Annotated in this window: 52 protein-coding genes and 1 riboswitch (1 of these 53 running past the window's edge); of the genes, 16 read left to right on the top strand and 36 right to left on the bottom strand. The window is 59.9% G+C overall.

Going from position 1 to position 57,671, the window contains the following annotated elements; all coding sequences use genetic code 11:
• Nucleotides 1-966, bottom strand: partial view of a deoxyguanosinetriphosphate triphosphohydrolase gene (locus HED64_RS19370; protein ID WP_168153578.1) — the 5' portion only. 318 nt of this gene lie to the left of the window's left edge; only the first 966 of its 1,284 coding nucleotides appear in the window; its start codon is at nucleotides 964-966; its stop codon lies off the left edge, out of view.
• Between the two features lie 7 nt (nucleotides 967-973).
• A complete protein-coding gene (dusB, locus tag HED64_RS19365; RefSeq protein ID WP_342590785.1) occupies nucleotides 974-2,170 on the bottom strand; it encodes a tRNA dihydrouridine synthase DusB in 1,197 nt (398 codons plus the stop codon).
• Nucleotides 2,171-2,934: 764 nt separating this feature from the next.
• Between dusB and HED64_RS19360 the strand changes: the two genes are divergently transcribed.
• Complete coding sequence (locus HED64_RS19360) at nucleotides 2,935-4,113, top strand: reverse transcriptase family protein (RefSeq protein WP_168153577.1); 1,179 nt, start codon at nucleotides 2,935-2,937, stop codon at nucleotides 4,111-4,113.
• 151 nt (nucleotides 4,114-4,264) lie between these two features.
• Nucleotides 4,265-5,281 (top strand): LLM class flavin-dependent oxidoreductase, encoded by a 1,017-nt coding sequence (locus tag HED64_RS19355; protein ID WP_168153576.1) that lies wholly within the window; start codon nucleotides 4,265-4,267, stop codon nucleotides 5,279-5,281.
• A gap of 81 nt (nucleotides 5,282-5,362) precedes the next feature.
• Here the strand turns inward: HED64_RS19355 and HED64_RS19350 are convergent, their stop codons facing one another.
• Entirely contained in the window at nucleotides 5,363-6,280 is a 918-nt protein-coding gene (locus HED64_RS19350; protein WP_168153575.1) for a GNAT family N-acetyltransferase, read from the bottom strand.
• A gap of 4 nt (nucleotides 6,281-6,284) precedes the next feature.
• Nucleotides 6,285-7,670 carry a glycine--tRNA ligase gene (locus HED64_RS19345; protein WP_168153574.1) on the bottom strand — a complete coding sequence of 462 codons (1,386 nt, stop codon included), beginning with the start codon at nucleotides 7,668-7,670 and terminating at the stop codon, nucleotides 6,285-6,287.
• Nucleotides 7,671-8,134: 464 nt separating this feature from the next.
• On the opposite strand from HED64_RS19345, the gene HED64_RS20300 reads away from it, so the two are divergent.
• Nucleotides 8,135-8,284: a LuxR C-terminal-related transcriptional regulator gene (locus tag HED64_RS20300; RefSeq protein WP_425351818.1), complete on the top strand. Its 150-nt coding sequence runs from the start codon at nucleotides 8,135-8,137 to the stop codon at nucleotides 8,282-8,284.
• Nucleotides 8,285-8,304: 20 nt separating this feature from the next.
• On the opposite strand, the gene HED64_RS19335 is transcribed toward HED64_RS20300, so the two are convergent.
• The 3 genes from HED64_RS19335 to HED64_RS19325 all read right to left on the bottom strand — a co-directional run bounded on the left by HED64_RS19335 (nucleotide 8,305) and on the right by HED64_RS19325 (nucleotide 11,120).
• Nucleotides 8,305-8,892 carry a carboxymuconolactone decarboxylase family protein gene (locus HED64_RS19335; RefSeq protein WP_168153573.1) on the bottom strand — a complete coding sequence of 196 codons (588 nt, stop codon included), beginning with the start codon at nucleotides 8,890-8,892 and terminating at the stop codon, nucleotides 8,305-8,307.
• A gap of 261 nt (nucleotides 8,893-9,153) precedes the next feature.
• Nucleotides 9,154-10,143: a DMT family transporter gene (locus HED64_RS19330; RefSeq protein ID WP_168153572.1), complete on the bottom strand. Its 990-nt coding sequence runs from the start codon at nucleotides 10,141-10,143 to the stop codon at nucleotides 9,154-9,156.
• Complete coding sequence (locus tag HED64_RS19325; protein ID WP_168153571.1) at nucleotides 10,140-11,120, bottom strand: DMT family transporter; 981 nt, start codon at nucleotides 11,118-11,120, stop codon at nucleotides 10,140-10,142. The genes HED64_RS19330 and HED64_RS19325 overlap by 4 nt, the downstream gene beginning before the upstream one ends.
• A gap of 146 nt (nucleotides 11,121-11,266) precedes the next feature.
• Here HED64_RS19325 and HED64_RS19320 point away from each other — a divergent pair, with 146 nt between their 5' ends.
• The gene (locus tag HED64_RS19320) at nucleotides 11,267-11,494 is read left to right on the top strand and encodes an RNA-binding S4 domain-containing protein (protein ID WP_168153570.1); all 228 of its coding nucleotides are present in this window, start codon (nucleotides 11,267-11,269) and stop codon (nucleotides 11,492-11,494) included.
• Nucleotides 11,495-11,524: 30 nt separating this feature from the next.
• Here HED64_RS19320 and HED64_RS19315 read toward each other — a convergent pair whose 3' ends face one another.
• The 3 genes from HED64_RS19315 to HED64_RS19305 all read right to left on the bottom strand — a co-directional run bounded on the left by HED64_RS19315 (nucleotide 11,525) and on the right by HED64_RS19305 (nucleotide 13,697).
• The gene (locus HED64_RS19315; RefSeq protein ID WP_168153569.1) at nucleotides 11,525-11,875 is read right to left on the bottom strand and encodes a GntR family transcriptional regulator; all 351 of its coding nucleotides are present in this window, start codon (nucleotides 11,873-11,875) and stop codon (nucleotides 11,525-11,527) included.
• On the bottom strand, nucleotides 11,872-12,933 hold the full coding sequence (locus HED64_RS19310) for a hypothetical protein (protein WP_168153568.1): 1,062 nt from the start codon (nucleotides 12,931-12,933) through the stop codon (nucleotides 11,872-11,874). The genes HED64_RS19315 and HED64_RS19310 overlap by 4 nt, the downstream gene beginning before the upstream one ends.
• A gap of 107 nt (nucleotides 12,934-13,040) precedes the next feature.
• Complete coding sequence (locus HED64_RS19305) at nucleotides 13,041-13,697, bottom strand: alpha/beta hydrolase (RefSeq protein ID WP_168153538.1); 657 nt, start codon at nucleotides 13,695-13,697, stop codon at nucleotides 13,041-13,043.
• A 91-nt stretch (nucleotides 13,698-13,788) separates the two neighbouring features.
• Here HED64_RS19305 and HED64_RS19300 point away from each other — a divergent pair, with 91 nt between their 5' ends.
• The gene (locus HED64_RS19300) at nucleotides 13,789-14,649 is read left to right on the top strand and encodes an SGNH/GDSL hydrolase family protein (RefSeq protein ID WP_342590784.1); all 861 of its coding nucleotides are present in this window, start codon (nucleotides 13,789-13,791) and stop codon (nucleotides 14,647-14,649) included.
• A 164-nt stretch (nucleotides 14,650-14,813) separates the two neighbouring features.
• On the opposite strand, the gene metX is transcribed toward HED64_RS19300, so the two are convergent.
• Both metX and HED64_RS19290 read right to left on the bottom strand, forming a co-directional pair.
• Complete coding sequence (gene metX, locus HED64_RS19295; RefSeq protein ID WP_168153566.1) at nucleotides 14,814-15,962, bottom strand: homoserine O-acetyltransferase MetX; 1,149 nt, start codon at nucleotides 15,960-15,962, stop codon at nucleotides 14,814-14,816.
• Nucleotides 15,959-17,305, bottom strand: coding sequence for a bifunctional o-acetylhomoserine/o-acetylserine sulfhydrylase (locus HED64_RS19290; protein WP_168153565.1), 1,347 nt, complete (start codon nucleotides 17,303-17,305; stop codon nucleotides 15,959-15,961). Before HED64_RS19290 ends, metX begins: the two co-directional genes overlap by 4 nt.
• Before the next feature lie 72 nt (nucleotides 17,306-17,377).
• A riboswitch (SAM riboswitch) is annotated at nucleotides 17,378-17,493 on the bottom strand.
• Nucleotides 17,494-17,659: 166 nt separating this feature from the next.
• Between HED64_RS19290 and HED64_RS19285 the strand changes: the two genes are divergently transcribed.
• Complete coding sequence (locus HED64_RS19285; RefSeq protein ID WP_168153564.1) at nucleotides 17,660-18,304, top strand: VOC family protein; 645 nt, start codon at nucleotides 17,660-17,662, stop codon at nucleotides 18,302-18,304.
• Between the two features lie 357 nt (nucleotides 18,305-18,661).
• On the opposite strand, the gene HED64_RS19280 is transcribed toward HED64_RS19285, so the two are convergent.
• Nucleotides 18,662-19,474 (bottom strand): CPBP family intramembrane glutamic endopeptidase, encoded by an 813-nt coding sequence (locus HED64_RS19280; protein WP_168153563.1) that lies wholly within the window; start codon nucleotides 19,472-19,474, stop codon nucleotides 18,662-18,664.
• Nucleotides 19,475-19,537: 63 nt separating this feature from the next.
• Between HED64_RS19280 and HED64_RS19275 the strand changes: the two genes are divergently transcribed.
• Complete coding sequence (locus HED64_RS19275) at nucleotides 19,538-20,380, top strand: phosphotransferase family protein (RefSeq protein ID WP_168153562.1); 843 nt, start codon at nucleotides 19,538-19,540, stop codon at nucleotides 20,378-20,380.
• On the opposite strand, the gene HED64_RS19270 is transcribed toward HED64_RS19275, so the two are convergent.
• The 16 genes from HED64_RS19270 to HED64_RS20225 all read right to left on the bottom strand — a co-directional run bounded on the left by HED64_RS19270 (nucleotide 20,377) and on the right by HED64_RS20225 (nucleotide 37,397).
• On the bottom strand, nucleotides 20,377-21,180 hold the full coding sequence (locus tag HED64_RS19270) for a DeoR/GlpR family DNA-binding transcription regulator (RefSeq protein WP_168153561.1): 804 nt from the start codon (nucleotides 21,178-21,180) through the stop codon (nucleotides 20,377-20,379). The genes HED64_RS19275 and HED64_RS19270 overlap by 4 nt on opposite strands.
• Complete coding sequence (locus tag HED64_RS19265; protein WP_168153560.1) at nucleotides 21,181-21,906, bottom strand: copper homeostasis protein CutC; 726 nt, start codon at nucleotides 21,904-21,906, stop codon at nucleotides 21,181-21,183.
• Between the two features lie 41 nt (nucleotides 21,907-21,947).
• A complete protein-coding gene (locus HED64_RS19260) occupies nucleotides 21,948-22,805 on the bottom strand; it encodes a carbohydrate ABC transporter permease (RefSeq protein WP_210150025.1) in 858 nt (285 codons plus the stop codon).
• A gap of 6 nt (nucleotides 22,806-22,811) precedes the next feature.
• Entirely contained in the window at nucleotides 22,812-23,735 is a 924-nt protein-coding gene (locus tag HED64_RS19255; RefSeq protein WP_168153559.1) for a carbohydrate ABC transporter permease, read from the bottom strand.
• Between the two features lie 109 nt (nucleotides 23,736-23,844).
• Nucleotides 23,845-25,110: an extracellular solute-binding protein gene (locus HED64_RS19250; RefSeq protein ID WP_168153558.1), complete on the bottom strand. Its 1,266-nt coding sequence runs from the start codon at nucleotides 25,108-25,110 to the stop codon at nucleotides 23,845-23,847.
• Between the two features lie 284 nt (nucleotides 25,111-25,394).
• Nucleotides 25,395-26,237 carry a class II fructose-bisphosphate aldolase gene (locus HED64_RS19245; RefSeq protein ID WP_168153557.1) on the bottom strand — a complete coding sequence of 281 codons (843 nt, stop codon included), beginning with the start codon at nucleotides 26,235-26,237 and terminating at the stop codon, nucleotides 25,395-25,397.
• A gap of 28 nt (nucleotides 26,238-26,265) precedes the next feature.
• Complete coding sequence (locus HED64_RS19240) at nucleotides 26,266-27,201, bottom strand: 1-phosphofructokinase family hexose kinase (RefSeq protein ID WP_168153556.1); 936 nt, start codon at nucleotides 27,199-27,201, stop codon at nucleotides 26,266-26,268.
• Nucleotides 27,198-28,127: an ROK family protein gene (locus tag HED64_RS19235; protein WP_168153555.1), complete on the bottom strand. Its 930-nt coding sequence runs from the start codon at nucleotides 28,125-28,127 to the stop codon at nucleotides 27,198-27,200. The genes HED64_RS19240 and HED64_RS19235 overlap by 4 nt, the downstream gene beginning before the upstream one ends.
• A gap of 30 nt (nucleotides 28,128-28,157) precedes the next feature.
• Nucleotides 28,158-29,036: an SIS domain-containing protein gene (locus HED64_RS19230; RefSeq protein WP_168153585.1), complete on the bottom strand. Its 879-nt coding sequence runs from the start codon at nucleotides 29,034-29,036 to the stop codon at nucleotides 28,158-28,160.
• A 255-nt stretch (nucleotides 29,037-29,291) separates the two neighbouring features.
• Nucleotides 29,292-29,792, bottom strand: a complete 501-nt coding sequence (gene tpx, locus HED64_RS19225; RefSeq protein WP_132361755.1) for a thiol peroxidase — start codon at nucleotides 29,790-29,792, stop codon at nucleotides 29,292-29,294.
• Between the two features lie 45 nt (nucleotides 29,793-29,837).
• Entirely contained in the window at nucleotides 29,838-31,037 is a 1,200-nt protein-coding gene (hutI, locus tag HED64_RS19220; RefSeq protein WP_168153554.1) for an imidazolonepropionase, read from the bottom strand.
• A complete protein-coding gene (locus HED64_RS19215) occupies nucleotides 31,034-32,302 on the bottom strand; it encodes a formimidoylglutamate deiminase (protein WP_342590783.1) in 1,269 nt (422 codons plus the stop codon). Before HED64_RS19215 ends, hutI begins: the two co-directional genes overlap by 4 nt.
• Complete coding sequence (locus HED64_RS19210) at nucleotides 32,299-33,582, bottom strand: allantoate amidohydrolase (RefSeq protein ID WP_168153553.1); 1,284 nt, start codon at nucleotides 33,580-33,582, stop codon at nucleotides 32,299-32,301. Before HED64_RS19210 ends, HED64_RS19215 begins: the two co-directional genes overlap by 4 nt.
• 5 nt (nucleotides 33,583-33,587) lie before the next feature.
• Nucleotides 33,588-34,832, bottom strand: a complete 1,245-nt coding sequence (locus HED64_RS19205) for a YjiH family protein (protein WP_168153552.1) — start codon at nucleotides 34,830-34,832, stop codon at nucleotides 33,588-33,590.
• Between the two features lie 131 nt (nucleotides 34,833-34,963).
• The gene (hutU, locus tag HED64_RS19200) at nucleotides 34,964-36,643 is read right to left on the bottom strand and encodes a urocanate hydratase (RefSeq protein WP_168153551.1); all 1,680 of its coding nucleotides are present in this window, start codon (nucleotides 36,641-36,643) and stop codon (nucleotides 34,964-34,966) included.
• A gap of 67 nt (nucleotides 36,644-36,710) precedes the next feature.
• Nucleotides 36,711-37,397: an IclR family transcriptional regulator gene (locus HED64_RS20225; RefSeq protein ID WP_168153550.1), complete on the bottom strand. Its 687-nt coding sequence runs from the start codon at nucleotides 37,395-37,397 to the stop codon at nucleotides 36,711-36,713.
• A gap of 211 nt (nucleotides 37,398-37,608) precedes the next feature.
• Here HED64_RS20225 and hutH point away from each other — a divergent pair, with 211 nt between their 5' ends.
• A complete protein-coding gene (gene hutH, locus HED64_RS19190; protein WP_168153549.1) occupies nucleotides 37,609-39,171 on the top strand; it encodes a histidine ammonia-lyase in 1,563 nt (520 codons plus the stop codon).
• An 87-nt stretch (nucleotides 39,172-39,258) separates the two neighbouring features.
• On the opposite strand, the gene HED64_RS19185 is transcribed toward hutH, so the two are convergent.
• Nucleotides 39,259-39,933 (bottom strand): DNA methyltransferase, encoded by a 675-nt coding sequence (locus HED64_RS19185; RefSeq protein ID WP_245326111.1) that lies wholly within the window; start codon nucleotides 39,931-39,933, stop codon nucleotides 39,259-39,261.
• 195 nt (nucleotides 39,934-40,128) lie between these two features.
• Between HED64_RS19185 and HED64_RS19180 the strand changes: the two genes are divergently transcribed.
• Both HED64_RS19180 and HED64_RS19175 read left to right on the top strand, forming a co-directional pair.
• Nucleotides 40,129-40,785, top strand: a complete 657-nt coding sequence (locus tag HED64_RS19180; protein ID WP_168153548.1) for a LysE family translocator — start codon at nucleotides 40,129-40,131, stop codon at nucleotides 40,783-40,785.
• Between the two features lie 57 nt (nucleotides 40,786-40,842).
• Nucleotides 40,843-41,448, top strand: a complete 606-nt coding sequence (locus HED64_RS19175) for a HutD/Ves family protein (protein WP_168153547.1) — start codon at nucleotides 40,843-40,845, stop codon at nucleotides 41,446-41,448.
• Nucleotides 41,449-41,480: 32 nt separating this feature from the next.
• Here the strand turns inward: HED64_RS19175 and HED64_RS19170 are convergent, their stop codons facing one another.
• Entirely contained in the window at nucleotides 41,481-41,747 is a 267-nt protein-coding gene (locus tag HED64_RS19170; RefSeq protein ID WP_168153546.1) for a hypothetical protein, read from the bottom strand.
• 128 nt (nucleotides 41,748-41,875) lie between these two features.
• The gene (locus HED64_RS19165; protein WP_168153545.1) at nucleotides 41,876-42,778 is read right to left on the bottom strand and encodes an N-acetylglucosamine kinase; all 903 of its coding nucleotides are present in this window, start codon (nucleotides 42,776-42,778) and stop codon (nucleotides 41,876-41,878) included.
• Nucleotides 42,779-43,119: 341 nt separating this feature from the next.
• Here HED64_RS19165 and HED64_RS19160 point away from each other — a divergent pair, with 341 nt between their 5' ends.
• From HED64_RS19160 to HED64_RS19150, 3 genes are all read left to right on the top strand, one after another.
• Nucleotides 43,120-43,737: a glycoside hydrolase family 38 C-terminal domain-containing protein gene (locus tag HED64_RS19160; protein WP_168153544.1), complete on the top strand. Its 618-nt coding sequence runs from the start codon at nucleotides 43,120-43,122 to the stop codon at nucleotides 43,735-43,737.
• A gap of 168 nt (nucleotides 43,738-43,905) precedes the next feature.
• The gene (locus HED64_RS19155; protein ID WP_168153543.1) at nucleotides 43,906-44,283 is read left to right on the top strand and encodes a hypothetical protein; all 378 of its coding nucleotides are present in this window, start codon (nucleotides 43,906-43,908) and stop codon (nucleotides 44,281-44,283) included.
• Nucleotides 44,284-44,652: 369 nt separating this feature from the next.
• The gene (locus tag HED64_RS19150; protein ID WP_245326110.1) at nucleotides 44,653-45,255 is read left to right on the top strand and encodes an HNH endonuclease family protein; all 603 of its coding nucleotides are present in this window, start codon (nucleotides 44,653-44,655) and stop codon (nucleotides 45,253-45,255) included.
• 439 nt (nucleotides 45,256-45,694) lie between these two features.
• On the opposite strand, the gene HED64_RS19145 is transcribed toward HED64_RS19150, so the two are convergent.
• Both HED64_RS19145 and HED64_RS20005 read right to left on the bottom strand, forming a co-directional pair.
• A complete protein-coding gene (locus tag HED64_RS19145) occupies nucleotides 45,695-45,955 on the bottom strand; it encodes a GlsB/YeaQ/YmgE family stress response membrane protein (protein WP_168153582.1) in 261 nt (86 codons plus the stop codon).
• A 1,734-nt stretch (nucleotides 45,956-47,689) separates the two neighbouring features.
• A complete protein-coding gene (locus HED64_RS20005) occupies nucleotides 47,690-48,985 on the bottom strand; it encodes a hypothetical protein (protein WP_168153541.1) in 1,296 nt (431 codons plus the stop codon).
• On the opposite strand from HED64_RS20005, the gene HED64_RS19710 reads away from it, so the two are divergent.
• From HED64_RS19710 to HED64_RS19125, 3 genes are all read left to right on the top strand, one after another.
• Nucleotides 48,966-50,684, top strand: coding sequence for a biotin carboxylase (locus HED64_RS19710; RefSeq protein WP_342590782.1), 1,719 nt, complete (start codon nucleotides 48,966-48,968; stop codon nucleotides 50,682-50,684). The genes HED64_RS20005 and HED64_RS19710 overlap by 20 nt on opposite strands.
• Nucleotides 50,685-50,804: 120 nt before the next feature.
• A complete protein-coding gene (locus tag HED64_RS20220; RefSeq protein WP_342590781.1) occupies nucleotides 50,805-52,706 on the top strand; it encodes a serine hydrolase domain-containing protein in 1,902 nt (633 codons plus the stop codon).
• A gap of 70 nt (nucleotides 52,707-52,776) precedes the next feature.
• Nucleotides 52,777-55,506 (top strand): aminotransferase class I/II-fold pyridoxal phosphate-dependent enzyme, encoded by a 2,730-nt coding sequence (locus tag HED64_RS19125; protein WP_168153580.1) that lies wholly within the window; start codon nucleotides 52,777-52,779, stop codon nucleotides 55,504-55,506.
• A 41-nt stretch (nucleotides 55,507-55,547) separates the two neighbouring features.
• Here HED64_RS19125 and HED64_RS19120 read toward each other — a convergent pair whose 3' ends face one another.
• Both HED64_RS19120 and HED64_RS19115 read right to left on the bottom strand, forming a co-directional pair.
• Entirely contained in the window at nucleotides 55,548-56,036 is a 489-nt protein-coding gene (locus HED64_RS19120; RefSeq protein WP_168153540.1) for a universal stress protein, read from the bottom strand.
• A 52-nt stretch (nucleotides 56,037-56,088) separates the two neighbouring features.
• Entirely contained in the window at nucleotides 56,089-57,276 is a 1,188-nt protein-coding gene (locus tag HED64_RS19115) for a TerC family protein (protein ID WP_168153539.1), read from the bottom strand.
• Nucleotides 57,277-57,671: the final 395 nt, after the last annotated feature.

Genomic DNA, 57,671 nt, shown 5'->3' with positions numbered 1-57,671 from the left:
CGAAGCGTTAAAGCGGGTCAGCTCACCGGGTCCGTACTGCTCCCGAGTGGCGTCAATCGCCGACTGGCAGAAGCGGCCAATAAACTGACTCGTCATGTCCTTCAGCGCAGCCATGGAACGGCGTGAGCCATCGGCGTGCGGTACCCATTCCGCTGTCGCCTCCAGCCGGGAGAAGGCGGCCTCGATGACGGCATCTTCAACCTGAGGCAGGTACCACTGCTTGGTGAATTTGATGGCAGTGGCCCGGTGCACCGGATCCAGAATCCACCGTAACTGGAAGCGCCCGGCGTTAATGGCGTCCTCCACATCGTGGACCGAGTACGAGATGTCATCAGCCAAATCCATGACCTGAGCCTCGATGCAGGTCTGCCCCGCTTGAGCACCGGAACCGGCTCGCAACCAGTTGAAAACCGGGGCGTCATCAACGTACACCCCAAACTTGGAGGTCGTTTTGCCGTTCTTTTGCGGCGCATCCTCGCGTAACCACGGGTACTTGCAGGCGGCATCCAGCGAGGCGCGCGTGAGGTTTAATCCCGCGGAGGCACCGGTGTGCCGGAACGTCTTGGTTTCGATGCGGGTAAGTAGGCGCAGCGTTTGGGCGTTGCCCTCAAACCCACCAATCTCCGACGCCAGTTCGTTAAGCGCGGTTTCACCGTTATGGCCAAAGGGCGGATGGCCCAGATCGTGAGCCAGACATGCGGTGTCAACCACGTCCGGGTCGCACCCCAGCGTGGCACCGAGTTCGCGACCCACCTGGGCAACCTCGAGGGAGTGGGTCAACCGGGTGCGGACAAAGTCACTCGAGCTGGGGGCCACCACCTGTGTTTTAGCCCCGAGGCGGCGCAACGCCGAGGAATGCAGCACGCGGGCACGATCACGCTCGAAGGCCGTCCGGTACGCCTTCTTCGGCGGTTCGGGTGCCCAACGTTCTTCGTCGGCTTCGCTGTATCCGGGGATCTGCACCATGGTTTTCCTAGCCGCCCGAGACGTCAAGTTCGGCCGCGGAAATCATGGCCTTGTGCTTTTCGTCCATTTCGCGCGTGGCCAGCCAGCCATCGGGCAGGTGCGTCTTCTTCGGCGAACCGGCGCGTCCACGCTGACCTTCGGCATCCTTGCCCGGGTAGGGCATGGAGAGATCCAGCTGTGCCAACAGTTCACTCAGGACTTCCAGGGTGGGGACCTGGGCGAGGGCGGAACGAATGTCCCCTCCCACCGGGTAGCCCTTGAAGTACCAGGCCATGTGCTTACGAATATCGCGCAGCGCCTTGAACTCGTCCTCGAAGTACTCGGTGAGCAGTTCGGCGTGGCGGTACACGGTCTCGGCGACTTTGGCCAGACCCGGAGTGAATCGCTTGTCGGTGCCTTCGAAGGCAGCCTGCAAGTCACCGAACAGCCACGGGCGGCCCATGCAACCACGGCCTACAACGATGCCATCAACACCGGTCTGCTGCACCATGGCTACAGCATCCTCGGCACTCCAAATATCTCCGTTGCCCAACACCGGGACATCGGGCAGGGATTCGCGCAGTCGTGCGATCGAATCCCAGTCGGCCTTGCCGGAGTAGTACTGGCTGGCGGTGCGGCCGTGCAGTGCCACCGCTGCTACACCGTGGTCACGGGCGATCTTGCCGGACTCGATGTAGGTGAGGTGATCCTGGTTAATGCCCTTGCGCATCTTGATGGTCAGCGGGATATCTCCACGAGCTGCCTCGGTGGTGGCTGCCTTGATGATGGAAGTGAAAAGATCGGTCTTCCATGGCAGTGCTGCTCCACCACCCTTGCGGGTGACCTTAGGAACGGGGCAGCCGAAGTTCAAGTCAATGTGGTCGGCGCGACCTTCCTCAACAACCAAGCGCACGGCGGCGCCCACGGTTTTGGGGTCCACACCATAAAGCTGGATGGAGCGCAGTGATTCATCCGCATCGTGGGAAATGATCCGCAGCGATTCGGGATTACGTTCAACTAGGGCACGCGAGGTGACCATCTCGGTGACATAGACGCCGCCACCGTATTCACGGCATAGGCGTCGGAACGCCTTGTTGGTGATGCCAGCCATCGGCGCCAGGATCACTGGCGTATTAACGGTGTGCTTACCCAACTGCAGCGGAGGCAGCTCGAGTTTCGCCGGCGTGGGCGCGTCTGTTTGAGATATGTCGGAAATTGCAGTCACTAACCCATTCTCTCAAATAGATCCAAATCCGTGCCACCGAAGGGCAGACTTGTGCATCACACGCGAATATTGCGTGGACTGCCAGCATTGGAGTGTGCCACTGACGTTTGCCGGTAAATGAGAACACGTGAGCCTTTCGTTTTGGACATGTGGCAACGACGCGGATGAACCAGCCCAAGTTCGGCCGGTTGATCGACGTCACAGCGGAATCGTGTCTGCCTGGGTTCAACGGAACAAGGCTCGAGGACTCGACAGCGCAGAGATCTAGTAACTGCTGCAAAGGGCATCAGCCGTGGTTGGTAGCGCTGGTCAGTGTGGAATTGCCTCGAGTGCTCGTCCGTGGAGATTTCACTGACCGTGCCACGGCCTTCGGTTAGCATGGCACTATGCGATGGTTTCTTCGATGAGGTGGGAAGCGTCTTTTAGCACGCGTTCCTCTCCGGGGATACCCCGGGGTACGCAGTATTGCCTGATCCATGCACCGCAGGTGCGTCTCTGCGCTTCGCGCAGCTCGGCACCCGCACAGACAGCTAGGTCATCGGAGAACCATCGCACCCATGACAACTGACCCCGCCCCGGTGACCCCCGCTTCGGCAACGCTGAGGCGCACGCCCCACCCCACAGCGCCAGCCATTGCAGCGATACTGACGCAAGCTTTCCTCGGTTCTCCACGATGGGCAAGGGCCGAACTCATCAGCGCCGGCGCGCACGTTTTAGGCGCAAGACGGCGTTGGCTGGGTCCCCTGATAACCCAGATTCTGCAAATGTATCCGCGGCCACCCATCGACGCTCCGCGCGAACTGGCCGCAACGATCTTCCTGAGTGATCCCTTCACCGAGGCTGTAGCCAAGGCAGCTCATCAACGCAAACCATTGCGCGTGGCCAACTATGCACTTCTCCCCGCAACAGCCCGTGAGAACAGGCAGCCCAAGATTCCCCGCCTTGACACCCTAGCCAGCCTCGCGGGACTGCTTGAGCTCAGCTATGGGGAGTTGGAATGGTTTTCCGATCCGCAACATTGGAACCGGAAGGCCGAACGGAAGCTTCAGCATTACCGCTACGAGTGGCGGCAGCGCCCGGGCAGACTTCCGCGTTTGCTGGAGATTCCTGCCCCACGTTTGCGGAATATTCAAAGAACTGTGCTGCGGGAGCTGTTGTACCCCATTGAGCTCCATGACGCCGCGCACGGATTTGTTCCAGGCCGAAGTGCCGGCACCGGCGCGGCACAGCACACCGGTCAGGAGGTGGTGATCAACCTCGATTTGGTGACATTTTTCGCCAAGGTCCCCGCCGGGCGAGTATTTGGTACGCTCCGGCAAGCCGGATTTACTGAATCTGTAGCGCATCGACTCACCGGCATTTGCACCCACTCAGTCCCACCGAGGGTCTTGTCCCTGATGCCTCCCGGCGGCAATCTCACGGAACGTTTTGCGCTGCGGCAGGCGCTGGCACGTCCGCATCTTCCTCAAGGTGCGCCAACTTCACCCATGGTGGCAAATTTGTCCTTGCGGAGGCTGGATTCCCGTCTCTCGGGGCTCGCGGAGAAGTTCGACGCCCGCTACACCCGCTACGCCGATGACCTCGCCTTTAGCGGCGGCAACGAATTAGCGCGGCGAACCTCTGCCTTCATTCGTACTGCCATCAGCATCATTGAAGCCGAGGGCCACGAAGCCAACCGGCTCAAAACACGTGTGCGCCCTGCCAGTGTTCGGCAACTGGTGACATCAGTGGTGGTCAACAAGCACACCAATGTCACTCGTTCGGACTTTGACCGGCTCAAAGCGATCCTCCACAACTGCCTTTCCTTCGGGCCGGAATCGCAAAACAGGGAGGCCCATGCTGATTTCCGCGGCTATCTTCTGGGGCATGTCTCGTGGGTAGCTGCACTCAATCCTGACCGGGGCGCCAAGCTGCTGCACGATTTTCATCGAATCCAGTGGTAGCCCTCGAGGTATTCCCCGCACGTGCGGGGCATCTGACTGTCTTGAGCCCATTGGAGAGATAACCGTCATTTCTTAATGGAATGTTTTCTCGCTTGAGCCGCTTGTACCTTGAAGCAGGAGTTTCTAGGCGCAGCCATCGATCGGAGCACGCATGACAAAGAAGATTGGTTTCCTGACCTTTGGCCATTCGGGCGGCTCCAGTAAATCGCCGGTGCCCACCGGAGCCGATGCCGTGCGCCAAATGCTGGACCTAGCGGTGGCCGCCGAGGAATCGGGTTTTGACGGGGCATGGATGCGGGTGCATCACTTTGGCAATTCGCTTTCCACCCCGTTCCCGCTGCTCGCGGCCATGGCTGCGAAGACCACTACGTTGGAAGTGGGAACCGGGGTCATTGACATGCGTTATGAGAATCCCCTCTACATGGCAGAAATGGCCGGAGCGACCGACGCCATCAGCAACGGGCGACTGCAGCTGGGCATCAGCCGCGGCTCACCCGAATCCGCCCGCGATGGGCAACATCAGTTTGGCTACGACCTGGAACCTGACCAAGACTGGGCCACTGAAACCCGGGCGCGTACCGCCCGCTTCCGGACCGCGATCTCCGGGGCCGGAATGGCCCATCCAATGCCGGATCGCCATCACGATCAGGATTCGTTACTGCCCATCAATCCCCTCTCCCCTGGCCTGGAAAACCGGATCTGGTGGGGCGCGGCCACCATCGGATCGGGGGTGTGGACAGGATCGGTGGGCATGAATCTACTGTCCTCCACGCTGCTGTTAGAGGACGATGGACGCCCCTTCCATGTGCTGCAGGCGGACCAGCTACGCCAATATAAGGACGCGTATGCCGCCAGTGGTCACAGCACCGGAGGCATGACGGCGGTGACCCGCAGCGCGTTCCCGATCACCACCAACACCGATGAGATCTACTTCGGGCGCCGCGAGCACGGCGACTCCGTGGGTGTGCTTGACGGGTCGGTGGCGCGCTCGGGTCCTACCTACGCCGGATCCCCCGAGGACGTCGCGCAGCAATTCATCAACGATGAAGCCATCACCGAGGCCGACTATGTGCTCTTCGCGCTGCCGAATCAACTAGGCGTGGACTACAACACCCACGTAATGACGGAGATCGCGAACATCGCCCGAGAACTGGGCTGGAAAAAGTAACACCACTCGCATACGCCGATGGCGTCGGATGCTTCCCGCAAAGGGAATCATCCGACGCCATCTTCCGTACCTGCTGTATTTCTAGGCCGTTGCCACAATATGAGTGGTGGCAATGACGGTTGCGTGATTCTTCGTGGCCAAAACATCAACCAATGAGGAAAGCACCACCATTGATTCATCAACCTCAAGCTTCACCGGGTACTGGTGAACCAACATGGCCAGCATTCCGCGGATCGGCTCGGCCGATTCCTCTTCGCTCAGTTCCGGGTTCCAACCCAAGAGCACATCCGCCGGCGCATCGGCGCGCGCCGGGGTGTAGCTGATGGCAAAGGACAGGATCTTTCCGCCACGAGATTTGGGCTTGTCGCGGAACACGATCACGCCCTGAGCTCCGGTCGCGTCATCCAGCAGCATCTTCTGAGCACTGCCCAGGGTCATGTTGGCCGGATCCCAGGCGTGGGTCGAGTTGTAGAACTCGATGACCAGCTTGGTCAGCTCGACACTGCCGGTAGCAATCTCATCGATGGTCAAGCCATCCTCGGCGAAGATCGGCAGGGCGAGGCCGCCCGGCTCGATGATCACATCGCGGGTGCGCTGGATGGTGCTCATCCCCAGCGCAGAGCAGAAGCCTGCCGCGGCCGCGGCATCGGTTCCGGCGGTCACAGTGTAGTGGGCCTTCAGCTCACTGCTCTGTGTTGGAGGGACCAGGGCGCGAAGCTGCTGCACCAACTCGGTGCCCACACCGGTGCGGCGGTGTTCGCGAGCCACCTCGACGTAGAGCCACAGGCGCGTCGGGTGCAGCGTGGAGGCAAACACCACGCCAGCTGCCACGGCGATGCCCTGATCCGTGGCCACCAGCGCACGGCTAAATGGCGCGTCCGAATCCTTACGGAACATGGTTCGGTCTTGGTGGGCATGCGGGGACGCCGGATCGCCGAAGAGTTCCAGCAATTCCAAATCATCCCCGTCCCGCCAGGGCCGGAATTCCAGTGTCGACATGGCTTTAGGCTCCGTTGAGGCGCTCGGACAGGTAGGTGCGCACCTGATCCAGTGCCACACGTTCCTGGGTCATGGTGTCGCGGTCACGGATGGTCACTGCCTGGTCTTCGAGGGTATCGAAGTCCACGGTGATGCAGAACGGGGTACCGATCTCATCCTGACGGCGGTAACGCCGGCCAATGGCACCGGCATCATCGAAGTCGATGTTCCAGGTCTTGCGCAGCTCGGCGGCCAGCGCCTTGGCCTTCGGGGACAGCTCCTCGTTGCGCGAGAGCGGCAGCACAGCGGCCTTGACCGGTGCCAAGCGCGGGTCAAGCTTCAGTACGGTGCGCTTGTCCACGCCGCCCTTGGCGTTCGGGGCTTCGTCCTCAACGTAGGCATCAACCAGGAAGGCCATCATCGAACGGGTCAAACCGAAGGACGGCTCAATCACGTACGGGGTGAAGCGTTCGCCGGTTGCCTGGTTGAAGTAGCTCAACTCGGTGCCCGAACCCTTGGAGTGGCTACTCAGATCGTAATCGGTACGGTTGGCGACGCCCATGAGCTCGCCCCATTCCGAACCCTGGAAGCCGAAGCGGTACTCAAAGTCGATGGTGCCGGCCGAGTAGTGAGCGCGGTCTTCCTCGGGGACATCAAAACGACGCAGGTTCTCTTCGCTAATGCCAAGATCCAGGTACCAGGCCCAGCAGTCCTCGACCCACTGATCGAAGAACGCCGGGGCGTCCTCCGGAGCGGTGAAGAACTCGATTTCCATCTGCTCGAACTCACGGGTGCGGAAGATGAAGTTGCCCGGCGTGATCTCGTTACGGAACGCCTTGCCGATCTGGCCAATGCCAAACGGTGGCTTCTTGCGGCTCGCGGTGAGCACGTTGTTGAAGTTCACGAAGATGCCCTGCGCGGTCTCCGGACGCATGTACGCCATGCCTGCGGCGGTGTCTACCGGGCCCAGGAAGGTCTTCATCAAGCCGGAGAACATCTGCGGTTCGGTGAACTGACCCTTGGTGCCGCAGTCGGGGCAAGCGATTTCGCTCATGCCGTCGGCCGGCTGGCGCTTCTTCTTGTTGACGAAGGCTTCAATGAGGTGATCCTGGCGGTGACGCTTGTGGCAGGAGACGCACTCGACCAGCGGGTCGGTGAAGGTGGCGACGTGGCCGGAGGCTTCCCAGACGGCCTTGGGCAGGATGATGGAGGAATCAAGTCCCACCATGTCCTCGCGCCCGCGGACGAAGCTCTGCCACCACTCGCGCTTGATGTTTTCCTTCAGCTCGGTTCCCAGTGGTCCGTAGTCCCACGCGGAGCGAGAGCCGCCGTAGATTTCACCCGCCTGGAAAACGAAGCCACGCCGTTTGGCGAGGGAGATGACTTGATCGAGCTTGGACTGAGGCGCCATAACAACTCCAATGGTTCACGAGGCCGCTGGTTGCGGTCCGTTGGGCGAAAAACATACTCGTCCAGCCTATCGTGTTTGCCTCGTGCACTTCGAGCTTCGGGCGCTCCTTCATCCCCTGCCGAGGTGAACGTTTGCTGAAATTTCGCCGTTGCCGCCGGGCGGTGGGGAGTTTATAGCGTGGCACTCGAACTAGGGGGGGACGGCTGCCGAACTCGGCGAGCGTACGACGGAGTTGGAGCAAATCCAGAACTCTTTGAAAACGACGATGGCCGAATCCGCCCTCTGAGGATCTTCAGGCACGGCCGATCAGCGAGTCACTGCTGGAAATTGCGGTTCGGGCACGGATCAGCGTTGACCTACCCGCCACCGGGACGCCGGCAGCTCACCTAACCGGGGTGCCTGAGCTCACGCGGCGCGAGAACGAGATCCTTTCACACGTCGTCGCCGGGCGCACCTAGGCGGAGATTGCCGAGACTCTGGTGATCAGCGACAAAACCGTGAACGCACACATCTCAAACATGCTGCGTAAGACCGGGACCCAGAATCGTTTAGATCTCGCGCGGTTGGCCACCCGCCCGGCCTCTCGTCATTCGGTCGCTGAGGTCAGGCGATGATTCATCATCCCTAGTGCGACTCAGCCCACGGCTGGCTGCCGCAGCGGCTCAAGCAATGCCCGACGCAGGTTCTCCTCAAGTTGCGGCGGAACATCGACATCCACGGCCAGGGCCTGAAGAATTCGGCTCAAATAGTTTCTGGCCGCCGCGGCCAGAGCAATGTCAACGATCTCCCGGTCCCTAAATCCTAGACTTCGCAGGCGCAGACTGTCTGACTCGTCCATGGCGTCCGAGTTGGTGCTTAGCTTGAGTGCGAAGTCCATCATCGCCACCTCAGCCTCATTCAGGTCCGCGTTGCGGTAGTCCTTGGATATCCGCAGCAGTTGGTCTTCAGCAAGGAAATTTAGCGCCTTGTAGCCGTGGGCCAGCAGGCAATGCGCGGAGCCGATACCTTGGGCCGCAGCCAGAGTGACCAGTTCATAGCGGCGCGGCCCCAACGATGCAACAATCGTCGATTGTAGGGCCTTCCACGCTTGGAAGGCCTCCGGGTGCAGGGCCAGAACCTTGGTGTGGCTTGGTACGTAACCCAGTGCGCTCCGGTCCGCCGCATACAACGCGGCCGTGGCCCCGACGGTGTTGGATTCGCTCGTAGTCTTAAGAATGCTCATGGTCCTGCTCCTCGGTCCCGAGGGATCTCAGCAGTCGCCCTGGCCGCGCACAAGGCGATTGCCGGTGCCGCACCCACGTGTTTCCTCGGGTTGCGACCAGCTGCCGTTCTGCGCGCGGGCCACCACTTCTTCCCGTGATGGTTGCAATGTAGAACGCGGCATCAGTTGCTCTCATGGGGCAGCTGCCCCATCTTGGACCGGTTCTGCGCTACGAAGCATCACCACGGTGCCAGCTCCGGAGGTGAAGAGGAAGAACGATAGTTAGTTACGCCTTGTGCGCGTTCGCCCGCCTGCCACCGAGGTGAGAGCGACAGCAGCCAGCGTTAATATTGTTCCGGCGACTGTTGCCCCGTTCACCACGGCACCGGGTGCGGGGACCACCATGTCGATCAGCAGCGATCCCACCAGCTGCCCGCAAATCATGCCAAGTCCGGTCAGCAGCACACCCAAGTGCCTCACCAGAAACGCCGCAAGGCCGATAAAAATGCAGCCCAGTGGCCCACCTAGGTAGTACCACCATTGTGTCGGCAGGGCATGTGGGAGCCCCACGGAGGGCATCCGAACCAACAAGATGATGACCAGCATGATCGCACCGACACCAAAGTTCATCAACGTTGCTGCCACGGGTGTTCCATATGCTCGGGCTTGGACACCGTTCGCCGCCGATTGAAATCCCATCAAGAAGCCAACCACCAGCGGAATGATGGTTGGTAGCAACAAAGCACTGATGGACCCGGTGGTGGCGAGTCTCGGGCTAACGGCCCAGATGACGCCCACGATCGTGAGCAGCGCTCCGATGGCGCGTAAGGGGCTGATGCGGCGGCGTCCGCCGGGGCCAAACCCGATGCTGTCCACGAGCATTGACCCAAGAGTCTGTCCGGTGACGATAGAAACGGTAAAGAGCGCGACTCCCAGCAGTGGCACGGTGTAAGTCTGCGAAATGACCACCGAGGCCCCCACGCAGCCGGCAGCCAGGTACCACCATGGGAATCGTTTTTCCCGTAGCGCCCGCGGGATTTCGCGGGCTCCGGCCCTAGCCCAGGGCACGAGCAGGGAGATGATGATCAGCAGGATCAGCCCGGTGCAAAAACTGACCAAGGATGCCGCAATTGGATCTCCGAGGTGAAGTCCGAGGGCACCGTTGATTCGGCTCTGGATGGGCATGGCCAGTCCGGCCAGCACGGCAATAGCAAGATAGATCGGCGCCCTGGACCGTGGGGCCGTTTCCGTTGCGGTGCTACTTTGGCTCATGATGCTTTTTGTGCCTTCCAGCGTGGTCGTCCATTGGGCTGCCAGGAAGCGATGAAGACGGCAAGCAGCGTTACCAGTGTTCCAGCAATTTCATTGCCGCTCACTTTTTCGGGTGAGAGTATCAGGTCCAAGATCAGGGATCCGAGCAGTTGCCCCGTCACGAGGCCAATGCCCAAGACCAAGGATCCGAGCTTGGGGACCAGGGTGACACCGGTGACCACAAAGAGGATCCCGAGCGGACCGGCAAAATACATCCACCATGCGGGAATCGCCGAATAGCCGAACGGTTCAATGTGCAGTAATCCGGCGATACTCATGGCCACGATGAGTCCGGCCGATGAGGCGAGATAGTTGAGCCCGGTTGCTGTGGTGGTCGAACCGTACGCTTGCCCGGCCCGGCCGTTCATTGATTGTTGAAAACTGACCAAAAGACCAGCGACAACGGCTATGGCCAAGGAAATAACAGCGGCAGGTGACTGGCCGCTATGGGTGATGGGGTCCCACGCTGCGATGACGGCTCCGATGACCAGAATTGCGGCGCCAATAATCCGGCGGCGGGTGATCGGTTGTTTGCCTGCCGGGCTGAAGCCGATCACGTCGATGAGGATGCTCGAAATTGTTCTGGCTCCCACCACTGCCACGGCGAAGAGTGCTAATCCGATGTTCCCGACGCTTAGCGCCTGAGCGAGCATGTAATAGGCACCGATCACCCCCGCCAAGATGTACCAGCGTGGAATTGTTCGTTCTCGCCACACGGCTCCGAAACGTTTCCATCCGGCCCGGGCGGCAGGAATCGCTAGGCTAGCCACCAGGAGGCAGGCCAGCGACGTGATGGAACTAAATAGTGCTGCGGCAAGGTACCCACCCAAGTAAAGTGCTGCGTTAGAGGTGATCAGCGCCTGCAGGGGCATCAAGATGCCTGCTGCACCGGCCATGGCCAGCGGTACTGCGTTAGAACGTGTGTCAGGGCTGGCCACGTGACTCCTTCAGGGGCAACTATTTTCCATCTCAACCTACGCCGCGCAACGCCTCGACTGGACATTTTGTGTCTAACGCACCACAAACGAGCACTGTGGAGCATCCGAGTGCTTCCCTGTGGCATCGGATGCGCGATGATGGATACATGGCAAATTCCGAGACTTTCCCCATCCAAATCCGCGACGAATCAATTCGACTCGGTCAGCTGCTCAAACTTGCATCGTTTGCAGATGACGGGTTCCACGCTAAGCAGTTAATCGAAGACGGTCTGGTGAAGGTCAACGGAGCGATCGAAACTCGTCGTGGTGCACAGATCCGCAAGGGCGATACCGTCAGCCTCGGTGGCGACAGCATCACCGTAGAAACCGCTTAATTCTTCACCAGGTTGTATCCGCGGTTGGTTTTAGGCGTTCCAGCTGACCGCGATGATGCCTTGGACGTCCTCTAGGCTCAGTCCTGCCTTGCGCGCAGCAGTGACCACTCGCTGGACGTCCTTGAGCGCCAGCGTATCTAACACGAGACCGGGGTTGACCCGGGTTCCGTTGGCGCGTCCGGTGCGCACCAATCCGGTTGATTCAAGTTCTTTATAGGCCTTGGCTACCGTGCCGGCGGCTACCCGAAGGTCCCCGGCCAGCTGTCGCACCGGCGGTAGCCTGGCGTCAGCGGCTAATTCGCCGGACTGAATCAGGGCCGTGATCTGGGCGCGGATCTGTTCAGCGGGGCCGCTGGGATGAGCTGCATCAAGAATGATCATGCAATCACCGTGGTCGTGGAGTGTTCCTTCAACGGACGCAGAGTTGTTGCCATCCAGCCCAGCCAGCGCACCAACAAGATCGTGCCGATCACCAACAGCATCAGTGCCACCACGGCAATGACTACCGCAAGTATTCCGAGCACGGGGTCCAGGACCGTGTCCGGAATAGTGTCACCCTCGACGACCTGCCCCACCACATAAGCAGTACTTTGCCCCGAGCTAAATAGTGCTGAGGCTGCGAACAACATTAACGGTGCGGCTTGGAGACAAAGCATCGCGCTGAACCCCGTACTGACGACGAATCCAACATTGGTTCGCACCGCGTCGTCGAAGGCCAGAAGTTTAGTCGCTCGCAGGCGGGGCCGGCGCGCGTTGCTATACAAAGCCCATAGGCTCAACCCGGCGCCCACCAGCAACAGGCCCAGCACCGGGAGCCCGTAGTACCACCCGGGGAAGGGACCGACCGACCCGTGACCCAGTTGAATGTGCGTAACCACCATGTTGTTGTCCAGCTCGGCACCGTTGGCCGAAATGTAGGGCAAGTTCCGGAAGCGACCTTTTTCGTCGGTCCCGGAGAGGATTCCGGCAACGAGCAGCCCGAGCGTGGTGGCCGCTAACAAAACTGCCGGCACAATGATTCCCCACCGAGGACCAAAGGTTGACGTGGACCGTGGTGTTAGATCAGCGCTCGCCACCGAGGAAGCCTCACTGGCCGAATCCGCAAATTCATGCGGTAGTGGCCACCAGGCAAGGACAGCCGAGGCGAGGACCCACATACCCGCAGGTGCCATGGCCAACGGCAATCCGGCTGCCGAGGGGAACTGCGTGTGAAGGTTCCAGGCCACGACTCCCCCAACCATCGCGGCAATCAGCGCAGCGATGTTTCGTGCGCGGAGCACACGCAAAACTTTCTGGGCATGGGACCGCTCTAGCCGATCAGCTACGGCGCCAAGCATGCGTAGATCGGAGCGATGTTGGGTGAAGATGGTCCGCCGAACCAACACGAGCAGTCCAACGGCAAAGCCGAGAAATACCAGCAGAGCAATTCCATTGATCATGAGCGTCCCTTTGCTTGGAGGGTGATGCCGAAGCGACCCCTCTTGTATCAATAAACCAATACAAGCAAGGAGCCGCCCCTTGTGTCAATAGAAAGGTACAAGCCTCTTTAGACCGAGGCATCCTTCAGCACAACATGAGTCAGGAACTCGTGCACGTGAGACATCTCCTGCGCGTTGACCGAGTGGAACATATTTGTGTAAAGCACCTTGGTCACGTGCACGTCTTGGGTGGCCCAGGCATGGGTGTATTCGATCTTGTCCTGCGTGATCACTGGATCCGCCTGATCTCGACCCCAGAACACTGGCTTGCTCAATTCTTTGAGCTTTTTGTCGTCGAAGAAGCCCTCACCTTCTTCTGGAACGGCAAACCCCGAGAGACCAATGACGGTGGTAATCGCTTCGGGCTGGTGACGTAGCAGGGAGGTTGCCACCGCCATCCCCATGGAGAATCCGAGCAGGCTCACCGAGGAATGCTGCTTGGCAATCGGCTCCAGCCATGACCACAGATCCTCGATGGATGCCTTGACGGCATCAAACGAGTAATCCAAGTCCTGCATCAGTGGGAACCAGGTGTAGCCGGGCCCCAAGGCTTGGGGCGCCCGGACGGAGACAATCGTCATCTCTTCGGGCAGCATGGGGGCCAACCCCATCAGGTCCTCTTCATTAGAGAGGTATCCATGCAGAAGCACCAAAAGTGGCGTTCCTGCACGTTCGGCTTCGGGGCGGGACCAAATGACAGTGGGATTCCAACTTGTTTCGCTCACCCACCCAGTGAAGCAGAAATCTAGGACACCGCTCAAATGCCAAAGAGCATTAGCTTGGGGTTCGCACGTATTCTTTGGTAGGAATGTATCTGTGAACAACGCCATAGACCCTACCGCCGAAGAATCCGCCTCCCCCACCGAAGCACTACACCCCTGGCGCCGCTTCGTCGCCATCGGCGATTCATTCACGGAGGGCATCGGCGATGCTGATCCGAACAGCCCCGGTGGAAATCGCGGCTGGGCAGATCGCCTCGCTGAGCAGCTAAGCCAAAACGTCGAGGGCTTTGCCTATGCGAATCTGGCCGTCCGTGGCCGACTCATTAACCAAATCTTTGACGAGCAGGCAGCGCCGGCTCTCGAACTCAAACCCGATTTGATTAGCCTATGCGCAGGCGGAAACGACGTCATCCGCCCAAGCGGGGATCCAGATGCCATTGCTGACAAACTCGATGCGCTCGTGCGGGTTTTGGCCACCTCTGGTGCCACGATCCTGCTCTTTAATGGGCCAGATATTCGAGATACACCCGTACTAGGCGGCATTCGTGGCAAGGTAGCCATCTACAACGAAAACATTCGGACCATCGCCGCGCGTTATGACGCAGTAGTGGCAGACATGTGGTCGCTTCAGGAACTGCACCAACCACAAATGTGGGCAGATGATCGCCTGCATTTTTCTCCCTTGGGACACCACACCATTGCTGCCATGGCACTTGACTCGTTGAATGTGCCGCACAACCTGAAACATGTTCCAGCTAGCGAGTTTGATGCCAAGAACTGGCGTGAGGCTAGGCGCGATGATCTCATTTGGGCTCGCACTCACCTTGCCCCTTGGGTTTTGCGACGGCTTCGCCACCAGTCCTCCGGTGATGGCATCACCGCAAAGCGACCGTTGGCTACCCCATTTACCGAAAAGCCGATCAACACCTCGTTGGGCCACGGTCCGGCTATCTAAACCCGATCAGGGTGGCCGCCCCACGGGTCAATTCACCTCATGAGGCGACGGTGCGGACAAGCAGGCTCCACGCCTCGGGACATGACAGAAGGGTGGGTAGGACGAGTATTTTCTTCGTCCTACCCACCCTTCTGCCGTGAAAGCTTCCTGCCAAATGTGGAACTCTAGCTGAAAATACTCTCACTCAACGAGTCGCTGAGCTGCTCAATGTCAGTTAGGAAACCATCATGGCCGATCGGTGAGGTGATGTATTGAACCGTGCACGGATTTGGCAGTGACTTTGCCAGACGCTCGGACTGCTCGGGCCAATACAGTCGATCCGAATCCACCGCCGCGACCAAGAAGTTCACGTCCTCCACACGTCCCAAGGCATCCTCAAGCGATCCATGCCCACGGGCAACGTCGTGGCTCATGAGTGCCTCGGTCAGCACCAGATAACTATTGGCGTCAAAGCGGTTCGCCAATTTGCTTGCCTGGTGATCCAGGTAGCTTTCTACCTGATACCGCCCACGTTCCAGACTTGGACTGCCCACGGGCAGTTCCTCACCCTGAGCGTTGCGCCCGAATCTCAGATCCAGTTCGGCAGCGGTGCGATATGTGACATGGGCCAGGCGCCGAGCAACGCCCAATCCTGCCGATGGGACCGAGTCGTTTGCATAGTAGTCACCGCCCGCGAAATCGGGGTCAAGTCGGATGGCAGCGCTTTGCACCTGGGCAAAGGCGATCTGATCCGCTGAGGACTCGGCGGTGCAGGCCACCACCACACAATTTCTGACGCGCTCGGGGAATTCCACCGCCCATTCCAGAGCGCGGGCTCCACCCATGGAGCCCCCCAACACGGTATGCCATGTTTGGATCCCCAGGGCATCTGCCAGACGCGCTTCAAGCCGCACCGAATCCTTGATGGTCGTGAAGGGAAAACGTGACCCCCACGGCTTTCCCTCAGGATCTAGGCTGGCCGGTCCGGTAGTCCCGGAGCAGCCACCAATCATATTGGCGGCCACCACGAAGAACCGATCCGTGTCCACCGTCTTACCGGGGCCGATAAAGCCATCCCACCAGCCAGCTTCGGTTGACGCCCCACGCGCCACGTGGCTGTCGCCCGTGAGCGCGTGGGCGATAAACACAGCGTTCGAAGCGTCCTCGTTGAGCGTGCCCCACGTTTCATAACCCAGGACAACACTTGGAAGCGTCCCACCCGTTTCAAAGGTGTACGCGCCGGTGGGTAGGTGCCTCAGGATACCGTCGGGCGCAAAGTCCAAGGCCGCCGCAGTTTCTGCATCGTAAAGCACCACTTTTGTCTCCAGGGTCATAGGGTTTCTTGCAGCTCAACATCATCAACGAGCAGTGCCACAGCATCGAATCCGGACTTCAGGTCTGCAATGATGTCAGCGATATTCTCAATGCCCACGCTCAAGCGCACGAGTCCAGGTGAGACACCGGCAGCCAGCTGCTCGACCTCCGTCAGCTGGGCGTGTGTGGTCGAGGCCGGGTGAATGACCAACGAGCGCACGTCGCCGAGATTCGCTACGTGCGAGTGAAGCGTCAGCCCGTCAACAAAGGCCTGGCCAGCCTTGCTACCTCCGGCAATTTCGAAGGCGACCACGGCACCGGTACCGCGCGGACCATATTTGCGACCGCGCTCAAACCACGGGCTGGATGGGATACCCGCGTAACGCACGCCTTGTACCTGCGGCTGCGCTTCCAGCCATGACGCAACTTCAACCGCGTTGGCCACGTGACGTTCAATACGCAATGAGAGGGTTTCAAGACCCTGCGCTATCAGGAAGGCATTGAACGGTGCAACCGATGCTCCGAGGTCACGCAGCAATTGCACGCGAGCCTTGAGGATGTAGGCCAGGTTGGCGCCCAAGGCACCGTTGACGCCAAGATCACGCGCAAACACTAGACCGTTGTAAGACTCATCGGGAGTGTTAAAGCCCGGGAACTTTTCCGGATCTGCGGCGAAGTCGAAATTGCCCGAATCCACGATGACACCCGCGATGGCCGTGCCGTGTCCGCCGAGGTACTTGGTGGCGGAGTGAATCACGATGTCCGCTCCCCATTCGATCGGACGGATGAGGTATGGGGTAGCCAAGGTGTTATCAACCAGCAGTGGCACACCGACCTCGTGGGCGATGGCAGAGACACCTTCGATGTCCAAAACATCCTGGCGCGGGTTGGAAACAACCTCTCCGAAGAACGCCTTAGTGTTGGGCTTTACCGCCGCGCGCCAGAGGGCAAGATCATCCGGGTCGGCAACAAAGGTAACTTCGATACCGAGCTTGCGCAGCGTGTGCTTCAGCAGGTTCTGCGTTCCACCATAAAGACTCGGGCTGGCGACGATATGGTCTCCGGCCTCGGCAATGTTCAGGATCGCGAGCGTGGTTGCCGCTTGACCCGAGGCCAAGAGCAAGGCCCCAACGCCGCCTTCGAGGTTGGCGATGCGGGTTTCTACGGCTTCCTGCGTTGGGTTGCCAATGCGACTGTAGATCGGTGCAAGCTCGGCGAGGGCGAAGCGTGCGGCTGCACTTTCCGCGCTCGGGAAGACAAAGGAGCTGGTTTGGTAAATCGGCAGTGCGCGCGCACCGGTTGCTGCGTCAGGTTCCTGTCCTACGTGGATCTGACGGGTTTCAAAGGACCAATTCTCGGACATGACGTACCCTTCAATGTTTCTGGGGTATGCCCAAAGCCGGCCCGAGTGGGGGCCGTGTCAATGCTGGGGGCATTCCCGCGCTTGTCCCACATCTTTTTGATGTGGGGCCTGGTCTTCACCCGGGGCACCCCACCGCGGTGGAGGGTTGCCGTTCAGCAAGCCGGGGCTATCTGCTGAAACTCATGACCTTGGAAACAAGTTTGGCGTAACGCTTCATATCTTGGCAACCACGTCTCGCAATATGACGAATCTGGTCACTATCTACTACTGCGAGCGACAACAGCAGGAGACAAGCTAAAGCAAGTTAGGTAAGCCTAACTCGAGAGGCAGATCACAAAGTGCCATGATAGGCACATGATGAGGTTGGACCATGTAACTTATGCTTGTGGACCCGACGGCCTCGCGGCAACTGCCGCTCGGATCGGCGAGGCCCTTGGACTCGAATCTGTAAAGGGCGGTGTACACCCACGTTTTGGGACACGCAATGTCATCTTCCCGCTGAAGAACGGCCAGTACCTAGAAGTTGTTGAGGTTCTGAACCACCCGTCTTCTGACAAGGCGCCGTTCGGACAGGCCGTTCGTGCCCGTTCCGAACTTGGTGGAGGTTGGATGGGTTGGTGCGTTGCAGTTGACGATTTGGCACCCATCGAAGAACGCCTCGGTCGCGGCTCGGTGCCTGGAAACCGGAAGTTCCCGGACGGACAGGAACTGACGTGGCGCCAGATTGGCATCAACGGTTTGATTGCTGATCCTCAGGTTCCCTACATGCTTCGTTGGGATGACGGCACCGAAAACCTGCATCCTTCAAAGGCGCTTGAACCGGTTGGCAAGATCTCTTCGATCAGCATTGCTGGCTCCAGCGAACGCGTTGCCGACTGGCTCGGACAGCCCGAACAGTTGCCCGTTGGAGACGTTGCTGTTGATTGGCAGGCCCCCAATGGGACGCCGGGAATCCTCTCGGTGACCTTTGAAACGCCATCAGGATCGGTCACGCTCTAACAGCGCGACAAACCGGCCACCGAATATCAGGAGGTGTGGTTGAACCGGAATCCGGTTCAACCACACCTCCTTCGGCGTTAACGCCTCATGGTCTTTCGTGGGCAGCAAGCCACGAGGCCGAAACTATGCGCCGGACAAACTACGACTGGCTAGTTTTGAAGACCAGACTCACAACGGCGTTCGGCGAATGACAGCGATGTCGAGCCTCCAATCGGCTCAAACAGCGCTCCCGCTGAGGATATTGAAATTCCATTGCGGTGACCCTGTTCTGATTTCATCAACCGAGGCATGAGGCTCAGCCCAGCATTCGAATGCTACGTAGTGCACGGCTGTTCAAAACGATGATCAAGCTGTTTTTTAGGTACCCAAGCCAATCGCGGAACCCAGCAGCGCATAACCAACAAATCCGGCGATATCTAAGAAAGCGTGGGCGATGACCAGCGGCATGACCCTGCCCTTCTTGGAGTACACGTACCCAAAGATCATCCCCATGGCGACATTACCGACGAACGGTCCAATGCCTTGATAGAGGTGGTAGCTGCCGCGCAGCACCGCGCTCATGAGGATGATTTGCCATTTTCCCCAGCCCAGGCGGGCCAGGCGTTCAAAGAGGTAACCGACGACTATGACTTCTTCAAGGATTCCGTGGCGGATTGCGGAGAAAATGAGAACCGGGACCGTCCACCAATAGTCATCCAATGCCGCCGGCACGATGATCGTAGTCAGTCCGAGTAGCCGGCCCAGGGCGTAGACACCCAGCGTTCCGATACCCATTGCGAGGAACAGGCCGGCACCCCACCCCAAGTCCAACAGCGGCTTCTTCATATTGAAGCCGAGCCGGTCAAAAGGGTTACACCCGGGAATTCTGAAGAGCAGATACAGCACCAACATCACCGGAACCAAGGTGAAGAAGATATCTAGCAGCTGATATGTCAGATCAAAATACTGGCGCTGATTAAGCGAGTTGTTCAGCGATGTGGTTTGCGATCCAAGGGGCGCTCTCGTCATCTTGTCAACGAGGTTCGCGATGGAATAGATGCCCGATTTTCCCAGTGACAGGCCCAGCACGATCAATAGTTCAATAATGAGTCCGCGGCGTTGCACCCTTTCCGCCTCGGATCGCTCCGATGGCTCGCTGATCTGGGTCTCCTTGGGAACGTTTGAGCTCATGTCTTTGATCCTACGTTGCGTGGCACTCCTCACCCCTGCGCGTTGACCTGTGAAAATAGAGCCATGACACGTGCTGCCCACCCGAGCGAATATGAACTGGCCGCGTCCCTGTTGCCCGGACCGGATTGGAAGTCTGCACGTGTGGAAGAAGGCGGACAATTTCACCTCGTCCTGATCGCTCCCGGTGAGGCTGTTCTGCGCATCAGTCGGACGCCCGAAGCGGCGAAGGACATGCAGCGCAGGGTCGATCTTGTTCAAGCGCTGGAAAACAGTTTCACTTTTGCACTACCCACCGCGCTGAGTGAGGTGTTCCATGGCAACGATTTTTCGGCCGTTGTCCAACGCTATATCCCGGGCCGGGCCCACCCACCACACAGCGGCGAGGCTTCAACACTGCGCGGGATTATCGAGGAACTCGCTGCGGTAAATCTGGCAAAAATCACCGGGCTCCTCGCCGAGCCGTTCGCGTTCGGCGGGCCCTGGAACGAGGAAAAAACCCAAGCAACCCTCCGGCTACTGCCTCCCGAACTCGCCAACGGGGCACACCGGATCTTGCAGGCCGTCGCCACCTTTGCCGATGTCACTCCGTCTCTTGTCCATGGTGATCTCGCGGGACACAATCTTCATTGGGATGATGGAGCCTTGATCGGGATCCTAGATTGGGATTTAGCAGCGGCCTGGGACCCCGCCCTCAATACCGCCTACCTGAGTATGTGGCACGGTTCGGAGCTCATCGAGCAGTTGGCTCCGACCCCAGATGAGGCATGGCGGGCGCGTGTGTGGCTGGGTGCCATGGGACTGGAAAGCCTCCACGACGCCTCGCTGAGCCCCCGGCGAGATCTCACAACACTGCTGGAGAAGATTCAGCCTCGTCTGCTTGCTGCGGCCACGGCAGCACGCGGCTAACGGCTTTTGATCTCCGGGTCAGCAACGATGACGGGAATGCCTGCCTCGATGAGTACCCTTTTTTGTTCGTCGGTGATCCCACTGTCGGTGATCAGCGCGGTGAAGGTCGACTGCTCGAGGGAGACAAAGGCGCTATGCCCAATCTTGGAGGAATCACACACGAGATAGCTTTGCCGAGCCCTCCGGATCATCAGGTTGTTGATGGCTGCTTCCATGTCATCGGAAACGGTGGGACCAACACTGGCCTCAAGGCCATTGATACCGACAAACGCTACATCCAGGGTGACCTTCTCCAGTGTTTGCTCGGCAAAGGGGCCCACAAGTTCATAGGATCGGGGATTGAGCATCCCTCCGGTCACCATGACTTTCACGTGCGTGCGGACCGCCAGCAACGAGGCGATATTCACGGCATTGGTCACGACCGTGAACGTGGGGCGCCCCGAATCGTTGACCAAGTCTCGGCGCATTCCTAGCTGTGTGGCGATTGCACTCGCGGTGGTGCCTCCGGAGAGTCCGACAATCATGTCCTGGGACACCAACGAGGCAGCGTGCACGGCAATGGCGTGTTTCTGCCCCGTCGCGTCTTCCTTTTGGTATCTCACCGGCAGGTCATAGGCCACAGCATGGCTGACGGCTCCGCCGTGGGTTCGTGATAACAGCGAGGCAGCCGCCAACGAGTCGAGGTCTCGGCGCGCGGTGGCAGGGGAAACGGCCAACCGGCGCACAATATCTTCGACCTCAATCTGTCCTGATTCAGCCAGCAACTCCAAGATGGTGCTGAGTCGCTCTTCGCGTTTCAATTAGTGCCCTGCCTCATTATCGAAAATCATGGGGATGCGTGCCGTGAAGGCCAACGAATCTATGGTGTCACGAAGCGCCGCCACGATATTTCCATCCGTCACCAGGTAGCTGGCGTCCGGGGACGGAGCTTTCGCGGAAAAATGCACAGCATCGATCCCGGCAGCGAGCATCTTCTCGATGGAATCGACACGCATCCCGCCACCCGCCATGACCTGAATTTTCCCGCCGCTGGCCTGAACCATACGAACGAGGACGGAGAACCCGTCGGGTGCGGCAACCGCTCCCCCACTTGTTAGAACGCGGGTAAATCCGAGCTCTATCAAGTCGCTCACCGCACGCACTGGGTCAGCCGAGTCATCGATGGCTCGGTGGAATGTCAGCTCAAGGTTCGGGTTGATCGTTCGGACTTCATCGATTAGTTTCCGCATGCTTTCGACCTCAACATGTCCCGCATCGTCAAGGGCTCCCACCACCAATCCGGCCACCCCAGATGACGCGGTGCGTCGAGCTTGGGCCAACATCAGTTCCACCTCCTGGGTCGAATACACGAAGTTTCCACCGCGTGGACGAATCAGGGCATGGACGCCTACCCCGGCGGCTTCCATCAACACCGCTGCAACCAGCTCCGGGTTTGCGGTGATGCCACCTATTTCCAGGGCCTCACAGAGCTCGAGTCGGTCGGCGCCGGCGCTTACCGCGGTGGCAGCACCACGTGCGGACGTCACAACAATTTCTAGCGGCCGCTTTTGAGGCATCTGATCTTCCACTACTTCACGGCTCCGGCGGCAAGCCCGCCGATGAGGCGTTTCTCGATAAGCATGAAAAGGAGGATAACCGGAATGATGGCCACGATCGAGACACCAAAGACGTATTGCCACGCCGTGGAGTACTGCCCAACAAACTTGGTCAGGGCCACCGAGAGCGGCTGGTTTTCCGCGGTGGATAGGATCACCAAGGATGCGGCAAATTCGTTCCAACAGGCGACAAACGTAAAGATCACCGCCGTAACAATGCCCGGCCAGACCAAGGGAAGGTTGATGCGGAAAAGCACGCGGAGCTTTCCAGCTCCGTCGATCTGGGCTGCCTCATCAATTTCCTTGGGTACCGAGGCAAAGAACGAATGCATGATCCACACCGCAAAGGCTAGATTGAACGCCGCATTGATCAGGATCATAGCCAGCCACGTGTCATAGAGATTCATGGCCAACATTTGCTTAAACAGCCCTGCGGTCAGTACCGCCGGTTGCAGCATTTGCGTGACAATCACCAAGAACATGAACATCGTCTTGCCCGGGAATTTGAAACGTGCGGTGTAGTACGCGGCGGGTGTGGCCACCAGCAACACCAGCAGGGTGGCGCAGAGGGAAATGACAATGGTTGAGATGAGGTTGAAGGCCACCGGTGTTTCTGGGGTGTCCCACATGGTCAGATAGTTTGACCATTGGGCACCTTCCCTGGGCAGATAGCTGGGCGGAATTGCGAGGATTTCGGATCGGGTTTTGAGTGATCCACCGAACATCACGGCGTAGGGAATCAGGAATACTGCCGCAACAAGGAGGCCGGCCACCATGCGCCCGATCACTGTCCGGCGGGAGGCTCGATCTTCGGTAATCAGGAACGACATGGCGGCCTAGACCTCTTTCATGGGCTTGACGGTCTTGACATAGATCGCGACGATCACCAGAACAATCGCGAAATTCACCACCGAGAGCGCCGAGGAGATATCCAATCGGCGGTCGAATTGCAGGACCTTGAAGATGTAGGTCATAAGGGTGTCGGCGCTGTAACCGGGGATCGAGCCGGTGATGATCTTCAGAATGGGCAGGTTGTTAAACACATTGATGATGTTGATCAACACGGCAACTGCCAGCGAACCGCGAAGTTGCGGAAGGATCACCAAGAAGTACGTACCCCAGCGGTTGGCACCATCCATTTTCGCCGCTTCAAGCGTCTCGTTCGGGATAGCCTGCAGGCCGGCAAGAATCGTATAGGTAGTGAACGGGATGGAGACAAAAATAGCAATGACGATGGCCATCGACATGGCGGGCACGGCATTTTTGGTGAATCCGAAGCCTTCATCGAGCACACCAACGTCGGTCAGGAATTTGTTGAGGATTCCGTAGTTTGGTTCTGCTGCGTAATAGAAGACGGTGGTGGTCATGACGACCGATGCGGCCCACGGCACGATGACTGCCATGCGGACCAGGGTGCGCCCGGGGAATGGCTTGTTCAGGAACTGGGCCAAAACCAGGGAGAGCACCACGGTGACGGTGACAACCACAACCACCCACACCACCGTGTTCAGCAAGATCCGGGGCAGATTGGGATCGCTGAAAACCTTGGCGAAGTTATCGAACCCCACCCCCTTCAGGTCGGTGCCGACCTGCGAGATCTTTCGTGTGGAGTTGTAGATCATGTATCCGGCAGGGAACACCACGATGGCGAGGATCAGCAAGAGCGCCGGACCAACCCAGGGCAGTGCCGCAAGGAATGAGCCACCTTCCTGAGCGGATTTCCGCCGTGAAACACGTTTCGGGACGAGGGTGACGCTCATGATCTGTTGCTCCTACAGGATGAGAGGGTGCGGGGTGCCGCGAGGCGTTTTAAGGTCGGATGGGGCTCTCCTGAAGTTGATGAGAGCCCCGTCCGTCATACAGGTGTTGCTACTTGGCTGCGTCTGCCTTGGCCTGAATTTCCTTGAGCACGTCCGCTGCGCTCTTGCCGGTGGCGATCTGACCCATGAGGGACTTGAAGGCACCATCGGTGGCGTTCCACGCCGCGTTGGTGGTCGGGTAGAACACCGCGTTGGGAAGCATGTCCAGGAACGGCTTGAGGGTCTCATCGGAGGCCAACTTCTCGGAACCCGACTTGGTGGTCGGCAAGAAGCCCTCGGTGGAAACCCAGTTGGTGTAGACATCAGCAGAGAAGAAGTAGTCCATGAATTTCTTCACCGCTGCGGTCTTGGAACCATCGTTCTTGAAGGACATCAAGCGATCCGCGACACCCAGAGTTGCCGGAGTTCCGGTCTTGGTCGGTACCGGTGCGATACCGTATTTGAGCTTCGGGTTTTCCTTCTTGATTTGTCCCACGGTCTGCGGAAGCGCGTAGGCGAATCCGAGCTTGCCTTGAATGAAGGTGTTAAGCATTGGGGTGCGCTGCGTGGCGCCGGCATCCTTCTGCGTCACACCGTCGTCGATCATCTTCTTCATGAATTCGGCAGCCTCGACGTTTGCCGGGGTATCCACAGCGATGTTGCTCCCATCACCGAAGTTGCCTCCATTGCCGGCGAACCAGATGAGGGACTCGCCCTGCGCTTCTTCATTGCCCAGCGGCATGCCATAGCCGTCTGCCTTGGTCTTTTCACTCACGGCCTTGGCTGCCGAGTAGAGCTCGTCCCACGTGGTGGGAACCGAAGCGACACCGGCCTCTTCCATGAGGCTCTTGTTATAGAACAGTGCTCGGGCCGAGGCGATCAGCGGAAGACCGTACTGAGTTCCATCAACCTTTTCGTTTTCGGCGAAGGATTCCTGAAAATCGGCAATGGTGGCCTCGGAGGCAACATCAGAGGTTGGTGCCAGCAGGCCCTCGGCAGCAAATTCGGCAAAGGCACCGCCGTTGTAGATGTCAGGTGCCTTGTTGCCCTGGATCTTGGTCTTCAGGACGCCTTCGACGTTTTCCCAGGACTGCGTTTCAAGGTTGACCTTGACATCCGGATTGGCAGCCTCAAAATCCTTGATGACCTTCGTCCATAGAGCTTTCGTGCCGTCGGAATAGGTGGGTGCCAGCATAGTCAGTGTGGTGACGGTGCCCGAGGCACCTGGCTCGCTACTGCTGGTGCTACTTGCCCCACCAAAACCACACGACGTCAACAACAGTGCCGCAGCAGCTACACCCGCAACCGCTACCCCGCGGAGATTGAGCTTCTTCATAGATCCTCGTTCCAGATGGTCGGGGCGAACAATGAGCGCTTCGCACCGACAGGAGTGATGTTATGTGCTTTATATCAATAAAGAACGATCAATAAAGTACACGTTCCATTGATTATGCTGTGATCTAGATCGCGCGGTCAAGGGGAGTGTGAGATATGAATTGTTAATTCCGGATGACAAGCTGTTGAGCTGAAGACAACCGCAGATCGCGTTTGGCACAGCCGCGGGTTCGCCGAAGAGCGTCGGCCCTCCTCGGAAGGTATATCCGAGAAACCGGCGTGAGGTTAGTCCGAAATTCCTGCGAAGAGGCGCAGCAATCGAGCGCTCTCCACGGCCATCTCGTCGCGGCCACGCGCCACGTACTTGCGCGAATCCACGACCGCGGGGTTCTCCTCGAGGTACTGACGAATGGCGCGCGTGAAGAACCCATTGAGATGGGTGGAAACATTGATCTTGGTCATCCCCGCATTAATTGCGGCAATGATGTTTGAATCGCTCACCCCGGAGGATCCGTGGAGCACCAGCGGAACATCCAGTGCGCCGCGAAGCTGGGCGATCAGCTCAAGATCAAGGGCAGCTGACCGATCAAGCATGGCGTGCGAAGAACCCACGGCAACGGCCAGTGCGTCGACTCCTGTTTCTCGCACAAACTGACGCGCCTCAGCCGGATCGGTTCGCACGCCCGGGGCGTGGGCGCCATCTTTGCCGCCAATTTTTCCCAGCTCGGCCTCAACGTAGACGCCTGCCGCGTGGGCATACTCGGTGACTCGAGCGGTGACAGCAATATTTTGGGCGTAGTCCAGATGCGCGCCATCAAACATGACTGACCCAAACCCCAGATCGACGGCGGCCTTTGCCAGGTCTTCTGATTCTGCATGGTCCAGGTGTAGCGCCACCGGGACGCTCGCCGCGCGGGCAGCTGCCAGCGAGGCGAGGGCAATGGGTTCCAAGCTTCGGTGGTAACCGACGCAGTTTTCCGAGATCTGCAAGATCAACGGAGTCCCGGCGAGCTCGGCACCCTGGATCAGTGCCTCGGCGCTCTCTAGGTGGATGACATTGAAGGCACCCTGCCCCCGCTGGGAAGTGCGTGCCGCCTTCATGATCTCTGCTGTATTAACCAAGGGCATGGGAAAAGCATCCTTTCGGGGATGAGACTTAGAGCGACGTTGCGGAGGAATGAATCAAGTTCGTCAGGATTTCGAGATGTGAGGGGTGCAGCTGGCCCGCGGTGGGCATCAATACCGAGGAGGCCGACCAAGCGGCGGCACGGGGAAGAATCACCGATCCGTGGTCCTCTCCGGCGTGTAGCCCCATGGCGATAGCAGCCACGGCGCTATCCCCGGCCCCGGTGGGATTACCCACCAGCGGTGCAGCTAAACGCGCCGATTCCCAGTGGCCGGGACCGGCCGCGGAGAAGTGAAAAAGTCCGTCTTCCCCGGCGCTGGCGTAAATGTGGCGGGCCCCGGCGGCTAGGAGCTTGGCTGCTCCCCCGCCCAGTGTTTTTTCCCCGGTGACATCGGCCAGTTCGTGGTGGTTGGGTTTGAGCACCGTGGCGCCGGCGCGAGCCGCAGCCAACAAAGCGGGTCCGGAGGTATCAATGATGCTGGGGATCCCGCGCCGCGTGGCTTCACGCACGCACCACGGGTAGAAATCTTCATCCGCGCCGGGCGGCAGTGAACCCGAGGCGACCAATACACTCACCCCGCGATCGAGAAGCAGGCTGATTCGGGAGCGGAGGCTCTCCCACTCGCTGTGGCTGAGCGCATCCCCACGTTCATTAATGACAGTGGTTCGCCCGGTTCCATGTTCGACGACGGCGAGGCTTCGACGCATCGGGGCAGCAACGTTCAGGAGCTCATGATCCACCCCGGATGCCGCCAGATCCAATGCGAAGAGCTGACCATTTGAGCCACCCACGGGTGCCAGCGCCAGCACGGGGACCCCCTGAGAATGCAGCACCCGCGCCACGTTGATGCCCTTGCCGCCTGCCCGGCGCAACGGGGCAGCAACACGGTTGCTACCCCCGACATCGAGGAGCTCAAGTCCGTAGGTTTCATCCAGCGCGGGGTTGGGAGTGATACTCAGAATCATGTGCTCTGGGCACCCGCCGCAACGGCCTTGAGGTGCGCGCCGCGTAGACCCGCATCCTGACCCAGTTGGGCTGCCACAATCTGCGGCAGCCGTTGGTAGGTCAGTTTCTCTCCCAGCGCTTCGCGCAGCGGTTGCAGTAGTGCCTCGCCTGCTTGTGCCAATCCTCCGCCGATGATGACGACCTGCGGTGCGATGGAGCAGCAGAGTTGGGCGATGGAGAAGGTCAATGCCGCAATCGCCTCGTCCCAAATCCGCACCGCGATCTTATCTCCCGCCTCCCTGGCGTTCAGAACCTCGCGGGCGCCAGCAACGTGTACGCCGGTTTCCTGTTCATAGCGCTTGGCAATGGCTCCCGCCGAACCGATGGTTTCCAAGCAGCCGTGCGCACCACACGGGCAGGACAGGCCGCCGGGAACTGCGCCGTGGCCCAGTTCACCGGCGTAGCCACCTGCGGACAGCGGGCGTCCGTCAACAAAGAGTGCTGCAGCAATGCCGGTGCCGATGATGAGGACCGCCGCGTTATCCACCGCGGTGCCAAGTTCCTTGCCGGCGCCGAAGCGCAGTTCCGCCACACCGGCGCCCAACACGTCATGGCCAAAGCCCACAGGCAGGTCAAAAGCGTCGGCCACCAGCTGACGCAGCGGGGCATCGCGCCAGCCAAGGTTCGCTGAGAACACTCCGGTTCCGTTGGCTTCATCGACGATTCCGCACACGAGCAAACCCACGGCAATGGGATTGCTCTCGGGGAATTCGGCCATGAGCTCGGCACCCAGGGTTTTGAGCTGTTCGACTAATGTATGGGCGGGATCGCTGGCTACGCGTTGGGTCCGAATCCTACGAATGCCGTGCAGCGTTCCCGCGGCGTCGGAAAACGCCGCCTTAATGTCGGTACCGCCGACGTCAAAGAGCAGGTATTGGGGGTTCATGGTGTCCACGGCATCCTGGTCGTTATGGACTTAGGCGTCTTCGTCGAGGATGACCGAACGGGTCAGGTTGCGTGGTGCATCCGGATTCATCTTACGAGCGCGGGCGCGGTCCAGCGTGACGCGGTGAATCCGGGCCAGTTCGGCCAGCGGGTGCGCGTTGTTGTTGATGTACAGGGCTCCGGTGCGGACCATATCTTGGGCCAGACCCTCGGGTTCCTCGCCGAGCATCCAGGTCACGCGGTTCGGTGCGGCGATGGAGATTGGGCCATGCCGGTAGTCCATGGCCGGGTAGGCCTCGGTCCACCCCTGAACGGCTTCTCGCATCTTCAGGGCTGCTTCATTGGCCAGACCAACGGTCCAACCACGGCCCAGGAAGGTGAACTGCTCTGCATCAATGAGTTCAGCCGGAGTTTGTGCGGTGACAGCAACCTTGGCTTCGTCGATGGCAGCGTTCAGGTCTACACCGACGCTGGTGAGCAGGTAGGCCAACGCCGTGGTGGCAAAACGGGTCTGCACCACAGATTCTTCATCGGCGTAGGGCAGCTCGATCACGGCATCAACCTTGTTCACGATCGGGGAGGTGAGATCCCCGATGAGCGCAACGGTGGGCAGAGAACCGTTGAGTTGATCCAGCAGGGTCAGCACCTCGGAGGTGGTGCCCGAACGGGTGATGGCCACCAGCACGTCGTAATCACGGGTAGTGATAAAAGCTTCGGAGGCAGCAAATGCATCGGTAATCCCCTTGCCTGCAGACTCGCGCGCTGCGGCGTAGGACTGCGCCATGAACCAGGATGTTCCGCAGCCAACGACGGCTACGCGTAGGCCATCGGCCGGAAGCAGGTTTTCGCTCCGTGCCTGGAGGATGGCGCGCTCCCACATTTCGGGCTGCGAACGCAGTTCGGCGTCCATGTGGTGGCCAAGCTGGCTAGTGTCGCTCACGACGGTCTCCTTTAATAACCCGGCACCACTGAAGGTGTCTCGGAATGGCAAGCTCTTCCCTACTATGATTGCTTATGATCGTTTACCTTGTCTACCGATCATAAAAAATCTTAAGGGTTTAATCTTACTTTCTACCCTGCCAAGGTCGCTGGGGCATAAAAAAGGGGGCCGGGACCGAGACGCAAGAAGGTTTCTTACGTCTCGATCCCGGCCCCCGGGAAAGCCTTAGTTGGAGAGTGCCGCGACAGCTGCGTCGTAGTTCGGCTCCGTGGTGATTTCCGGAACCAGCTCGGTGTGCAGGACTGCACCATTTTCATCCAAAACAACAATCGCGCGAGCCAGCAGGCCCTGCATCGGGCCATCGCCCAGCGTCAGACCGAAGTCGGCGCCGAAGTCGGAGCGGAAAGACGAGGTCGGAACGACGTTCTCGATGCCCTCGGAACCGCAGAAGCGACCCAGTGCGAACGGCAGGTCGGCCGAGGCGCAAACCACGGCGGTGTTTTCGAGTCCTGCGGCCAGCTCGTTGAAGCGGCGGACCGAAGAGGCGCAGACGCCGGTATCGATGGACGGGAAGATGTTCAAGACCACGCGCTTGCCGCGCAATTCGGTGCTGGACACCTCGCCGAGGTCGGCACCGGTGAGCGTGAAGTCAGGAGCGGTCGCGCCAACGGCGGGAAGTTCGCCAATGACCTGGACGGGGGAACCTTTGAGTGCAGTAATAGCCATACTTCTTGTTTACCACGAACGTTCCCTCCAGCACCAAGCGGTTCGCTAGAGGCGTCCAGCCACCAAGACACCGGCACGGAAAACCGGGCCCGTGAGGTTCATCCCCGGCCGGTAAGCAAGATGCGCCACCGCTGGAGCGTTGAGCAACTGAATATCCGCCCGCTTGCCCACTTGTAGTGAACCCACCAGATCGTGGACGCCCAATGCGAGCGCTCCCCCATAGGTGGCGGCCACAATGGCTTCCTCGATGCTCAATCGCATCTGCAAGACGGCGGTGGCCACACAGAACGACATGGACGAGGTATAGGAGGTTCCGGGATTGCAATTTGAGGCCAGTGCGATCTGCACCCCCGCATCAAGCAACTCCCGTCCCGGCGCGAATGGCTGGCGGGTAGAAAGGTCACAAGCCGGCAGGCAGGTGGCCACGGTTCCCGCAGCCCCGCTGCGGGTGGCAGGATCCCACTGCTGCCACGAGCCGGCGAGCGCGCTCACGTCGGCGTCATCAAGGTAATTCACGTGGTCAACGCTCATGGCACCGAATTCCACGGCCAGTTGCACCCCGGGGCCCGAGCCGAGCTGGTTTCCGTGGACACGAAGCCCCAAACCGGCCTTCCGTGATGCGGTGAGCACCTGCCGGGACTGGGCCTCGTTGAAGGCGCCCCGCTCGCAGAAGACATCGGCGAAATGCACATAGGGTGCCACTCGCTGAAGCATCTCCCCGCAGACCAGATCCGTATACTCCTGCGCGTCGGTCCCAGCGGGGACCAGATGCGCCCCCAAGAACGTCACCCGATCCACGACTGTAGACGCGATGCGGGCATGGCGTGCTTCCTCTTCGACTCCCAACCCGTAACCGGTCTTGGTTTCCAAGAAGGTGGTGCCACCGGCCAATGCTTCGGCTGCCCGTCCCAGCAACAATCGGGTGAGATCGTAGTCGCTGGCCGATCGAGTGGCCGCGGTGGTCACCGCGATGCCACCTGCTGCATACTCCTGCCCTGCCATCCGGGCCACAAATTCGGCACTGCGATCCCCGGCAAAAACCAGGTGGGTATGCGAATCGACCCAACCCGGCAACGCGGCACGGCGTTGGGCATCAATGACGTGATCCGCGGCCGGTGCATCTGCAGCCGCACCGATCCAACTGATAATTTCGTCCTCGATGAGGATGGCAGCGTTATTGATCCGCGTGTGTTGTGCGTCGGCGGTGAAGACTTCGGCCAGGTTGGTAATCAGCGTGGTGCTCATGAAAACTCCGGGTTGTTGTTAAAGAAGGCTGCATATAGGGCGGCCGGGTCACCCAAGCGAGTGTGGATCCCATGACTGGCGACTAGCTCCCCGTTGATGTGCACCTCGATGATGTCCGCGGCGGTGGCGGTGAGCGGGAGCTGGGCGGGACGTGAGCCCGCGGTGCGTACCGAATCGGTGCGCACCATCAGGAAGTCGTCATTTTCCGCCAGCCCCAGGGAGCGCAGCCCACCGGCACGTGCGGCGGTGGAGATCTCCGTGGGCGAGAACCGTCCACGTTTGCCGCTGCGCAGGCGCTCTGCATGTTCCAGGGCGCGCTGCTCCAGGTACGGGTCAAGCACCGCATGCTGATCACTGCCCAGGGAAAGGTGCGCACCGGCGTCGGCAAGTTCCCGGGCCGGGCCAATCCCATCACCCAGGTCAGCCTCGGTGGTTGGGCACATCACGATCCCGGCTCGGGCAGCGCCCAAGGCTCGGATATCTGTTTCATCCAGGTGGGTGGCGTGTACCGCCGAGAGCCGCGCGCCAAGCAGTCCCGCCTGCTCGAGCAACCCCGTGGGGCTCGTGCCATAGGCGGCGGCGCAGGCGTGGTTCTCCGCCGGTTGCTCCGAAAGATGCACGTGCAGCGGCAGCGCGGGGTCCAGCCGTGCCGCGATGGTGGCGAGGTCACTCGGTGCCACGGCACGCACCGAGTGCACCGCGGCACCGAGGCTCAGCAACCCGGCCCCGGCATCAAGCTCCGCCAGCGCGGCAGCTAAGCTCTCATGGCGCAGTAGCCAGCCCTCGACGGAGCGATCGCTGAAACGCTGCTGCGTGTCATCAAGTTCCAACATCTCTCCCTGCAAAGTGAGCCCGCCTTGGAGATAACAGGTATCAAGGAGCACTAGGCGGATACCAGCTGCTACGGCGGCGCGGCCCAGGGCGAGCTCCATGGCGTGCGACTCCCCGTGACCACCGCTGCCATAGGGTTGCCCACCGGGTTGGTGGTGCAGGTAGTGGAACTCCCCCACGGCGCTATAGCCAGCGACAACCATCTCCGCGAAAACGGCGGTGGCCAGCTGCTGGTACGCCGCCGGGGTGAGCGACGCGGCGGCGGCATACATGTGCTCACGCCACGTCCAAAAGTCTCCGGCCGCACCATCGGCGCCCTCATGGGTCCGCCCACGCAGGATCCGGTGGAAGGCATGGGAATGGGCGTTCACCGGTGCCGGGACCCGCACGCGGTTCTGAGGTGTGCTCAACTGGGTGCTCGGCTGCTGGCTCACAGCAGGTCCTCCAAGGCATCGGCCAGTGCCAGAACGCCGGCATCTACGTCGTCATCTTCCACGTATTCCTCCGGTGAGTGGCTGATGCCCGAGGGGTTGCGCACGTAGATCATGCCGGAGGGCACGTGGGCGGCAAGAACTCCCGCGTCGTGCCCGGCCCCGGTGGGCAGCAAGGGAGCGGTGGGGATTAAGCGGTGGATAGATTGACTCAGCGTCCGGGTCAGCGAGGCATCAAAGCTCACCGTCCCGGAGAGGGATTCCTCGGTGAGTTTCACGGTGCAGCCCTCAAAGGCGGCGATCCGTTGAGCCTGACCGTGAATCTTTTGAACCAGCAGGGCGGTGGTGGCATCATCGGGGTGGCGGGCATCAAGCCAGAGATCAACCCGTGAGGCGATCACGTTGGTGCCGCCGGGAACGGGTTCAATCCGCCCCACGGTGGCCCGGGCATCCGGCGTTGCCGTGGCCAACTCCCGGACCTTCAGCACCAGCTGGGCCGCGGCAATCATGGGATCGGCACGGTCGATCATCAGCGTGGTGCCGGCATGGTTGCCCTGGCCGGAAAAACTCAGCCGCCAGCGCCCGTGCCCCAGGATGGAGCTGCCGATGGCCACGGCGGGTCCGCGGCCCGCAGCATCGGTATATTCCTCGGTGTTCAACCCGCGGCCCTGCTCCACGTGTAGCTCGATGAAGTCCCCGATCTGTGCCAGCGCAGCATCGTCGCGCCCCATACGCGCCGGATCCAGACCATTGGCCGCTGCGACATCGGCAAAGGTGTTTCCGTTGGCATCACGCAGGTTCAGCGCCCTGGACGTATCGATTGCGCCGGTGAGCAGCCGTGAGCCCAAGCAGGCAACACCAAAGCGCGAGCCTTCCTCCTCGGGGAAGACGCTCAGCGCGAGGGCCCGGTTGCGCACCAGGGCTCCGGAGGCCTCGCGTGCCGCTAGCACATCGAAGGCCGACAGCGCGCTGGCCACCCCGAGCGGACCATCAAAGGCCCCACCTCCGGGTACCGAGTCCAGGTGCGAACCGGTGACCAACGCCCCGCGGCGCGAGGCGGCATCGCGAAGCGAGCCCGGGGTGTCCCACCAGGCCCAGATGATGCCATTGGCATCGGTGGTGACCTGAAGGGACCGGGATTCGGCCTCCGCGATAAACCATTCGCGCAGTGTGATTTCAGCCGAGGAGTACACCGGGCGCGAATAACCTCCGCGCACCGAATCTTGGCCGACGTCATGGATGGCGGCAATCAGGGAGTTTACGGTGCTTCTAGGCACGGTCATGGTTCCTATCTGCCGACCATGAGGAAGGCAATGGGGCTGGCGATGAGCAAGGTCAAGGCAACACGCTGGGCCCAGATGACCACCAGCTGCCAGAGTTTCAGCGGGATGCGCGTGGCCAGGATGCAGGGCACCACGGCTGAGAAGAAGATGATGGCAGAGACACACACTACCCCGATGACCAGGCGCAGGTGTTCGGAGGGGTGACCGGCGATGACGGTTGCAGGGAGGAACATCTCGGCGATGCCCACGGCCGAGGCCTTGGCTGCCAGCACCGGATCGGGCAGGCCCACGGCCCAGGTGATCGGCACAAAGATGTAGCCCAGCCAGTCGAAGATCGGGGTGAAGCGGGCCAGCAGCAACCCGATCAGCCCCACCGAGAGGATCGAGGGCAGGATCGCCATGGCCATTAGCAGCCCGTCGCGGAAGTTCTCCCACACGTTGCGCCCCAGCGAGGGTGCCGCTTCCAGGGTCGTTTTGGCCTCCTTCCAGGCGGTGGCGAGCCGGCGGGTCGTGACGGTTTCCTCCGGTGATGCCACGGCCTGCGGGTAGTAGTCGTCCTTGATCCGGCTCAGCGGGGGAAGCCGCACGCAGATGGCCGTGACCAAGAAGGTGACGCCGAAGGAGAGGAAGAAGTAGGGCAACCACAGGTGCATGATGTCCAGCGTTTTGGCCACGATCACCATGAAGGTGACCGAGACGGTGGAGAATCCGGTGGCGATGATCGCCGATTCCCGCGCGGTGTAACGCCCGGACTGGTACATCCGATCGGTGATCAGCAAACCCAGCGAGTAGCTGCCAACAAAGGAGGCTACGGCGTCAACCGCTGAGCGGCCCGGGGTGCGCCAGATCGGGCGCATCACGCGTTGGACCAGCACACCAACAAATTCCATCAACCCGTAGCCCACCAGTAGGGACAGGAAGATGGCACCGACCGGAACGATCATGCCCACGGGGATCACGAGTTTGCCGAAGAGGAACGGCCCCAGATCCGGATCAAAGAGCAGTGCCGGGCCCACCTTGAAGACCAGCATGGCGCCGACCAGAAGGCCCAGAATGTTCAGGAACGCAAACAACCTTTTAAGGCCCGACTCGCGCCAGCGCCCGGAGGCGAAGGGGTAAATGGTCCCGGCAATGATCAGTGCCAACACCACGTAGCGCACCACCTCGCCGAGCCCGGTGGTGATCGCGCCGACCAGATGGTCAAGCGGGATCGTTTCCTTGCCGCCGATATTGATGGGGATGAAAAACATGAAGACGCCAATGAGGCTGTAGACGAAGAATCGCCAGGTGCCCCGAGGTTTGGTGGAGGTACTTTGGACGTCGAGCTCGGTACTGTTCGTTTCAGAGATGGGAGTTCTCCTTCTTCGATCGGTTGAGGAGTTTATCGAGCCATCGGGATGCGCACGCCGCGTTCGGTGGCGACCTCAATGGCCCGTTCGTAGCCGGCATCAACGTGGCGGATCACGCCCATGCCCGGGTCATTGGTCAGCAGCGCCTCAAGCTTGGCGGCGGCTAACTCGGTGCCATCTGCCACCGAAACCTGACCTGCGTGGATGGAGCGGCCGATGCCAACGCCGCCACCGTGGTGGATGGAGACCCAGGTGGCACCGGAGGCCGTGGCGGTCAGGGCGTTGAGCAGCGGCCAGTCGGCGATCGCGTCCGAACCGTCCTTCATGGCCTCGGTCTCACGGTAGGGCGAGGCCACGGAACCGGAGTCCAGGTGATCGCGGCCGATCACGATGGGGGCCGAAACTTTGCCCTCGGCGACCAACTGGTTGAATAGCAGACCGGCCTTGGCGCGGTCTCCGTAGCCCAGCCAGCAGATGCGGGCCGGCAGTCCCTCAAATTCGACGTGTTCGGATGCCGCATTGAGCCAGCGGTGCAGGTGCTCGTTCTCGGGGAAGAGGTCCTTCAATGCTTCGTCGGTTACGCGGATGTCCTCCGGGTCCCCACTGAGCGCCACCCAGCGGAAGGGGCCAAGGCCCTCGCAGAAGAGCGGGCGGATGTAGGCCGGAACAAAGCCGGGGAATTCGAAGGCGCGGTTGTAGCCGCCCTTCCGGGCCTCATCACGAATGGAGTTGCCGTAGTCAAAGACCTCGGCGCCGATGCCCTGGAAGCCGACCATCGCCTCGACGTGGCGGGCCATCGAGGCCTGAGCCTTTTTGGTAAAGCCTGCTTCATCGGCCTTCGCCTCGGCGTCCCACTGCTCCAGGGTGTACTCCACCGGCAGGTAGCTCAGCGGATCGTGGGCACTGGTCTGATCGGTGATGATGTCAAAGGCCACGGTCCCGGCCTTTTGGCGGCGCAGCAGCTCGGGGAAGACCTCAGCCGCGTTGCCGACGTAACCCACCGAAAGGGACCGACCCTCGTTCTTGGCGGCGGTGACTTTGGCCAGGGCCGCGTCGAGGTCCAGCTCCACCTCGTCGAGGTAGCGCTTGGATTCGCGGCGACGCAGGCGTTCCTCGGAAACGTCAACGATCAGGCAAGCGCCGCCGTTGAGCGTGACGGCCAGCGGCTGGGCCCCACCCATGCCGCCGCAGCCGCCGGTCAGCGTCAGGGTATTGGCCAGCGTGCCGCCGAAGCGCTTGGCGCCGATCGCGGCGAAGGTCTCGTAGGTGCCCTGCAGGATGCCCTGGGTGCCGATGTAGATCCAGGAACCGGCGGTCATCTGCCCGTACATCATCAGGCCCTCGGCCTCCAGCTTGCGGAACTCGGGCCAGGTGGCCCAGTCCCCCACGAGGTTGGAGTTCGCGATCAGCACGCGCGGGGCCCATTTGTTGGTGCGAAAGACACCCACCGGCTTGCCTGACTGAATCAGCAGCGTCTCGTCTTCTTCCAGATCCGTCAGCGTCTTGATGATGGCGTCGTAGGCCTCCCAGGAACGCGCCGCACGACCGGTGCCGCCGTAAACGACGAGGTCCTCGGGGCGCTCGGCGACCTCCGGGTCGAGGTTATTCATCAGCATGCGCAGTGGGGCTTCGGTGGCCCAGGACTTTGCGGTCAGTGTGGTGCCGCGCGGAGCGCGAATAACGCGGGAGGGATCGTGCTGGGTGAAGCTCATGGAATGGTTCTCCTTGTCGGTCATGCTCAATACTTGTGGTGCCCTGGGTTTGGCGTGGGAGTTTGGACTAGTTCTGCAGGCCGGCGCCCAACAGCGCGCGGGCTTCGGTGGCGACCAGTTGGCCGATCCGCTCAATTTCCGCCGGGTTCATCCGGTAGCTCGGGGCCACCACCGATATGGCGGCCAGCGGTGCGCTGTCCCCTGCGGTGACAGCCGCTCCGAGCTGCCGCAGTGGCGCGGCAATGGCGGTGACATCTACCTCAACACCTTTATCGGAAACCACGTACCCGGTCTCGGGGGTCTTTCCGGCGAACACGATTCCTAGGCTTGAGCCCTTGAGGGGAACACTGCGGCCCACCCAGGAAGCGTGGCGCACCGAGTGTGTTCCCTCGGCGATGGCCAGGTACACGGCATGGTCACTTCCCGTGCCCTGGTGGCCCCGCACCGAAAGGTAGGCAGATTCGCCGGTCGCCTCGACCAAACGCTGAAGCGCCGGTGCGGCCAGGTGGATCAGTGACTCGTGGCTCAGCGCTTGGGCACCGAGCTGCACCAGGCGCAGACCGGGGCGATATTCGCCGTCGGTGTCCTTGCGTACGAAGCCGCTGTTCTCTAGGGTTCGCAGCAGACGTAGTGCCGTGGAGGCCGATAGTTCGGTCTCGCGTGACACTTCGGCCAGCGATACTGCCCCGGCATCGCAGACTGCACCCAGCAGCTGCAGGGCTCGTTCCACGGTTCGGGTTGCCGGTTCTGCCACGGTGTTCCTCCATGTCGGTGATTCGGTCTCTGAAACACTCGCCTTTGGGTACCTTTGGTGCCTTCGGACGAAATTCACAACCCTGGGGGCTTGCCCCGGAGCCGGTGATGCGTTTCACTTATTGAAACGCTAATTTCACCCCTTGGCAAGTGTTTGCGAGATCCGGCTCACACAAAACCTCGGAAATTCCCCCTTCCAGAAGGAAAAACTCATGAATGCCAGCATCACCATGACCACCGGCGCGCTGAAGCCCGAGGACGTCGTAGCCGTTGCACGCCACGGTGCGCAGGTGGAATTGGGCACCGATGCCCTGGCCGCCATCGAGTCCTCCCGCACCGTGATCGACGCATTGGTCAACGACACCGTCCCGCACTACGGCGTCTCCACCGGCTTCGGCGCGCTGGCCACCAAACAGATCCCGATCGAATTGCGCGCACAATTGCAGCGCTCACTGATCCGCTCCCATGCTGCGTCCTCCGGGACCGAGGTTCCGCGTGAAGTGGTCCGCGCACTGATGCTCAACCGGCTCTCCACCCTGGCCACCGGCCGCACCGGCGTACGGCCCATCGTGGCAACGACCTATGCGGCCATCCTCAACGCGGGCATCACCCCGGTCATCGGTGAATATGGTTCGCTGGGTTGCTCGGGCGATCTGGCCCCGCTCTCCCACGCGGCTTTGGCCTTGATGGGCGAGGGCCCAGTCCGCGACGCCACCGGTACCGCCATGGACGCCTCCGAGGCACTGGCCGCGGCCGGCATCACCCCGGTGGTCCTGGCCGAGAAAGAGGGCCTCGCCCTGGTCAATGGCACCGACGGCATGCTCGGGATGCTGCTGATAGCCTCCGCCGACCTCCACGCGCTTCTGTCCATCGCCGATCTGTCGGCAGCCATGAGTGTCGAGGGGCTGCTGGGCACCGACGCGGTCTTCGCGGAGGACTTACATGCCCTGCGCCCGCATCCCGGGCAACGCGATTCGGCCTCCAATATGCGCCGGGTGCTCGCCGATTCCACGCTCATAAGCGAGCAAAAGTCCGGCGCCCATACCTTCACCCGGGTGCAGGACGCCTACTCGCTGCGTTGTGCCCCGCAGGTTCACGGGGCCGTGCGCTCCACCCTGGCCCACGCCGAATCCGTCGCCGCCATCGAACTGGCCTCGGCCATCGATAACCCGGTGGTCACTATCGACGGGCGGGTCGAATCCAACGGCAACTTCCACGGAGCCCCGATCGGCTACGTGCTCGACTTCCTGGCCATTGCCGTGGCAGATCTGGCCTCGATCTCGGAGCGACGCACCGACAGGTTCCTGGATAAATCCCGCAACCACGGACTTAATGCCTTCCTGGCAGATGACCCGGGAGTGGATTCGGGGCACATGATCGCCCAGTACACCGCCGCGGGCATCGTTTCAGAGTTGAAGCGTTTGGCCGTCCCGGCCTCGGTGGACTCCATTCCTTCCTCGGCCATGCAGGAAGACCACGTCTCGATGGGTTGGCATGCCGGGCTGAAGTTACGTAAGAGCATCGACGGGTTGGCTCGGGTGCTGGCCATCGAGCTACTCACCAGCGCGCGCGCCCTGGATATGCGCGATGGCGGTCTGGAATCTTCGAAGTCCTCCCCCATCATCACCGCGGTGCGCCGGCAGATCCGCACCCGCGTCGAGGGCCCGGGCACCGATAGGTTCCTCTCCCCGGAGATTGAGTCCGTGTTCCAGATGGTGTCCGACGGTTCACTGCTGGCCGCTGCCAATCACGCGGCAGCTACCCCGCTGGCCTAAGCGCCCAGCCCACGGATGGCCCGGCCTCGGGCCGGGCCAAGGACTTAGCCCGAGGTGAGCATCGTCGGAGCTGTTAGCGCGCCTGGATTATTTGCCCCGGCCGAGCGCTGGCCGTTGAAACACGAGCAACGCATCGGCCACCAGATCGTGAGGGTAGCTGTCCCACACAATCTCGGTGACTCCTACGAACGTGAGATATTGCTCGAGCACGCGGGTGCAATCGCGGATCAGGTGGGTGGTGAGCCCCATGTGGTGGATGTCCGCTAGATTCCACACCACGAACCCACCGGGAACCACCGCGAGCGCACATTGGGCGGCAACGAGGCCAAGCTCCGCCAGGTAGCGGTCGTAGTCTCCGTTGTCTTGCTCATAGGCGGTGAGCGGATCGGCCTCGTGATTCTCCGCTGTCATGTACGGCGGCGACGTGAGAATCAGGTTGATGCTCCCATTATTCTGGGGCGGTTGCATCCGGCGGATAATCTTCAGCAATTCCCGCGCATCACCTTCGATGATCCGCGCCTTGGGCACGTGCTCTTGCAGGTATTGAGCACGCTCGGGCAACAGCTCAATACCGATCGCTTCGCGCCCCAGTGCAATGGCCCGCTCGAGGGTGGTCCCAAAACCCGCGAAGGGATCAAAGACCACATCACCAGGTTTGCTGCAGCGCGTAATGACGTGATCCACGATGGCTGGGAGCATGTGTACGTCTTCGTCGGCGCCCACCGGGCGCTCGGTCAGAAACCTCTGGTGCGCGGCGGTCAATTGCGCATCCAAGGGGGACGAAATGGGTCTGCTCCCGATGAAGGCTTTTTGCACATCTCTCATCATGCGAAGTTTACTCGTCGAGCCGGAGCACCCGGGGCGGATGCCTGTTGAGTCCGGTAGACAGCATCTGGATTCGTGCACATACTCGTAAGTGGATTCGGTACCAAGCCGGGCGCCGCAGATAATGGACTAATGCCTCTTTCTTCATTGCTCGGTTTCGCTGGCGTTGCCCTCGTAGTGGTGCTCGCCCCGGGACCCGATACCTTCTTGGCGCTGCGCTACGCCCTGAATAGACCACGCAATGGTGTTGTTGCGGCGCTGGGCATGATGGTGTCCATCATGGGCTGGGCCATCCTGGCGGGGGTTGGCGTGGCAGCACTGCTACTGAAGTACCCGGCCATCCATCAAGGCATTGCCATTGTCGGCGGAGCCTACCTGCTGTATCTGGGCCTCGGCTCGTTGATCAAGGCACAATTTTTGGCTCGCTCCACGGCCGCAACCGCGCGCACCACCACCCGAAACATCGCGCTCACCGATGAAATCTTTACCCTCGGTCAGTCCTTGCGCGCCGGAGTATTATCGTCGGCGCTGAACCCTAAACTCGGCTTGTTGTTTCTGGCGTTGATGCCGCCGTTCATCCCGGCCGGATCCCCCATGCTCGCCTCGGCGCTCATCCTCGGCGGCATCTTTGCCGCCATGGGATTTAGTTACATGATGATCCTGGTGGCCATCGCTGCCAGAGCCATGGCCTGGTTCAAGAGTCCATCGGTGGGGATTTGGCTCGAACGTGTTTCTTCCGGAGCCTTGGCCATCATGGGTGCCGTGGTGCTTATCGGTGCCTTCATCTAGTTCCTCGTCCGTGCCTAGAACCGGGAAGCGGATCTCACTGCTACTAGACTTCACTTCATGACAACGACTAACGGCTCCCTGACCACCGGAACCATTCTGCATCTGGCCGATTCCGAAAAAAGGAAATGGGCGCACGGTGAGATCCGTGAGATCGCTGCCGGGACGTTGGACGCCGAGATGATGTTGCACCCATCCACGGACGCTCACTGGGACTGGCGACTCAGCGTCGCCTCGATCGAGCAAGCCGGGGAATTCACCCCGTACGAGGGCTTCGATCGCACACTCACAGTCATCGCCGGGGAACTACTCGAATTGGGCATCGACGGAACCACCCAAGCGGTGGAGGCCATGCGACCACTGAAGTTCTCCGGGAACAGCGCCGTCACCGCCGCACTGCCCACCGGGGATGTACTGGCGCTAAACGTCATCACGCGCAGTAGCGCGGTCCGCGGAAACGTCCGCATCGTGGAGCTGTCCAAAAAACGCGAACAGCATCTCTTCGGGGCACAGTTTGGTGTGCTGATTCAGGGCAAGGCCGTCGTGCTGCAAGAAGATTCGGAACGTGCCCTTGAGGTACGTGACACCGTCATTGGCGGAGAAGACGATTCTCCGCGCGTTTCCGGCCGGGGTTTCCTTGCCGTGGTGTCCCTCGACCTGCCATAACGCCGGGGCCGAGGGGCTCCAATTGCTGTGGACTACTTGCCGAGGCCGGGCTTAACCGGGACGAAGCCGACGGCGTTCTTGCGGTGAATGCTCGGGACCGGATTATGCGAGAAACCCTTGGCATCCATGCCGTTGCGCAGACGGAAATCGGCGAGCGCAGCGTTGTAGAGCTCGTTCATCTTGCCCCCGGTGGTTTCTTCCTGGCTGCCATCGGTGAACGTGATGGTAATGGCCGTCTTCGAGGGGAAGATGCGGCTCATTCGGACGTTTCCGTCGGTGTCCTGCTTGAGGTTGATCATGTGGTGCCTTCTTTCGTGAACGAGTATTCCCCTAGTCTTCACCATGAATTCAGGATTCCTCCGCTCGCCACCAGATGAAGAGGTATTTCTCTCCCTCTGCCGTCCCCCGGCTCAGGACCGGTGATGTTCTACGGCGAGGATTCCGCGGCGAGGAAGGGGACCCCGAAAACCGGATCCACCTCGAGGAAGCGGATGTTCTCGAACCCCTGTGAGCTCAGCGCAGCTCGAAGCCGCTGCTGATACACCGGTTGGTACATGCCTAGTCCTCCCCCGATGATTACCGGACCGTGGATCCCAAGAATCATTGCTAGATCTCCCAGCGAGGCAACCACGTGGGCTACCGCCGCGTCGATGATTGTTGAGGCGCCGGGATCTGCGCCATCGTTGGCCGTGAAGACCAAGGGTGACTGTTGAGCCCAGTGGCGTCTGTCGGCATCCGAGTGAAAGCGCCCGATCAGCTCCTCGGCACGGGTCACCTGGTTGGCTTCGAGGACTAGTCGCGAAAGTAGTGAAGGGGGTTGCTCGCGGTTTGCTTCGCGCAAGATGAACCGCACCGCTTCCCGGCCCATCCAATAGCCGCTGGCCTCATCCCCCAAGAGGTAGCCCCATCCACCGGATCGCGCTTCCTTGCCCTCGGCGTTGATTCCCCAGAAGGCAGAGCCCGTACCCAGGATGACCGCCATCCCTTCAGCTGTTTGTCCCGCGGCAAGGATCAGTCGCGAATCGTGGACGACGCGTATCAGTGCCGTGGGGGCATGGGTGGCGATCAGTTCTCGGAGTCGTTCTGCGTCCTGCTGTGTGTCGATGCCCCCAGCCCCGGCGATCACCATGTCGATGGCTTCAGAACCGAGGGATTCAAACACCTCGGCGAGGTTTTCGCGGGCGGTATCGAGGCTGACGTTTTGCGTGTTGGCACTGCCGCTTTTAGCCTCGGCAATGACTTCGCCGTTCAGCCAGCGCACACCATGAGTCTTAGTTCCACCGATGTCTAGCCCCACCAAGGCATGGTGCGGGGTATCTGCAGGATTCATGGCTTCCTTTACTCGTGGCTATTCACGGTTCTACGGTGTGGTCTTTGCCGACTGTCGTCCAGCCACCATTACATCACCGGCGACTCGAGGGCCACGGTCAGCAGCGCGCGGGGACCAGAAATGCTTAGCCCTTGCTCCGGCTCTGAGCATCCACAGCCAACGATTCAAGGACAGGGGGCACAGCCTTGTGGGCTCGGTAACCGTCTAGAGAATTTCTCGGCCGCCTGCAGCGGCTCGGCTGGCAACTCGCTGACCCAGAGCCCCGCTCGGAATTCGTCCACCGGCTAGGGCGACAATAGGTGAGAAGGACGACGCTGTGTCACCCGCATGAGACACGAAAGATGTGTTGTCAGCTATCGTTTCGGTGGTGGACCTGTAACACTCGTGCCGAGCATTCGACGGCCGAAACCCAATTCGGTTACCTGCACCGGCCCACTCACGTGAACACCAGCTGGGAATCCGCCAAATTTGAAACGTCCATGCACAGACTTGTTCTCATCGAAGAGCCGGGATTCGGCACAGCGCTGATCAACGATTCGAGCTACGGCTACGATGTCACCCGCGAGGCCTCCGACTCACGCGTCACCACCACCATGAGATTTTCTCTACTCCGCGCCCCACGCTTCCCTGACCCGCACACCGTTCAAGGTCCACAGCTGCACCGTTATGGGTTGCTGATTGGTACCGATATTGTCTCGGCTACCGAAGCTGGGATCGCCATGAACATCGCTCAACGCACGGTTGCCGGTGAGCATGGTTTCGATCCATTGGTGGAACTCTGCGGTGCGGGCGTGCTGCTCTCCAGCGTGAAGTTAGCCATTGATCGCAGCGGAGATGTGGTCATTCGAATCTACGAGGCACTGGGCCGCCAGGCATCCAGTGTTGTGCGCATCAACGCAGAGGTTGCGAAGATTATGACCGTCTCGCTTCTTGAGGACCCGTTGCCCGATGCTTCCTAGATCGAAAAAAGAAGCTGGGCACAACACGCACGCAGTGGAACTGCCCCTGGGCGCCTTCGAAATCCGATCTCTTCGGGTGAGGCCAAAACCATGAGATCCCGAGTTCTTCCAAGGATGGACTAGTAGACTTCGATTTTTGTTCTGTGAGGGCTGAAAGGTTTCCAAGCCATGGAATACGACGACATCGAGCTACTGGCTTCTTGTGTCTTGGCGGTGATCCCTGCGGGAATGCTCGTGCTGATCGGCCTCGTGGTGCACAAGCGAGCATCGGCCGGTGCACTTGGGAGGTATACCCTCATCGGCATCATGGCATCACTTCTCTACGCTTTCATTGCACCAAGTGTCGCCATGGCATTTGTTCCACCTCCTTATGATCCATACTTTGCTGGCGGCCGTGGGCTAGATTTACGCGGAATGCTATTAGTTCTCGGCTCATGGGTCGGAGCAACCCTCGGCGTGGGAGCAACCTTGATCGTTTTCGGCGTAACTAAGGCACTGAGCTGGAAGGCTAACCGCGTGGCCGATACTGCAGCCCTTAACGACTGAGGTGGGCGAAATTACCTTGGACGCGGCCATCGCGTGAGTCCCCATGTTGAATCCGAGAATCGTGGTCCCGAGCGAGTAATCTTTTGAGCTGATAGCCGGCAGATTCTTGTCGAACGCGAGACCCGTTTGGAGCGATAGGTGCAAGACCGTGGTCGGTCAGCACCCTCAATACGCATGAAGCACAAAAGCATCACGAAGACCCTAGCCCTATTGGCCGTTACGGTGGCAGCCCTGAGCGGATGCGCCGAATACGCATCGCACGCGGGAAATGTTTCGCCTTCCGCTTCTGCCACCACCACTACCAGCAGCACAGATCGGTCCTCCAACGGGGTAGGACCATCATTGGATGGCCCGCTGGCCTCTGGAGTCTTGGCCAAGCTCACAGTTAAGGGCAAGGCCGCAGCCACCGGCTATGACCGCAACGACAAGTTCGGAAACGGCTGGAAAGATCCGGACGGCAATAAATGCGATGCCCGCCAGGACATCTTGTCCCGCGATATGACCCGCCTGAGCTACAAGGACGCCAAGAAATGCACGGTGGCCAGTGGACGTCTAGCGGACCAATACACCGGAAAAACGATTAATTGGAAGGTTAATTCCGGCAGTGTTGATATCGACCACGCGGTGGCCTTGAAAAATGCTTGGATATCCGGTGCGCAGAAACTCCCCCAAGACCAACGCGTCCTGCTGGCCAATGATCCACTCAATCTCATGGCATCAGAGGCGTCTGCCAACCGCTCTAAGGGATACAAAAACGCCGCTGAGTGGTTGCCACCGCATAAGTCTTTTCGTTGCCAGTACGTGGCCACGCAGATCAGCGTAAAACGCAGATACTCGCTTTCTGTGACGCAGGCAGAGAAAGACGCGATGTCAAAGGTTCTTCGAACGTGCCCGAAACAGAAGGCTGCCAAGGTCACTGTGCTGAATTCTGAAGCGAAAACAGAACCTGTTCGAGCTACGACGTCAAAGTAATCGCTCCGAATCTGCCGTCCACGTCCCCATGGTGACGTATGGGATCCTCCGTTTTCGGAGTTCGGCTGTACTTCGTGAGCTCGGAGCACAGCGAGTCCAATTTCCGTCTAGTCGACAGGCTGACTCGTGCCCTGCCGCTTCGTTCCCGTCGAATAGACATGCCATTTATGCGCAGGCTTTCTCGCTGCACTTTCTCCGCAGACAGCGCCTGTTCCAGATAGTCGCCAGGTTCGGAATGAGCATTACGTAAGCGTGTCAGGGGTGCGGGAAGACTGTCACTGATCGCACCGAGTACAAAAAGGTTGATGTGCGCAGTGGGCCTTTGCGTTCGCCTATATCCCTTGCTATACCCCCGCGTAGACAGTCAAAGGGTGCACGTAACAAGAAGGCGAAAGAGGCCCCAACCTCAAAAGGTTGGAGCCTCTTTCAAATGCACTTACTATGCCCGCTTGCGCGTAAACAATCCCCAAAGAACGAGGACAATCAACGACCCGCCAATAGCGAGCAACCATGTCGACAGTGACCAGAACGAGTTGACTCCGACATTGAATAATGCCGAGCCGATCCAGCCGCCAAGAATGGCGCCAACTACGCCGAGCACCAAAGTAGCGATCCATCCGCCACCTTGCTCACCTGGCTTAATCGCTTTCGCAATCGCACCGGCAATCAGGCCTAGAACAATCCAACTAATGAATCCCATGACTTTTCTCCGTTCGGATGAAGTGACGTCGTTCAGCATCAGGATAGCGATGCACTCGGAAGATCTTACCGGCTGATGAGAGACTGCGGATTCGAAACACCACCATCGAAAGGGTGATTCAAACAACACCGACTAATCATGAAACCCCGATGCATTAGTCAAGCGAAGGAAAGACGGTCCCGTCCCAGCGTGCCCCGAACTTTTCCAGAGGACCGAAACCCTTGGCTGCCCAGACCAATCCGAACGCTGAACGGTTCCGAATGGTCAAAGGTGACGCATCGACAGAAGGCTTCATGGGGGCGTCATCTGTCAGCCAAGGCGGTGTCACTCACAGTGCCGCCTTGGCGCCGACCCCACCGCTTGACCCTACCGCGCTGCGGGCGATGGTCTCATCGTACGAGCACCACTGCCAGCACCGAGACGTGAGCCTTCCCTCATCAACTGTGGCGGCGTTTTTTGCCAGAGTACTACTCTATTATTCCGGCGCGGCAACGCCGTTTGATTAGGCCGTTTCCGTTCACCAGTAGCGTGCATTTCCCGGCCAAGTCACCTAGCTCTTCAGGTCAATGGTGGGCTAGGACTTCACCGATGATCTGCACCAGTCTGCGGTAGAACCGCGAAACGCTGGGCTGCCTTAGGCCAAAGAGGTCCGCGACCATCGACTGGATCACATTCTGCCTCAGCCATAGCAGAAACAGCAGCGCTTGCCGGTAGAGCCCCCCAAAGTTCGCGGTCTGCCGCACGTCCCATGGCTGACTGGGAACAGAAAGCAAGGACGCGGGGGACGCATGCCGCTAGTTCGACGTTCTGTTCGCTGGGCATGCCTTCAGGAGGGCGGGTAGCGCATCGACTATCTTTCCGGTTATGTAGCGCTTAGACAACTCCATTAGTCCAAGAGAAAATGCCGAACTACGCTAAACGGAACATCGACGACAAATATCGATAAATTTGGTTTTTGAACTAATTTAAATATTAACCAGCATTTCTACCGCAATAAATCCTAAGACACCTCAGACTCGGCCATCACTAATTCACAAAAGTCCGTACACCGCATAACCCAGACACATGGGTGGCACACAGAATTGCTTACCTTCCCAGGTTCTTGAGTCAGACAATCTACGGTTCAGGACGATTGTTCATCTGGTGTTTTAGTTCCAGAGAAATCGCAGAAATGAGCCAGCATGGCGGCCGAAACGAAACTGTCGCTTCAAGACTTCAACCCAAAATTCTCGTCACGCTCAAAACAGAACAATGAAACGTAATAACAAGTCAGCAATTACTTGCAAGTACAGAGTCTTCTCATTTCGCAAAGCGTCAAAACTTAGTCACATACTGACTTTTTTCAAAACTGTCCCGTTTCGTGATCGCCGCCACCCCCCCTTTGCTCGATGGCCTGTGACTGGCGGTCACTTGAGTACGCTCGACGCCCCCTCCACCCCAACAGCAGGGCGAGTTATCCCACGTCAGATTCGATATTCAATTCCTTTCGATCGCGAGCTAGACAGCTCGAGACCTGGGCGCTTTCCAGCTCACCAGAGACTACGCGGTGACCCAATTCCCAATTCTTCGCGACCACTGCACACCTTGACAGTCTCCTTGCGTACATTTTGTGTTCACGGGATTCAAATAGGCTAGCGACACGTGATGAAGGAGTTAGTGAATCCTAATCAGTCAATTTGCGATGCCCTCTCGCGAAAAGACTTAAGTGGATGGTGATTGTCATATTTTTCGGATTCAATGCACTTCGCATACATACGAAAAACGTTTGAATCGACGATCAACGCGATTTCCGCCATTTACTACAAGATTCAACAATTTCTCTAGGAACAGGAGTAGGACAATGACCGCACGCGCGAACAAGAATGGCAAAAAGATTGGCCAGTCGACCCAGCTCAAAAAGGTCGAGGCTAAGCCAACGACCGTAGAAACCCCGGCGGCCGGCAGTGTTGGCCCTGCGACGAGTTCAAAGTCCGTCCCTGCTACGGCAGAAACTGTTACTCCTTCCCAAGCCACAAGTACAAAGTCGACGTTGACTTCCAGCATCAACGCCGAAAAGGTACCAAACACGACGTCTTCGAAGGCGGTTGGATTAACTACCCTGGCGAGTTCGCTAAACCAAGCTGCGAAAGTTTCACCAAAGTCAGCAACCGAAAAGCCGACCACAATGAAAAAAGCAGAAGCGGCAACGCCTTCGAGCAACAAGCCAAGCGACACCGAGGTAAAGCCAGCGACGGTTGCAGCCACGACGGCATCCGCTACCAAACCGTCTGCAACCAAGACCGTGGGCACTGCGGCTAAGAGCTCAACCACGGCTGCCTCCACTGCAGCAAAGCCTGCGGTAACCACCGCGACAGCGACAGCGGCTCGAAAGACGACAGCCACCAAAACTGCGACCGCCTCTGCTGCCGCCGCGACAAAGCCAGCAGCAACCACTGCTACGGCAGCAACGGCACCAAAGACGACAGCCACCAAAACTGCGACCACCGCTACTGCCGCCGCGACAAAGCCGGCAACGGCTACCGCGACAGCATCAACGGCACCAAAGACGACTGCCACCAAAACCGCAACCGCTGCTGCTACCGCGACAAAGCCGGCAACGGTGACAGCACCAACGGCGTCGAAGACGACAGCCGCCAAAACTGTAACTACTGCCGCAACCAAGGTCAGCACCCCAGCTGCGCCAGCTTCCAAGAGCACCACCGCAGCTACAAAGCCGGCAGCCGCCACCTCGACAGCAGCATCGGCCACAGAGGCTCCCGCAGCCAAGACCACGTCTATCGCCGAATCCAAACCAGCAGCGACCAAGACCGCCGCGACAGCGACGAAGTCGGCAGCCACAACTTCGGCCGCCACAAAGCCAATTGCAGAAAAGACCACAACGGCACCGAAGTCCGCAGTCACCAAGCCCGCTGCGGCTAAGGCCCCGACCGTAGCTGCTGGCACCACGGCCAAGACCTCCGCAACCAAGCAGACAGTTGCTACCCCATCGGTCACTAAGGCAGCCACCGTGGTGTCTGAAAAACTCGCCACGCTGAAATCAGCAGCCGAGCCCACGTCAAAGATTGCGTCGGACAGCAAGGCCCCCGCAGCAAAAGTCATCACTGCGCCCGCATCGAAGGCAAAAGAGGCTGACGCGCCGATTAGCATCACGGAATCCGATCCAATGCCTCGGGCAACACCAAGCGGCCCAGAGGCCCCGGAGGCCACCGTCGGAACCGACGCCGCCTTCGCCCCAACGGTTCCAGCCGAAACGGCCCTGCACACGGTGCGAAACATCTCCGAGGTCCGCCACTTCTTCCGCACCAACGATGTACCAGTCTTCTTTATCGGTGCCACGCCGTTCAACCTGCTGGGTCTTGACCGATGGGTGCGCAACTTTACCTACATCAGCTACTACGATGCTTGGGATGGTGCGCACGCTCGGGTCTTCACCCCGGTGAACAAGCCTTACAAGGAATTCGGGTCGGGCGAAGAAATCAACAACTGGCTACTGCTCAACCCAGAGGTCAGGTCCCGCATGACGAAGGACCTGCGTCCCGGAGTGCGCCCGAAGGTGGCCATGGTCTTCTTCGATGCAGAAACCGAGCACATCTGTGAGGAACTCGGTTACGATCTGATCCTGCCGCCGGCCGAACTGCGCTCGCGACTCGATTCCAAGATCGTGACCACGCAGCTGGGCAACGAGGCCGGCGTTCCGTCGGTACCCAACGTATTGACCACCGGAACGGATTGGACCACCCTTCGCAAGGTGGCAGATGAGTCCGGGCTTGGTAAAGAATTGGTAGTCCAGACGCCGTACGGTGACTCCGGCAAGACCACCTTCTTCATCGCCAACGAGGCGGACTGGGATAAGTACAGCTCCGAGATCATCGGTGAACAGATCAAGGTGATGCGCCGGATTAACAACCTACCGGTGGCCGTCGAAGCCGTGCTGACACGCTCCGGAACGCTGGTGGGGCCCTTCCTCACCGAGCTTGCCGGTCACAGCGACCTGACCCCGTACCAGGGTGGATGGTGCGGCAATGAGATGCACCCGGATGTCCTCACCGCCACCCAGCGCACCCGGGCCACGGACCTCGTCCAGCGCATGGGCGATCGCTTGTCGAAGGAAGGCTACCGCGGCTTCTTCGAGGTCGACGTTCTGGTGGACACCGACACCGACGAGGTTTACCTCGGCGAGCTGAACCCGCGCATTTCCGGAGCATCGGCCATCACCAACGTGACGGCCGGAGCCTATGCGGACGTGCCGTTGTTCCTCTTCCACCTGCTCGAATACATGGACGTGGAATTCGATCTGGACATCGACGAAATCAATGCACGCTGGGAAGCGCTTTCGGGTGCCGATGTGTGGAGCCAAATGATCATCAAGGAAACCTCCGAAACGGTCGAATTGCTCACCGCCACGCCCGCCACCGGCCAGTATCAGCTGGACAGCAACGGCGCGTTGGTCTTCAGCCGTCCCGCCATGGACTGGCACATGCTGCAGAACGAATCCGAAGCGTTCTTCCTGCGCATCTACGGTCCCGGTGACTACCGCTGGAAGGGTGCGGACCTCGGCATCTTGGTCACCAAGGGTCGTCTTCAGGTCGAACGCAATGGCTCCACGCAGCTGAGCATCAGGGCTAAGCACTTCATCGACAGTGTTCGTGCCGGATTCACCGGATTGCCGTTGAGCGCCACGGAGCCGGTTGAGGCCACCGCGGGGATCGGAGTAAAAACCCAGTGGTAAGGTCCACATAATCGCCGCTGCCTCGGAGCAGCACTGAGAAGCTGCATCATTGCAGAAATTGAAAACCGCATCAGGTGGCCGTCATCGGCCGCAATGGTGCGGCATTGGAAGGATACGTCAGTGGAGAGCACCAATTCAGATTCCGCCCCAACAGTGGTGGACATGACAAACTGGCAGCTGCCCGAGAACCTGCGATGGTCCTTCCAAAATATTGCCGAGTTCCTGCCCACCGCGCTAATTTCGCGGGGGCAGGGGCCGGCCTCGGCATTGCCAGCATCACCACGCGAACTCGGCTGCATCTCCTTGCCCTCGGCTTACGCCGAGGAACCGCCCATGACCGTAGATTCCGTCATGTGTGCAACGGACACCGACGGCTGGATGCTGCTCCACAAGGGCCAGGTACTCACCGAGTCCTACTTTGGTGAAATGGCACCGGAAACACCGCATCTTTTGATGTCGGTGAGCAAATCCTTGGTCGGTACGGTCGCCGGTGCCTTGTGCGATGCCGGACTGCTTGATCCCGATGCCACGTTGACCAGTTACCTGCCGTCGTTGGTCGGCAAAGGATACGACGGGGCAACGGTCCGCAACTTGCTGGATATGCGTTCGGGCATCACCTTTTCCGAGGACTACCTCGACCCGCAGGCCGAAGTGCGCATGTTGGAAGAAGCCATTGGTTGGGCACCATCGACCGATCCCGGCATCATCGGCATGTACACCTACCTGAAAACGCTCCCGAAAAAGTGGGAGCACGGTGGAGTTTTCGAATACCGTTCCTGCGAAACGGACATGCTGGGCTGGATTTGCGAGGTGGCCGGAGGCGCTCCGATGCCTATGCTGCTCTCGCACCTGTTGTGGGGAAAGCTGGGGGCCGAATTTGATGCATCAATCGGCATCGACCAATTCGGCACGGGCATGTTTGATGGTGGGATCAACGCGTCGATGCGCGACTTGGCCCGCTTTGGTTCCCTCTTTGTCGGAGACGGCACGTCGCTGACCGGCGAGCAAGTACTCTCCGAATCATGGATCGAGCAGACCCTAGCCGGAGCCTCGGATTCTCGCACTGCATTCGCCGACAGTCCTGGTGATAACCGTATGCCCGGCGGAATGTATCGAAATCAGATGTGGTTCCCGTATGAGGGAAACGACGTCGTGGTCTGTCTGGGCATCCATGGACAGATGATCTATATCAATCGTCCTGCCCAGGTCGTCGCAGTTAAGCTGTCCAGCTGGCATTACCCACAGGATGCCTTCAAACTTTTCTCTACCCTGCGCGCGTTCGACGCGATCTCAAAGACACTCTTGAGCGAGCAGACAGCCGATTCCACCGCAGGGCAATCTGCCGAAGCGGCAGTTGAGCAGCCCTTCGCCGCCACCGCTGCGCAGCCTGCTGAACCGGTAGCCGACCAACCCGTGGATTCCGCCGTCGAGCTGCCCGTCGAACCGGCAGCCATGCAACCTGCCGAACCACCGGTCGCACTGCCCGTCGAACCAGTTGTTGAGCAGCCCCTGGAACCAGCAGCCATGCAGCCTGTCGAACAAGCCATCGATACCGCCGCGCAACCCGTGGAACCAGTTGTTGAGCAGCCCCTGGAACCAGCAGCCATGCAACCTGCCGAACCACCGGTCGCGCTGCCCGTCGAACCAGTTGTTGAGCAGCCCCTGGAACCAGTAGCCATTCAGCCTGCCGAACAAGCCATCGATACCGCCGCGCAACCAGTGGAACCAGCCGTTGCACAGCCTTTCGAACCAGCAGCCGCTGCGCAATCCTTCGACCTCCCGGTCGCATTACCTCTCGAATCACCAATCATGCAACCCTTCGGCACCACCACCGTGGAACCCGCCGAAAAACCGGTCGAGCAACCCTTCGACCCCACCACCGCGCAACAGGTCGAGAGCAACGTCGCTCCCGATTCTGAGCAACCGGGCGAAGCACCCTTGCCCGTGGACCCCGATCACCCGTCGTACCTGCCCTTATTCTCAGTCCCTCGAGTACACCCAAATCCGTACTCAGGGTCCTGAAATAACGCGTTGGACCCACGACGCTCCCTTGCTGGCCCGCCCTAGGAATAGAACAGAAGTGAAAGTACCAATGGCCAAATCCGATACCGACGAATATGCAACACCTTCCAGCGTTTGGCGCCTGCGCACCGACGCGTGGGAATACCTGGGCTATGCAGCAAAGGCGCTGCCGGGAACCAGTGACCCAGGAAATTCAGAACGCGGACTGCTGGCCGAAGTCATGCGCCAGCTGCGCGTTTTGGAGGCGGTGGAAACGTACTGGGCCGTGCCGGGCAAGGCGCATGTGCTCGAACTTCGCGCCCTGATCCAAGAGGGTGACTTCGTTTCCGCGCTTAAGCTCATTGAGACGGTAACCCGTGGTTTTACCCGGTTCCGTCATGAACTTGAGGGTAAAACCATATCGTCCGATCCGCAGATTGAAGCTGCCGAGCCGGGGGCTCTCGCCATTGCCGATCGACGACCGCGCTTCGAGGTCCTCGTCGTTGACGATGTTTCGGCCACGGTGCGTGAGGAACTCATTGCCGAGATGGATAGTCAGCGTCGGGAATCCGACCGGTTCATCTACCAAATCAATGTGGTTCCCAGCCTCGAGGACGCGCTGATTGCCGTCCTGCTGAACCCCACCATCCAGGCCTGCATTTTGCGCCCAGGCTTTACCGTGACCGCTAGGCACACCCCGGGTGAAGACCTTCGCAAGTTCTTGGACGGGTTCATCAGCCCGGATATCTCCACCTACGCCCCCAAGGCGCGCATCCTGGCCCTGGCCGACAAGCTCAAGGAGCTGCGCCCGGAACTTGATCTGTACCTGGTGGCGGACGTTTCCATCGAGGAGTTGGCGGGTTCCATAAATCGCCGGTTTGTTCGGCTCTTCCGCCGCGAAGAGTCAATGGAATTGCATCTCTCCCTCGTCAAGGGTGTAGAAGATCGCTTCCGAACTCCGTTCTTCGACGCCGTTCAGCAGCACAGCCGCCGGCCCGCTGCCGTCTTCCACGCCCTGCCCATCTCTCGTGGCGGCTCGGTGGTGAATTCCCGGTGGATCAAGGACATGGGCGAGTTCTACGGACTGAACCTGCTCCATGCCGAAACCTCCGCCACCTCCGGCGGACTTGATTCCTTGCTTGACCCGCGCAGCACCATTCGCGACGCTCAGGTTCTCGCTGCTCGGGCCTTTGGTGCCCGCCGGTCCTACTTCGTCACCAATGGCACGTCCACGGCCAATAAGATCGTGCACCAATCCATCCTGGCACCGGGAGATGTGGTCATTGCCGACCGCAACTGTCACAAGTCTCACCACTACGCCCTCATGCTCGCTGGCGCGCAGGTTGCGTACGTGGATGCCTATCCGTTGGACGAGTTCTCCTTCTACGGAGCCGTGCCGTTGAAGACGCTCAAGGGCATGCTGCTTGATTACCGTCGGGCCGGTCGCCTGGACGAGGTCAAGATGATCACGCTGACCAACTGCACCTTCGACGGCGTCGTTTATGACGTCCAACGCGTGATGGAGGAATGCCTGGCCATCAAGCCAGACTTGGTCTTCCTCTGGGACGAGGCATGGTTCGCTTTCGCCACCTTCCACCCCATCTACCGGCGGCGCACCGCCATGTCCGCGGCGGCAACGCTCGAGGAGAACTTCCAGGACCCGGCCTACATCGCCCGGGCCGAAGCCCAGCGTGCCACGCTCTTTGATCAGTCCACGGGTGAGCCTCTCGATGACGAGCTGTGGCTCTCCACCCGGTTGCTGCCGGACCCCAAGGTGGCCAGGTTGCGCGTGTACGCGACGCAGTCCACGCATAAGACCCTCACCGCGCTGCGCCAGGGTTCGATGATCCACGTTTATGATCAGGACTTCAGCAGCCAGAATCAGGAAACGTTCAGCGCTGCGTACATGACTCACACCTCGACCTCGCCGAACTACCAGATCCTCGCGTCCCTGGACATCGGCCGTCGCCAGGCCGTGCTGGAGGGTTACGAGCTGGTTCAACGTCAGGCCTACCTGGCGCAGTCGGTGGCCCAAGCTGTAGCTCGTCACCCCTTGCTCAAAAAGTATTTCAGGGTCCTGACCACCCACGATTTGATCCCCGCGGAGTACCGAGAAACCACCCGTCCCATGCCGCTGCGTGACGGCATCGCCGCCATGGACGAGGCCTGGCGGACCGACGAATTCGTGGTAGACCCGAGTCGCTTGACACTGCATATCGGGCGCACGGGGGTTGACGGTGACACGTTTAAACACAAGTACCTGATGGACCTGCACGGGATTCAGGTTAATAAGACCTCCCGAAACACCGTGCTATTCATGACTAACATCGGGACCTCACGCAGTGCCGTCGCTTATCTGCTCGACGTTCTGGTCAAGCTGGCGGAGCACTTTGATGCCCAGCAGGCAGATCTGGGACCGTCCGCGCTCAAGGCGCGGGCCCGCACGGTAGCGGCACTGAGCAGTACGCCGCCCCCGCTGCCGGACTTCAGCCGGTTCGCGGATCGTTTCCGCCGTGGCGGGGATACGATCGACGGCGACCTGCGCACCGCCTACTTCACCACCTACAAGGACGGCACCTGCAGCTACCTGATGCCGAAAGAAATCACCGAGCGGGTTTTGACCGGCGAGGAAGTGGTATCCGCAGGATTCGTGACACCCTACCCACCGGGTTTCCCGGTACTGGTTCCGGGCCAGGTCTTCACCAAGGAGATCCTCTCCTTCATGGATGTCCTTGATACGCGCGAAATTCACGGCTTTGATCCGGAGCTTGGCTATCGGATCCTCAATGATCCGGAACAATCCCCAGACGAGGCTCACTAAGTCCGAGGTAGCTGGCATCACAGATGCCAGCTACCTTTTGCTCAGGGCTTGGAGCGCACCACCAGCACCGGGCATAACGCGTGGCGGACACACTGCTCGCTCACCGAACCCAACAACATTCCTGCCAAACCGCCGCGTCCGCGGGTACCCAGCACCAGCATGCGCGCGTCGCGCGAGATGGTAATCAGGCTCTTGACCGGTGGCGCGTGGACCGGTTCGTAGCTGATGACTACGGTGGGGTGTTTTTCGGCGAACGGACGCACCTTGTTTTCCAATTCGTGCTGCACTGCCGCGGTGAATTCCTCCCAGGCCGGCACGTAACCGAACGTCCATTCCGCTGGCCGTGGCGCCGTGGAGATGGACCAGGCACGCGCCACCACCACGGGTAGTTTGAGTTCGTCGGCCAGTTCTAACGCCATGGACAGCGCATCCTCGGCCCCCTTGGATCCGTCATGACCCACCACGATGCTGCCGGCTGGTGCGGGTTCTGGTTCGTGGTGTGGGAAGGCAGATGCTGATTCGGTGCTCATGATCCTGTACTCCTTCGTTGTGGTGAGTGGTGTGCATGGTGGACGGCAGCGGTTATTTCTTGTCGTACTCCGCGTGCAGGCGATGCGCCTCTGCCACCTGCTGACGAATCGTGGCAACATCTTTGGCCTTGTTGCGGTACTTCGGGTCCATTGCCAGGATCTGGGATTCCTCGGCCGTGAGCAATCGGTAGATGCGTTCGCGCTCCATGGGATCGGCGGTATAGCCCAGATCGATGTAGCTCACGGCATGCCGTCTGGCACTGTTGATGGCTGTTTGAGCTTTCCCTGCCTTGCTCAGCAGAGAGGCGATGACGGTCAGCAGCAGTACGCCGATGATCACACTGAGAGATAACCCGGTGCTGATCTCGATCACCGGAATCGGTTCTCCGTCATTGATGAAGGGCAGATTATTTTCGTGCAGGGCGTGGAGCACCAGTTTCACGCCAATGAAGGCCAAGATGGCGGCCAATCCATAGGAGAGGTAGATCAGACGGTCCAACAATCCGTCCAGCAGGAAGTAGAGCTGCCGCAGTCCCATCAGGGAAAACGCCGTGGCAGTGAAAACGATGTAGACGTTCTGCGTTAGTCCGAAGATGGCGGGAATGGAGTCCAAAGCGAACAGGATGTCTGTCCCACCGATGGACACCATCACCAGCAGCATCGGGGTGAGCGCACGTTTTCCATTGTGAACGGTGAATAGTTTGTCGCCGTCAAAATGATCGGTGGTATGCATAAACCGCTTGGCCAGACGCATGATGAAGTTATTGGACTGATCGGCCTCATGGTCACCCGGCTTGAGGAGATTGCCGGCGGTGATCAGCAGGATCAGGCCAAAAATGTAGAACACCCACGCGTAGCTGTTGATCAGCGCCGCACCGAGGAAGATGAAGCCGGTTCTCGCGAGCAGTGAGAAGACGATGCCGAAGAGCAATACCTTCTGTTGGTCCTCCCGGGGCACCTTAAAACTGGCGATGATGATGAGGAAGACAAAGAGGTTATCAACCGACAGCGCCTTTTCGGTGATGTATCCGGCAAAATACTCGGAGCCCATCGTGACGCCACCGAAGATGAACACCAAGACTCCGAAGATCACGGCAATGCCGACATAGATTGAGGACCAGATTCCTGCTTCCTTCAGCGCGGGCACGTGCGCCTTGCGGATATGGAAGAAGTAGTCAAAGGCGAGTAACGCCAAAATCGCAACGATCGTGATGACCCAGATCAGTGGTGAGACGTTCATGAGTCCCTACTTTCGGACGTTGCTGCCGGTCCCGCGCAAAGCTTGTTCACCCTCATCTCCGTGCACGTTAGCAGCTCGTGCTCACGTCGTGCCCTTCGTGCCGTCAAAGATCAGGATTCAGACGCGGTTCTTTTGACGAAACTAGCACCTCGCTTGGCGCTTTGATAGCCCCCTGGTCGAGGCAAATGGCTCACTCTCCGCGACAGGGCGGGCCTTCGCAGCGGCGCTCCGTCAGTAAAACGAACCATATGGAAGCACTCTCGATCGTTCCCTCCTTCCTTAGTACCCCACGATCGATAGTCTCCGCGGATGCTGGAGGCCAAAAGACCGATTCCCCTAGGGGGCTGCTGCGAATCGGTCCCAATCCCTATCTGGGATCCCTGCCTCGACATTGC

Source organism: Paeniglutamicibacter terrestris (assembly GCF_012271785.1).
Lineage (GTDB): Bacteria > Actinomycetota > Actinomycetes > Actinomycetales > Micrococcaceae > Paeniglutamicibacter > Paeniglutamicibacter terrestris.
This window is presented reverse-complemented; position numbering and strand designations above follow the sequence as displayed.

Coding starts and splice junctions, on each gene's coding strand:
- HED64_RS19315 (WP_168153569.1), bottom strand. CDS start 11,875: ATGATCATTCTTGATGCAGCTCATCCCAGCGGCCCCGCTGAACAGATC.
- HED64_RS19155 (WP_168153543.1), top strand. CDS start 43,906: ATGGAATACGACGACATCGAGCTACTGGCTTCTTGTGTCTTGGCGGTG.
- HED64_RS19240 (WP_168153556.1), bottom strand. CDS start 27,201: ATGATTCTGAGTATCACTCCCAACCCCGCGCTGGATGAAACCTACGGA.
- HED64_RS19345 (WP_168153574.1), bottom strand. CDS start 7,670: ATGGCGCCTCAGTCCAAGCTCGATCAAGTCATCTCCCTCGCCAAACGG.
- HED64_RS19175 (WP_168153547.1), top strand. CDS start 40,843: ATGACAACGACTAACGGCTCCCTGACCACCGGAACCATTCTGCATCTG.
- HED64_RS19320 (WP_168153570.1), top strand. CDS start 11,267: ATGGCAAATTCCGAGACTTTCCCCATCCAAATCCGCGACGAATCAATT.
- HED64_RS19125 (WP_168153580.1), top strand. CDS start 52,777: ATGGCCAAATCCGATACCGACGAATATGCAACACCTTCCAGCGTTTGG.
- hutH (WP_168153549.1), top strand. CDS start 37,609: ATGAATGCCAGCATCACCATGACCACCGGCGCGCTGAAGCCCGAGGAC.
- HED64_RS19160 (WP_168153544.1), top strand. CDS start 43,120: ATGTGTTGTCAGCTATCGTTTCGGTGGTGGACCTGTAACACTCGTGCC.
- HED64_RS19330 (WP_168153572.1), bottom strand. CDS start 10,143: ATGAGCCAAAGTAGCACCGCAACGGAAACGGCCCCACGGTCCAGGGCG.
- metX (WP_168153566.1), bottom strand. CDS start 15,962: ATGACCCTGGAGACAAAAGTGGTGCTTTACGATGCAGAAACTGCGGCG.
- HED64_RS19120 (WP_168153540.1), bottom strand. CDS start 56,036: ATGAGCACCGAATCAGCATCTGCCTTCCCACACCACGAACCAGAACCC.
- HED64_RS19310 (WP_168153568.1), bottom strand. CDS start 12,933: ATGATCAATGGAATTGCTCTGCTGGTATTTCTCGGCTTTGCCGTTGGA.
- HED64_RS19250 (WP_168153558.1), bottom strand. CDS start 25,110: ATGAAGAAGCTCAATCTCCGCGGGGTAGCGGTTGCGGGTGTAGCTGCT.
- HED64_RS19275 (WP_168153562.1), top strand. CDS start 19,538: ATGACACGTGCTGCCCACCCGAGCGAATATGAACTGGCCGCGTCCCTG.
- HED64_RS19260 (WP_210150025.1), bottom strand. CDS start 22,805: ATGTCGTTCCTGATTACCGAAGATCGAGCCTCCCGCCGGACAGTGATC.
- HED64_RS19360 (WP_168153577.1), top strand. CDS start 2,935: ATGTATCCGCGGCCACCCATCGACGCTCCGCGCGAACTGGCCGCAACG.
- HED64_RS19165 (WP_168153545.1), bottom strand. CDS start 42,778: ATGAATCCTGCAGATACCCCGCACCATGCCTTGGTGGGGCTAGACATC.
- HED64_RS19280 (WP_168153563.1), bottom strand. CDS start 19,474: ATGAGCTCAAACGTTCCCAAGGAGACCCAGATCAGCGAGCCATCGGAG.
- HED64_RS19180 (WP_168153548.1), top strand. CDS start 40,129: ATGCCTCTTTCTTCATTGCTCGGTTTCGCTGGCGTTGCCCTCGTAGTG.
- tpx (WP_132361755.1), bottom strand. CDS start 29,792: ATGGCTATTACTGCACTCAAAGGTTCCCCCGTCCAGGTCATTGGCGAA.
- hutU (WP_168153551.1), bottom strand. CDS start 36,643: ATGAGCTTCACCCAGCACGATCCCTCCCGCGTTATTCGCGCTCCGCGC.
- HED64_RS19170 (WP_168153546.1), bottom strand. CDS start 41,747: ATGATCAACCTCAAGCAGGACACCGACGGAAACGTCCGAATGAGCCGC.
- HED64_RS19285 (WP_168153564.1), top strand. CDS start 17,660: ATGATGAGGTTGGACCATGTAACTTATGCTTGTGGACCCGACGGCCTC.
- HED64_RS19145 (WP_168153582.1), bottom strand. CDS start 45,955: ATGGGATTCATTAGTTGGATTGTTCTAGGCCTGATTGCCGGTGCGATT.
- HED64_RS19205 (WP_168153552.1), bottom strand. CDS start 34,832: ATGTTTTTCATCCCCATCAATATCGGCGGCAAGGAAACGATCCCGCTT.
- HED64_RS19290 (WP_168153565.1), bottom strand. CDS start 17,305: ATGTCCGAGAATTGGTCCTTTGAAACCCGTCAGATCCACGTAGGACAG.
- HED64_RS19210 (WP_168153553.1), bottom strand. CDS start 33,582: ATGACCGTGCCTAGAAGCACCGTAAACTCCCTGATTGCCGCCATCCAT.
- hutI (WP_168153554.1), bottom strand. CDS start 31,037: ATGAGCACCACGCTGATTACCAACCTGGCCGAAGTCTTCACCGCCGAC.
- HED64_RS19235 (WP_168153555.1), bottom strand. CDS start 28,127: ATGAACCCCCAATACCTGCTCTTTGACGTCGGCGGTACCGACATTAAG.
- HED64_RS19355 (WP_168153576.1), top strand. CDS start 4,265: ATGACAAAGAAGATTGGTTTCCTGACCTTTGGCCATTCGGGCGGCTCC.
- HED64_RS19230 (WP_168153585.1), bottom strand. CDS start 29,036: ATGGACGCCGAACTGCGTTCGCAGCCCGAAATGTGGGAGCGCGCCATC.
- HED64_RS19350 (WP_168153575.1), bottom strand. CDS start 6,280: ATGTCGACACTGGAATTCCGGCCCTGGCGGGACGGGGATGATTTGGAA.
- HED64_RS19245 (WP_168153557.1), bottom strand. CDS start 26,237: ATGCCCTTGGTTAATACAGCAGAGATCATGAAGGCGGCACGCACTTCC.
- HED64_RS19335 (WP_168153573.1), bottom strand. CDS start 8,892: ATGAGCATTCTTAAGACTACGAGCGAATCCAACACCGTCGGGGCCACG.
- HED64_RS19115 (WP_168153539.1), bottom strand. CDS start 57,276: ATGAACGTCTCACCACTGATCTGGGTCATCACGATCGTTGCGATTTTG.
- HED64_RS19255 (WP_168153559.1), bottom strand. CDS start 23,735: ATGAGCGTCACCCTCGTCCCGAAACGTGTTTCACGGCGGAAATCCGCT.